Below are 57,671 nucleotides of genomic sequence, written 5' to 3'. Positions count from 1 at the left end.
TCGTCAATACCCGGCGCATGGCCGAACGGATGGCGCGCCACCTGGCCGACCGCCTGGGGAGCGAGGACGTCGCCGCGCACCACGGCAGCCTGGCCAAGGAATACCGGCTGGACGCCGAGCAGCGCCTCAAACGCGGCGAGCTGCGGGTGCTGGTGGCCACCGCCTCGCTGGAACTGGGCATCGACATCGGCGACGTCGACCTGGTGTGCCAGATCGGTTCCCCGCGCGGCATCGCCGCCTTTTTGCAGCGCGTGGGCCGCTCCGGTCACCACGTGGGTGGCTTGCCCAAGGGCCGGCTGTTTCCCACCTCGCGCGACGACCTGGTGGAATGCGCGGCGCTGCTCGACTGCGTGCGCCGCGACGAACTCGATATCCTGCACGTGCCGGTGGCGCCGCTCGACGTGTTGGCCCAGCACATCGTGGCAGAAGTGGCCAGCCGCGAATGGCGCGAGGACGAGCTGTTTGCGCTGATGCGGCAAGCCTGGCCGTATGCGAACCTGGCGCGCGACCGTTTCGACGCGGTGCTGCGCATGCTCTCGGAAGGCTACACCACGCGCCAGGGAGTGCGCGGCGCCTACCTGCACCGCGACACCGTGAGCGGCACCGTGCGTGGCCGGCGCGGTGGCAAGCTCACCGCCGTCACCTCGGGCGGCACCATCCCCGACAATGCCGACTATTCGGTGCTGCTCGAGCCGCAGGGCATTGCGATCGGCACCGTGCACGAAGACTTCGCGGTCGAGAGCCTGGCCGGCGACGTGTTCCAGCTCGGGAACACGTCGTACCGCATCCAGCGCATCGATGCCGGCAAGGTGCGGGTGGAAGACGCCCATGGCGCCGCGCCCAACATCCCGTTCTGGATGGGCGAGGCGCCGGGCCGCAGCGACGAGCTGTCGTTCGGCGTGGCGCGCCTGCGCGGCGAAATCGACCGCCTGCTCACGCGCACCGATGGCGAGTCGGGCGAGTTGACTAACGAGCGCGCCATCGAGCGCGCCATCGACTGGCTGCATGAGCACCTGGGCCTGCACGACGACGCCGCACGCCAGATCGTCGAGTACCTGGCCCGCGCCCGCTCTGCCCTGGGCAGCCTGCCCACCCACGACACGCTGGTGATGGAACGCTTTTTCGATGAGTCGGGCGGCATGCAACTGGTGCTGCACTCGCCATACGGCAGCCGCATCAACCGCGCCTGGGGACTGGCGCTGCGCAAGCGCTTCTGCCGCAACTTCAATTTCGAGCTGCAGGCTGCCGCCACCGAAGACGCCATCGTGCTCTCGCTCTCGGAGAGCCACAGCTTTCCGCTCGATGAAGTATGGCGCTACCTGCGCGCCAATACGGCCGAGCAGGTGCTGGTGCAGGCGCTGCTCGACGCACCGCTGTTCAACGTGCGGTGGCGCTGGAACGCCACCACCGCGCTGGCACTGCCCCGTTACGCCGGCGGGCGCAAAGTGGCGCCGCAGCTGCAGCGGATGAAAAGCGACGACCTGCTGGCGGCCGTCTTCCCCGACCAGGCCGCGTGCCTGGAAAATATCGTGGGCGAACGCGAATTGCCGCGCCACCCGCTGGTGGACCAGACCCTCGACGACTGCCTGCACGAGGCGATGGACAGCGAGGGCTGGCTGGCGCTGTTGCGGCGCATGGAGGCGGGCGAAGTACGTCTGCTGGCGCGCGACCTGCCGGCGCCTTCCCCCTTGGCGATGGAAATCCTCAACGCCCGCCCGTACGCCTTCCTCGACGACGCGCCGCTGGAAGAGCGGCGTACGCAGGCAGTGATCAACCGGCGCTGGACCGATCCCGCGTCCACCGACGACCTGGGCGCGCTCGACGTCGGCGCCATCGAGGCGGTGGGCCAGGAAGCGTGGCCCGATGTGCGCAACAGCGACGAGATGCACGAAGCGCTGGTCGCGCTGGCCGCCATCACGCCGACAGAAGCGCAGGCCCACGCCGGCTGGGCCGACTGGCTGCACACACTGGCTGCGGGTGGACGCGCCACGCTGCTGGCCGCTGGCGACACGCAGCTGTGGGTGGCATTGGAGCGCCTGGCCTGCCTGCAAGCGGCTTACCCGGAAGCAGTCGCCACGCCGGCACTGGCGCCGCTGCCTGGCCATGTCGACGACGAACCCTGGACCCGCGACAGCGCGCTGGTGGAACTGCTGCGCGCGCGCCTGGGCGGCTTCGGCCCGCAGACCGTGGCTGCCATCGCCGACCCGCTGGAGTTGGCGGCATCGACGGTCACCATTGCCCTCACCCGGCTCGAAACCGAAGGCTACGTGATGCGCGGCCGTTTTACGCCGGGCGTGGAAGAAGAGCAATGGGTGGAGCGCCACCTGCTCGCCCGCATCCACCGCTACACCATCAAGCGGCTGCGGCGCGAGATCGAGCCGGTGGAGCGCCAGGACTTCATGCGCTTCCTGTTCGACTGGCAGCACCTCTCAGGCAGCACACGTCTGTCCGGCCAGGAGGCGCTGGCGCAGATCCTGGCGCAGCTCGAAGGCTACGAAGCGGCAGCCGGCGGCTGGGAAAGCGACCTGCTGGCCCTGCGCGTGGAAGATTATTCGAATACCTGGCTCGATGACCTATGCCGCGCCGGCAAAATCGTCTGGACCCGCGTGGGTGCGCCCAGTTCCGCTGCCGGCGGCCCGGTGCGCGGCACGCCGCTGGTGCTGCTACCCCGCCGCCAGCTGGCGCTGTGGCATGCGCTGCCGGCCGTGGCTGGCGAGATCACTGTCTCGGCGCGGGCGGCGCGGGTGCTGGCCGCGCTGCGCAGCGAAGGCGCGATGTTTTACGACGAACTGGCGCGTGACGCCCGCCTGCTGGGCGCCGAGCTGGAAACCGCGCTGGGCGAACTGGTGGCCACGGGGCTGGTCAATGCCGACAGCTACGCCGGCCTGCGCGCCATGCTGGCGCCGGCAGCAAAACGCAACACGCTCGACAAGCGCCGTCGGCGCGGCGCACCAGGGCGCCGCCGGCGCGGCTTGGTCGGGGCCGGGCCAGCGATGGAAGAAGCGGGCCGGTGGGCCCTGGTGCGCCGCGCCGACGGCGTTACGATCGTCGAGCGGCCCAGCGAAATCCTGGCCGCCGGCGAGGTTGCAGCAGCGCCCGCAGCCAACAAGCCGGCAGTCCCAAGCCGCAGGCCGCGCACCGATCCCGCCACGCTCGAACACATCGCCATGACCCTGCTGCGCCGCTACGGCGTGATGTTCTGGCGCCTGCTCGAGCGCGAGGCGTCGTGGATGCCGGCCTGGCGCGAGCTGCTGCCGGTCTATCACCGGCTAGAGGCGCGCGGCGAGATTCGCGGGGGACGTTTCGTCGCAGGCCTGTCGGGCGAACAGTTTGCGCTGCCAGAAGCGATACCGCTGCTGCGCGACATGCGCCGCCGCCCGCACGACGGCGCCCTGGTCTGCCTGTCCGGCATCGACCCGCTCAACCTGTGCGGCACCCTGCTCCCCGGCGACAAGGTGCCGGCGCTGGCCGGCAACCGCATCCTGTTCCGCGACGGCCTGCCGGTGGCCACGCAGGCGGGCAACAAGCTGCGCTACGTGGGCACGCCGGAACCGGTCGAGCGTGAGCTGCTGCGCGCGCATCTGCTCGCAAACAATTAAGCAAAAGTTAGCCACGCGGCAACCAACCTTGCGCGTATGTGGTAAAGCGCACATAAATGGGGCGTGGTCGGGCCTACCATGGGGCCATGACAAAATCACGCCCACTCAATATTTTTCTCGCGATCCTCGGCTTCCTGGTGCTGCTGCTGGTGGCGGTCGTCATTTTCATCCTGACGTTCGACTGGAACCGCGCCAGACCCTACATCAACAACAAGGTCACCGAGAGCATCGGCCGCGAGTTCGCCATCAAGGGCGATCTGAAGGTGCGCTTCAAGTGGATGGAACCCAATGAAACCGGCTGGCGCCACTACGTGCCCCGGCCGCACATCAACGCCGCCGACGTCCACATCGCCAACCCCGAGTGGACCAGGACCGGACCCGAGCTGGTGAGCGTGGGCAGCGTGGGGGCCGGCATCCACCTGCTGCCGCTGCTGCACAAGGAGGCGCGCATCACCGACCTGGCCGTGGAAAAGCTGGCGGTCGCCGCCGAGCGCCGCGCCGATGGCACCAACACCTGGACCTTCAAGGACAACGGTCCGTCGCAGTGGGAAGTCAATATCGACCGCGTGCAGCTCAACGAGGGCACGGTGCGCTATGTCGACGGCGGCATCAAGCTCGATCTGAACGCCAAGGCCGAAACCATCAGCGGCGAGGAAGCCAAGCCGTACGGGCTGCGCTTCGTCGTGGGCGGCACCTACCGCGACGCCAAGATCGTCGGCGGCGGCAAGATGGGCAACGTGCTGTCGCTCGAACGTGAACACATCAACTTCCCGGTGCAGGCCAACGCCACCGCCGGCAGGAACAAGCTGTCGCTCGAAGGCGTGCTGACCGATCCGCGCGCGCTGGCCGGCATCGACCTCAAGATGTCCCTGGCCGGCGCCACCATGGCCGACCTGTACCCGCTCACCGGCGTTCTGCTGCCGGAAACCCCGCCTTACGCCACCAAGGGCCGTTTGGTCGGCAAAAACACCGGCGCCGACTGGCGCTGGGCTTACCGCGACTTTACCGGCACCGTGGGCGGCAGCGACCTGCAAGGCACACTCGAGTACATTCCGCGCAAACCGCGCCCGTTCCTGACCGGCGCGGTGGAATCGCGCCAGCTGCGCCTGGAAGACCTGGGTCCGACCATCGGCGCCGACAGCGCGGCCGACAAGGCTGCGCGCGGACGCAAGAACATCCAGCCGGCCGACAAGGCGCTGCCGGTCGAGCAGTTCAACACCAAGAACTGGGACGCGCTCGACGCCGACGTCAAGTTCACCGGCAAGAAGGTACTGCGCACGCACGACATTCCGATCAACGACGTGACCACCCACATCAAGATGCAGGACAAGGTGCTCACGCTGATCCCGCTCAACTTCAGCATGGCCGGCGGCCAGATTACGTCGCATATCCGCCTCGACGGCCGCGAGCCGCAAATCGACGCGCAGATGCGCCTGGCCGCGCGCCACCTGAAGATCAAGCAGCTGTTCCCCAAGCTCGAATCGATGCAGGCCAGCGTGGGTGAAGTCAATGCCGACGCCGCGCTGCTCGGCAAGGGCAACTCGGTATCGACCATGCTGGCCACGTCCAACGGCGAGCTGGGCGCCACCGTCAGCGAAGGCACGGTCAGCAAATTCATCCTCGAAGCGGCAGGCCTGAACGTGGCCAACCTGGTGTTCGTCAAACTGTTCGGCGACAAGCAGGTGCAGCTCAACTGCGGCGCCGGCGACTTCGTGGTCGAACGCGGCGACGCCCAGATTCGCCGCTTCGTGGTCGATACCGACGAAGCGGTGATCAACGTCAGGGGTTCCGTCAACCTCGCCACCGAGCAGCTCGATCTCGACATCAAACCCGAAACCAAGGGCGCGCGCATCATCACCCTGCGCACGCCGCTGTACGCCAAGGGCACTTTTACCAACCCTAAAGTGGGACCGCACGCCGGACCGCTGGCCTTGAAGGGCGGCGCGGCGGTGGCGCTGGCGTCGCTGGTCAATCCGCTGGCAGCGCTGCTGCCTTTGATTAACGTCAGCAAGGTGGAGCCGGTCAATTGCGCGGCAGCGCTGGCAGATGCCACGCGCACCCGCAACCTGGCGCAATCACCGTCCACCGTGCGCAATGTACAGGCCAAGAAACCGGTGCCCGATGCGCAAAACGTCACGCCGACGCCGAGCAAAAAGTAAGCACCTATTCCCTGAGGCAACGCGTGTAATCATCGTCTTACACAGCCTCAGGGGACGCACCGATAGGTAATAAATCTCCCGCCCGGGATAATGTAACAAATAAACCAGTTTCCGGGCCTCTCATGCAAACCTCCTTCGCGCCAGTCGTGACGCCAGCGCCTACGGCGTCTTCCACGCCATCGGCGAAAGAACTTTATTTCCTTCTCGAGCACGGCGCGCTGGCAGAGCATCGCGACACCGCGCGCGGTTATCTCGAGCGCCAGCTGCAAGCTGCGCGCGCATTGCAGGACGATGTGCCGGCCGATATCAGCCAGATGAACGAGTGGATGCGCACCCGCAGCGTGGCCGTGGGCCAGCAATACCGCGACTATCTCGACGCCCGCAAAAACGGTGCGCCGCGCCGCTACTTCGCCAGCAAATCGCAGGCCATGTACTTCATCAAGGCGGTCGCGCCGACCAAGCTGGTGGACGGCGCCTGGCTGTTCGCGCTGCTCGAACGGTGGGAAGACCCCGACTTCCGTCCGCTGATCCAGACGTACCTGGAAGAACTGGGCGACGGCATCGCCGAAAAGAACCACGTGGTGCTGTACAAGAAACTGCTGGCCGGCCTGGAATGCGACCAGTGGCGCGGCCTCGATGACGACAAGTTCGTGCAGGGCGCGATCCAGTTGGCGCTGGCTGCCGATGCGCAGCACTACCTGCCCGAAATCGTCGGCTACAACCTCGGTTACGAGCAGCTGCCGCTGCACCTGCTCATTACTTCGTACGAGCTCAATGAACTCGGTATCGATCCGTACTACTTCACCCTGCACATCACGGTGGACAACGCCGGCACCGGCCACGCCCACAAGGCGCTGCAAGGCGTGCAGCAGCTCATCGCCAACGCCGCCGATCCGGCCGACTTCCAGCGCCGCATGCTCGATGGTTATCGCCTCAACGACCTGGGCGCCTGCACCACGTCCGTCATCGCCGAATTCGACCTGGAAGCGGAACTGGTGCAGATCATGCAGGAGAAAAGCGTGGTGGGCCAGAACATGCACTCCGATTACTGCCGCGTGGCCGGCCGCAGCATCAACGACTGGCTGGCCGAACCTACGCAAATTCCGCACATGCTGCTGGAACTGGAGAACGCCGGCTGGATCAAGCGCGGCGAACCGGCCGAGAACAGCCGCTTCTGGAAACTGATCCAGAGCGAACGGGCCGAAATGTTCGGTGTGTTCAGCAGCTACGAGCAGCAAATCCTGCGCGACTGGATCGCCACTCCGCGTGCGGCTCATGCAGCTGCAACTGCACCGGCCACCGGTGCGCGCGTAATCAGCTTCCGCGCCCGCCAGCGCGCGCTGGAGACTCTGGGCGATGGTGCCGCCACGCGCCCCAACGCCAACAAGCCGCGCGGCGTGATTCGTCACCATCCGGCGCGCGAAGCGGACCTCGATGCCGGCGACGGCGGGTCGGAGCTGCGCCGCCTGGAGCAGCGCCTGGCCGCTGCCGGCAGCAAGCCGGCCGCAATGGCGATGCTGATCGACCTGATGTCCCCCGCGCGCCACCACAGCGCGGCCGGCCTGATGGCCACCCGTATCTTCCGCCAGTTGCTGGCATGAGCACCGGCCACCTGATCATCATCGGCGGCGGCGAAGACCGCACCGATGACAAGAACGTGTTGACCCGCTTCGTCGAGATGGCCGGCGGCGCCGAGCGCCGCTTCGTCGTCATCACTACCGCCAGCCGGGTGCCGGACCAGGTGTGGGCGATGTATGACGCGGCCTTCGGCGACCTCGGTGTTACCCAACGCAAGCACTTGCACCTGGATACGCGCGCCGACGCCAACAACCGGGAACTGGTGGCAGATATCGAACAGGCCGACGGCATCTTCATGACCGGCGGCGACCAGAAGCGCCTGATGGCCATCATCGGCGGCACCCTGGCCGACGACGCCATGCATCGCGCGCTGATCGAACGCGGCGCCGTGATTGCCGGCACCAGCGCCGGGGCCTCGGCCATGTCCAACCACATGCTGGCCGACGGCAAGACCGACCTGCATCCGGAAAAGGGCGCGGTCCACCTGGGCGCCGGACTGGGGCTGGTCAACCGCGTGGTGATCGACCAGCATTTTTCGCAGCGGCACCGGCTCTCGCGCTTGCTCACCATCGTGGCTGCCAATCCGCACTTGCTCGGCATCGGCATCGATGAAGACACGGCGCTGATCGTTACGCCTGGATCCGGCATCGAGGTGATCGGTGACGGCGCCGTCACCATTGCCGACGGCCGCGACACCATCACCAATATCGCCGACCTGCCGCAACACGGCTGCCCGGAACTGATCGACGTGCGGCTGCACCTGCTTCCCGCTGGTTCACGCTACAAGACCGGCGAGGCGCCGGCGCCGCTCGAACACTTTATGCACATCGTCACCCACAGGAACACCCTGCCATGAACCTCATCGAACAGCGCGTGCTGCGCGGCCCGAATCTCTACAGCAGCGCGCCGTGCCTGCTCACCGTGGTCGACCTGGCGGAGCTGCAGGGCGTGAGCACCAGCGCCCTGCCCCGTTTCAACGACGCCTTGCTGGATCTGATACCCAGCCTCGGCCAGCATTACTCCCCGCCCGGCAAGCCGGGCGGATTTGTGCAGCGCCTGCAGCAAGGCACCTACATGGCGCGGGTGGTCGAACACGTGACTTTGGCACTGCAAACCCTGGCCGGCGCACCGGTGGGTTTTGGCCGCTCGGCGCCGATCGAGGGCCAGCCGGGCCGCTACCGCGTGATCTGCGGCTACCAGTTCGAGCAGGTGGCGCAGGAAGCGTTCGCGCTGGCCATGCAACTGGTCACGGCGCTGGCGCATGACCAGCCGTTCGACCTGGAAGAACCACTGGCCGAACTGCGCGACCACGCGGAACGCCGCGCCATCGGCACCAGCACCGCCGCCGTCATCGACGCCGCCACCAGGCGTGGCATCCCGAGCCTGCGTCTGACCGAAGAAGCCAACCTGTTCCAGCTGGGCTGGGGTGCGCGCCAGAAGCGTCTGCAAGCCACCGTTACCGGCAACACGTCGCTGGTGGCCGCCAACATCGCCAGCGACAAGCAGCTCACCAAGACCTTGCTGGCCGAAGCGGGCGTGCCGGTGCCGCGTGGCCGCCTGGTGACCGATGTCGAGCAGGCGCAACGCGCCGCCCGCCGCGTGGGCGTGCCGGTCACCATCAAGCCGCTCGACGCCAACCAGGGCAAGGGTGTGACCACCGTGTGCGTCTCGCCCGAGCAGATCGAGGCCGCGTTCGACCATGCGCGCGGTTACAGCCGCCGCGTGATCGTGGAAAAATACCTGGAGGGGCATGACTATCGCGTGCTGGTCACCGGCAACAAGGTCGCTGCCGCCTCGCGCCGCCGTCCACCCGAAGTGACCGGCGACGGCGTAAAGACCATCGCCGAACTGGTGGCGCAGGAAAACCTCGATCCTGCACGTGGCGACGGCCACACCAATATCCTGACCAGGATGCGGCTCGACCAGATCGCCGCCGACCTGCTGGCCAAGCAAGGCTACGGATTCGACAGCGTGCCGCCGGCTGGCGCCGTTGTCGCCCTGCGCGGCAACGCCAACCTGTCCACCGGCGGCACGGCGGAAGACGCCACCGACCTGCTGCACCCATCCACGAGCGAGATCTGCATCCGCGCTGCGCGCACGATCGGTCTGGACGTGGCCGGCATCGACATCATTTGCCGCGACATCGGGGTGCCGCTCGACGAACAGGATGGCGGCATCATCGAAGTCAATGCCGCGCCGGGCATCCGCATGCACCAGTACCCGAGCAGCGGCCAGCCGCGCGACGCCGGCGACGCCATCGTGGAAGCCATGTACGGCAAGGACAACGGCCGCATCCCGGTCATTGCGGTCACCGGCACCAATGGTAAAACCACCACGGCCCTGCTGCTGGGCCACGCCGCGCGCGTGGCCAGACTGGGCACCGGAGTGACCACCACCGAGGGCGTATTCATCAACGGCGTGCAGGTGGACCAGGGCGATTGCTCGGGCTACTGGTCGGCGCGCAAGGTGCTCACGTCCACCGAGGTGGACTTCGCGGTGCTGGAGACGGCGCGCGGCGGCATCCTCAAGCGCGGCCTGGCGTTCGACCGCTGCGACGTGGGCGTGGTGCTCAACGTGAGCGCCGACCACCTGGGCATGGACGGCGTGGAAACGCTGGCCGACCTGGCCGAAGTCAAAGCCGTTGTGGCGCGCACGGCCAGCCGCGCAGTGGTGCTCAACGCCGAAGACCCCTACTGCGTGCGCATGGCGTCGCAGGTGGAGGAAGGCGTGGAAGTGCTGTACTTCTCGCTCGACCCGGAGCACCCGGTACTGCTCACGCACCTCGACCAGGGCGGCCGCGCCACCTGGCTGCACGATGGTGTGCTGATGATCGGTCACGGCAACCGCCGCGAGGCGCTGGTCAGCGCAGCAGCCATGCCGATGTCGGTGCAGGGCCACGCCATGTTCAATATCGCCAACGCGCTGGCCGCCACCGCTGCACTGCTGGCGACCGACTTCACCTTGCCGAAGATTGCGGAAGCGCTGACGACCTTCGTCTCGGACAGCCATAACAATCCGCTGCGCGCGAACGTCTACAACATGGGGCAGGCCACGCTGGTGGTCGATTACGCCCACAACCCGGCCGCCTATCGTGCGCTGGGCAGGATGGCGCGCTCATTGGCTGGCTCCGTCGCGGGTGCAGGAACGTCCGGGAAGGTTATCGGCGTAGTCACGGCCCCCGGCGACCGCCGCGACGCCGATCTGCGCGACGTCGGCCGCAATTGCGCGATCGACTTCAATGAATTGATCGTCTACCAGTCCAATCCGCGCGGCCGCGCCGACGGCCAGACCGGCGCGCTGATCGTGGAAGGCATCCGCCAGCAGCTGAGCGGCGACGGCACGGCGGTGCAGATCGACGACGTTCAGCAGGCGCTGGCCGTGGCCATCGCCAAATGCCAGCCCGGCGATGTTCTGGTGTTCTCGTCGCCGTCCACGCCACACGTGCTGGTAGAGGCGCTGCGCCCGTTCTATCCGGAAAACGCCGCCATCATCGCGGCCGACCTGCAACCGGTGCACAGCGAGTGTAACGACGCCTGATCACTCGGCCCGGTACAGCCGCACGCCGAATACCGGGCCGGCAGTATGGCCCGGTTCCGGCTCGAAGCGCACGGTGATGGCTTGCTTGCCCTGCGTCAGGGCTGGCGGCACCGGGTAGTCCTCGTCGAAAAACACGCCGGCATGGCTGGCGTCGAGTTTGACACGCGCCACGCGCACGCCATCGACCAGGATGTAAAAGTCGCGGTTGCGCTCCTCGCCCCAGTAGCTTGCCTGCAGTACCAGCGGACCATCGCCGCACTTGAGGCGGAAACTGAAAAAGCCGCCGGTGCGGGCGTCGCGCCCCATGCGACCGCGGTACGACACCGGGTACGAAATCTCCGACTGCAGATCGTGGTCGCGTTCCGGCTGCATTTCTCCCAGGTGCATCACGTCCACCGACCGCGCCGCCAGCGCCTTCAGGCGCGCCTCTTCCTTGCGGAACGCCGCTTCAGACGCCGCCCATTGCGGTTCCGTGTACGCGTTGAAGTACACGGCGGCACGGCGCTCGTACTGCGAAAAGAACGGCTTGAAGGTCATGTCGCCGGGCCGGCCGCTGCCCACGCTGCGGTAGGTGGCCTGCTGCTTGTCCACCGTTTTGAAGGCGCCGAGGATATCGGCGCCCACCAGCGCGGGAGCCAGGCCGTCGAACGGCTGGTCCGACGGTCCCAGGTCGGCCGCCAGCACCATCGGTCCGCGCAGCAGCGCCTGCACTTGCCCGTTGCCTGCTGCCGCCTCCATGCGCAAGTCCAGCGGCAGCGACAGCCGCACCTTGTCGCCGGCTTTCCATTGGCGCCGCAGCAGCAGGTAGCCATGGCCTTGCGCGGCCTGGTAGGGCTTGCCGTTGACCAGCAGTGTGTGGTTCGTGGCCCATGCCGGCAGGCGCAGCGCGAGCGTGGTGGCGCGCGGCGCAGCGATACCCTTGACCGCGATGTCGATATCGCCTTCGTACGGATAACGGGTGGTCAGCTCGAAGCTGGCCCCGGCCTCGCGCCACGCCACCTGCGACGGGATGTACAGGTTGACGAACAGGGTGTCGCCGTTTTCCCAGTAGATCGAATCGCCGTGCTTGGCGTGGCTCTCCATACCGGACAGCACGCAGCACCAGAAGTCGTTCTCTTCGCTCGAATACTCGCGCGCCACGCCCGACATCAGCGGCGTCATGTACGTAAACATGCCGGTGCGCGGATTCTGGTGCGCCAGGATGTGATTGAGGTGGGTTCGCTCGTAGTAATCGAAGAATGCCGCGTGCGGCGCCCAGCCGAACAGCTGGCGCGTCATCTTGAGCATGTTGTAACTGCAGCACGCTTCGCAGGTCTGCTCGGTGATGTGGGCGGCGATGGTGTCGGGACCGGAAAAATATTCGCGGTCGCCGTGGCCGCCGATCACGTAGCTGTGATGCTGCGTTACGCGTTGCCAGAAAAACCGCGTGGTCTCGGCGTAGCCTGGATTCGGGTCCAGCTCGTGCAGGCGCGCGAGGCCCAGCAGCTTGGGGATCTGGGTATTGGCGTGCAGGTTGGCCAGCTCGTCGCGTCCCTGCGCCAGCGGTTCGAGCACCTTTTTGTGATACAGGCGGTGCGCCAGCGCCAGCCAGCGGCGGTCCTGGGTGCGCGCGTACAGTTCGGCGAAGCTTTCGTTGATGCCGCCATGTTCGCAGGCCAGCACCTGCTGCAACTGGGCCTCGTCGAGCGCGGCGCACACGGTGGCCAGGTAGCCGGCGAGGCCGGTCGCCACTTGCAGCGCCTGGGTATTGCCGGTGTAAGACTGGGCGTCGAACAGGCCGGCGAATACCTTGTGCCAGTTATACAGCGGCACCCAGCAGCCATTGAGGTCGAATCCCGCCGAGCGGATCTCGCCGCGCATGATCTCGGGGAAGATCTCCTTGCCATCGACCACCGTGCCATCCTTGCGCTTGCGCATGAAGCCGCCGATATAGCCATCGCCCTGCGCCTGCTGCACGTGCGCCAGTTCGGCCACGATGTAATCGATGCGCGGCTTGAGCGCCGGGTCGCCGGTTTGCGCGTGCATCAGCGACAGCGCGGACAGGTAATGGCCCAGGCCTTCGCCGGCGATGGTGTCAGACTCCCAGCCACCGTAAATCGCCCCCTTCACCGGCAGGCCGGCGAACTTGTGATAGTTGTGCAGAAAGCGGTCGGCGTCGAGGCGCAGCAGGTAGGCCAGGTTGGCCTGTACCGCGTCCGCATACACCGAAGGCAGCAGGCGCACGGCGGACAGCGGCACCGCGCGCGCGGAGCCGGGAATCGCAGCTGACGCTTCGCCCGCCACGCCAGAGCTGGCTGCTGCAGCAGCCGTACCAGCAGCAGCGCCGCCCCACCCGGCCAGCCCGACGCTGGCAGCGCCTTTCAACAGCAGGCGGCGATGACGAAACGGATCGGGTAGTGGCTGGGGCATGGCTGGTCCTCGAACAGGGAATCAAGCTCTAATTTACCGCGCTGCTCAGCCGCCGTCTTGCATCGCCATACCGCAAACGATGACGAATTGCGCACAATCGGCCGGACCTGGGCCTGGCTAGTTCTTGTACTCGTCCGACGTCAAACCATACTTCTGCATCTTGTAATACAAGGTCTGCTTGGGCACGCCCAGCGCCAAGCTCACCTCGGTCACGCTGCCGCCGGCCTTGCGCAGTTCCTGCTCGATCACCGCGCGCTCGAAGCCGCCCACCTGGTCGGCCAGCGGCACCGGCGCCAGGTTTTTTACCGACAGCAGGCCGTCCGCGCCGCTCGACAGGCCCAGCGCGTAGCGCTCGGCGATGTTGCGCAGTTCGCGTACGTTGCCGGGCCAGTCCTGCGCCATCAGCGACTGCATCAGCGGCCCGGGTACCGGCGGCACCACGCGCTTGTAGCGCGCTGCGGCGCCCAATAGAAAATGCTCGAACAGCAGCGGGATGTCCTCGCGCCGTTCGCGCAGTGGCGGCAGGTTGAGGACGATCAGGTTCAGGCGGTAGTACAAATCGCTGCGGAATTTCTGCTGGTCCGACCACTCCTTCAGATCGACCTTCGATGCGGCGATCACGCGCAAGTCAACCGGCACCGGCGTGTTCGATCCCAGGCGCTCGACGTAGCGCTCCTGCAGCACCCGCAGCAGCTTTACCTGCAAGGGCATGGCCAGGCTCTCGATCTCGTCGAGGAACAGCGAGCCGCCGTCGGCGTGTTCGATCTTGCCGATCTGGCGCTTGCCCGCGCCGGTAAATGAGCCCTGTTCGTGGCCGAACACTTCGCTCTCGAAGATATTTTCCGGGATGGCGCCGCAGTTGAGGGCGACGAAGTGCTTGTTCTGGCGTCGGCTGTACTGGTGCAGGCAGCGCGCCACCATCTCCTTGCCGGTGCCGGTCTCGCCGTAGATCAGCACATCGGCCGGTTCGTCGGCCAGGTCCAGGATCAGGCGCCGCAGGTCTCGCATGGCCGGAGAATCGCCCAGCAGGGTCGCTTCAATGCCCTCGCCGTGCTCGATGCGGTGGCGCAGCGCCGCCACTTCCAGGGTCAGGCGCCGGGTTTCCAGCGCCCGCTGCACCACCTCCACCAGCTGCTCGGACGAATACGGCTTGGCGATGAAGTCGTAGGCGCCGTCGCGCATGGCGTTGACCGCCATGTTGATGTCGCCATGGCCGGTGACCAGGATCACCGGCAGCTGGGCGTCGATGGCATGCACCGCCGCCATCAGTTCGAGCCCGCTCATGCCGGGCAGGCGCACGTCGGTGACCACCACGCCGGCGAAGCCCGGGGTGATGTGCGCCAGCGCGCCCTCGGCCGCGTGAAAGTCAGCCACCTGCAAGTCGGCCAGGTCCAGCGCCTGGGCGCTGCCGGCGCGCACGCTGGCGTCATCTTCAACCAGTAAAATTTTCATGTTTGTTTGTCTCCCGCTCCGCCAAAGGCAGCTCAATGATAAACCGGGCGCCCCCGGCCGGCGTGGTTTCCACCCGCAACAGGCCGCCGAATTCGCGCACGATCTGCTCGGAGATCGCCAGCCCCAGTCCCAGGCCATGCCCTTGCGGTTTTGTCGTAAAAAATGGTTCGAACAAGTGGGCGCGGATTTCCGCCGGCACCCCCGGTCCGCTGTCGGCCACGCCGATCATCACGCGGTCGTCGGTGCGCTCAACGGTAACGCTCAGCTGGCGCACTTCACTGGCCTGCATGGCATCGAGCGCGTTGGTAAACAGGTTGACCAGCACCTGCTCGAGGCGGTTGCTGTCGCACAGCGCGTGGACGTCGTGGTCCAGCATCGACATCCGAAAATTGACGCGCTCCTGTTCCACCCGCCGCTCGACCAGGAACAGCGCGCCGGTAATGGCGGCGGCCACCGGCACAGCCTGAGCGGGGAGCGTGGCGTCGGTCTTGCGCGCGAACTGGCGCAACTGGCCGGTGATGAGTCCCATGCGCGCCACCAGCTGCGAGATGGTGGCCAGGTTGGCGCTGGCCTCGGGCAGGCGGCCGCGCTCGATCAGCACGCGCGCATTGTCGGCCATGGTGCGCAGCGCGGTGAGCGGCTGATTCAGTTCATGCGTCATCCCTGCCGACATCTGGCCCAGCACCGCCATCTTGGCCGCCTGCACCAGTTCCGACTGCGCCTGGCGCAGCTGCTGTTCGGCTTTGCGCCGCACCAGGTTTTCGGCGGAGAGATTCTCGGTCATCTGCTGCAGGCTGGCGGTGCGCTCGGCCACCATGGTTTCCAGGTGGTCGTAGGCGCGCTGCAAATCCTCGCGCGCCCGCAGCCGCTGGCGGCCCAGGCGGCGCTGGCGCGCATACAGCACCAGCATGGCCAGCAAAGCCTGCGACAGGCAGGCAAAAATAAAGGCGCTGCGCGCGCTGGCGTCGGCCGGCCCCAGGTCGGAGAAATACACGAACTGCCAGTCGCGCGCGCGCAGCGCCAGCGCTTGCCGGAGCATCCGGCCGCTGCCGGGGGCGCCGTCCACGGCCACCACGCTGGCCCGGGCGTCGAGCGTGCGCACCTCGCGGTAGCCGATCGGTTTCAGCGAATGCGAGTGGAACTGGCGCGAACGCTCCAGCTCTTGCCGCACTGCGGGTGCCAGCGGCGCCAGCGTACCGTACTTCCATTCCGGTACGGAGCTGAGGATGGCAACGCCGTTGGCGTCGGCCAGCAGCACGCGGTCGCGGCCCTGTACCCAGGAGGCTTCCAGCCTTTCGATATTGACCTTGAGCGCAGCCACGCCCAGCATCTTGCCGTCGCGGTAGATGCCGTGGGCGAAAAAGTAACCGGGTTCGCGGCTGGTGGTGCCCACGCCGTAAAAGCCGCCCGGCTTGCCGATCATTGCATCGCGTACATACGGCCGGAAGGCGACGTTGTCGCCGACAAAACTGTCGGGCAGGCGCCAGTTGCTGGCGGCCTGGGTCATGCCCTGCAAGTTGACGATATAGATGGTGGTGGCGCGCGAGAGCCGGTTCATGCTCTCGAGGTAGGTGTTGACCTCGCGCCGCAGGCCGTCGTCGTGCTGATTGGCGAGCAGCGCGATCACGTCCTTGTTCAGCTCCAGGGTGCCGGGCAGGAAGTCGTACTTGGACAGCAGGTTTTCCAGGCCCAGCGCATAGCTTTGCAGACGCTGGGCGCCGGCTTCGCGCAGGCGTTCGATGGCCGCGTTCTCGGCCCAGCGGCCAGCGGCAACGGCCAGCGCCAGGCCGGCCGCCAGCAGCAGCGCGAAAGTCAGCCACCGCGTCCAGGACGTTTTCTGCGCTGCCGGCATGGAACCCTTTGTCAGTTCAGTTAAACCAGTTGAAGACCGCTATTAAAACACATGGCGCACCCCGAGATTGAAGCCGCCGGTGCCGGTACCGTTATCGGTCGCATTCCCCACGTGGAAAGCCGCGCCATTGCGGTTGCTGATGTGCGCATACGCGGTGTACAGGTCGGTGCGGCGCGACAGGTTGTACGTGTAGCCGATGGCCAACTGGCGCGCGTGCTGCTCGAGCGTGGACTGGTCGCGGTGGAAGATGGCTGACGCCATCCACTTGCCCTGCCCCACGGCCAGCGTCGCGCCGATCAAGGCGTCGTTGCTGGCGCGCGCCAGCAGGTCCTGGTTGTGCGACAGCGACGCGTGGGTGGTGACATCGCCCACGCGGTAGCGCGCGGCCAGCATGGTGGAGCGGCTGCGCGCGGTCGCCAGCGGATTGTCACGTTGATGATGGGTGAGCACCACGTTCAACGGCAGGGATTCCGGCGCGGCGTAGCTGATCGATGCGCCGATGGTGCGGCTCTTGGCCGTATCGCCCGGCACTTCGCCAAAGCCGTACAGCACATCGGCCGAAAAGCCGTTCACGCGCGGCGTCTGGTATTCCACCGAGTTGTCCACGCGCCCGGTGGTGGCAATCATGTTCATGGCATTGCCGGCAAGACCCACCACGAACGGATCGGCGATATCGCGCAGGGCCTTGTAATACGGCGAGTATTGGCGGCCGGCGCTGATCGCGCCGAGCGTGGTGCTCGACAGCGCCACGTAGGCCTGGCGGCCAAACAGCAGGCCGCCCTGGCCGGCGGCGCCGGTGTCGATGTTGTTGCCATTTTCGAGCACGAACGACGCGCTCAAGCCGCCGCCCAGGTCTTCCTTGCCCTTGAAGCCGATGCGCGAAGCCGAGGCCACGCCGCTGCTCAGCGCCTGCACGTTGCCGCCAGCGCCGCCGCGCTCCAGCACCAGGCCGGCGTCGGCCACGCCATAGATGGTGACCGAGGATTGGGCGGCAGCCGATGCTGCGGCAGCCGGTGCTGCGGCAACCGGTGCTGCGGCCAGCGCCAGCAGGATGGCGATAGGTGTTTTCATGTTGTCTCCAGTGTTGTTATGTTTTATGCGGCGTGCTTGATCGCTTCGACCTGCTCCGGGCGCTCTTCATCGAGCGCGCCTTCCCACTTGGCGACTACCGCGGTGGCCACGGCATTGCCGACAGCATTGGTGGCCGAGCGGCCCATGTCGAGGAACTGGTCGATCCCCATCAACAGCAGCAGGCCCGCTTCCGGGATATTGAACTGGTTGAGCGTGGCGGCGATCACCACCAGCGACGCGCGCGGCACGCCGGCGATGCCTTTCGAGGTGATCATCAACACCAGCAGCATGGTGATCTGGGTGCCGAGCGACATGTCGATGCCATAGGCCTGGGTGATGAACAGCACGGCGAAGGTGCAGTACATCATCGAGCCGTCGAGGTTGAACGAATACCCCATCGGCATGACGAAGCTGTAGATCTTGCGGTGCACGCCGAACTGCTCGAGCGCGGTCAGCATCTTCGGGTAGGCAGCTTCGGAACTGGCCGTGGAAAACGCCAGCAGGAACGGTTCGCGGATCAGCACCAGCAGGCGGAAAATGCGCTTGCCGATGAAGGCGTAGCCGCCCAGGACCAGCAGCATCCACAGGCAGAACAGGCCCAGGTAGAAGCCGCCCATGAACTTGGCGAAGGTGAGCAGGATGCCGAGGCCATTGGTGGTGACCACGGACGCCATCGCTGCGAACACCGCCAGCGGCGCCAGGTTCATGATGGTGCCGGTAATGCGCAGCATGACTTGCGCCAGCTGGTCGATCGCGGACGTGAGCTTGCCAGCCGACTCGCCCAACGCGCTCAAGGCGCTGCCGAAGAACAGCGAGAACACCAGCACCTGCAGGATCTCGTTGTTGGCCATTGCCTCTATGGGCGACTTGGGTACCAGGTGGCTGACGAAATCCTTGAGCGTAAACGCGGCGGTTTTCAGGCCGGTGGTGGCATCGACCGGCGGCAGCGGCAGGCCGAGATGGGTACCGAGTTGCAGGAAGTTCGACAGCACCATGCCCAGCGTGAGCGACAGCAGCGACGCCACCACGAACCAGCCCATGGCCTTGACGCCGATGCGGCTGGCAGCCTTGCCGTCGCCCAGGTGGGCGATGCCGACCGTCAGCGTGGAAAACACCAGCAGCGCGATCACCATCTTGATCAGCCGGAGGAACACATCGGTGACGATCGAGATGTGGGACGCGATCTGCGCGCTCAGTTGTTTATCGGTGATCGCTTCGTGGCAACCGTAACCGACCGCGATCCCGAGCACCATCGCGACCAGGATGTACAGGGTTAATGGGCGTTTCTTCTTCATGTGTTCCTCCAAGTTTTTGTCCCCGGGTCGTCGCCCGGGGTATGGAGGAATAGCAATCGTTATGCCAGCTATTATGAAACCATATGAAGGCTGCAAGCCATTGAATTCAAAAGACATTCCATGGAGAAACTTGGATCTGGACACCAATCATGCGCGGAATTCTGTACTGACCCAAGACGCTGCGTATGAAAAGTTGGACTTGAGATCTGTACCGAGATTGCAGCTGGTTTGCCGTGTAGATAAATAAGTGATCAACAATCAAGCTTCGTCCCACATACCATCGATCCCCCGAAACCTTCCCGCTTCTCGGTATAATCGGCGCCCCACCACCACCGGGTCCACCCCAACCACCATGAGAACAGTGCTGCACCCCGCGCGCGCGGTGGCCCTTGGCTTCCTGGCCGCGATCGTTGTTGGCACGCTGCTGCTGATGCTGCCGGCTGCGCGCACGGGACCCGATGGCGCGCCGGTGCTGGTGGCGTTCTTCACGGCCGTCTCGGCGGTGTGCGTGAACGGGCTGGCCGTGGTCGATACCGGCACCTACTGGTCGGGTTTCGGCCAGGGCATGATCATGTTCATGTTTCAGTGCGGTGGCTTCGGCATGATGACGGCGGCCACCCTGCTTGGCTTGCTGGTCAACGGGTCGCCGCGACTGCGCACCAAGCTGATGACGCACATGGAAACCCGCACCCTGGGCCTGGGCGACGTCGCTGCCGTGGCGCGGCTGGTGCTGGTGGTGACGTTTGCCGCCGAGTTGATCATCGCTGCCGTGCTCACACTGCGGCTGCGCTACGGCTACGACCTGCCATGGGGCGAGGCTGCGTGGAGCGGCAGCTTCCATGCAGTGGCGGCGTTTACCAATGCCGGCTTCTCGATCCACCCCGACAGCATGATGCGCTACGCCGGCGACGTCCTGGTGCTGCTGCCGATGATGCTGGCCATCGTGGTCGGCGGCGTGGGTTTTCCGGTACTGCATGACCTGCGCAACCGCTGGCACGATCCGCGCCACTGGTCGCTGCACACCAAGCTCACGCTGGCCGGCACCGCGCTGCTGCTGGTCGGCGGCACGGTGGCGCTCCTGCTGGCAGAATGGCATAACACCCGCACCCTGGGCGGACTGCCGCTGCCGGACAAGCTGCTGGGCGCCTCGTTCATGTCGGTGGCCGCGCGCACGGCCGGTTTCAATGCGGTCGATATCGGCGCCCTCACCCAGGAATCGCTGGCGCTGCACTATTTTTTGATGTTCATCGGCGGCGGCAGCGCCAGTACGGCCGGCGGCGTCAAGGTCGCCACGGTGGCGATCCTGGTGCTGCTGGTGCTCGCCGAGGTGCGCGGCCACGCGGACACCGAAGCCTTTGGCCGGCGCATCGGCGCCAGCGCCCAGCGCCAGGCGATTACCGTGGTGGTACTGGGCAGCGCAGTGGTAGTGGCGGGTACCATGGTGCTGCTGGCGGTCACCGATTTCCCGACCGATCACATCATTTTCGAGGTAACCTCGGCCTTCGGCGGCGCGGGCCTGAGCACCGGCATCACGGCGCAATTACCGCCGTCGGGCCAGCTGCTGCTCACGCTGCTGATGTACCTGGGACGGGTGGGCACGATCACGCTGGCCGCGTCGCTGGTGCTGGGCGGGCGCCGCATGCCTTATCGTTACGCAGAGGAGCATCCAATTGTTGGGTAAGATCTTTTCAGAGCAGTTCTCGTTTTCCAGCGGCGACAGCGTGGTCGTCATCGGCCTGGGGCGCTTTGGCGGTTCGGTGGCCGAAACGCTGATGCGCATGGGTCACGACGTGATGGGCATCGACCGCGACGCCGACCTGGTGCAGCTGTGGGCCGACAAGCTCACCCACGCGGTGCAGGCCGACACCACCAACGCCAGCGTGCTGCGCCAGCTGGGCGTGGCCGAGTTCTCGCACGCCATCGTCGGCATCGGCGCCGACCTGGCCAGCAGCCTGATGTCGCTGATGGTGCTCACCGAACTCGGTATCAAGGACATCTGGGTCAAGGCGCTCACGCCCGAACACGGCCAGATCGCCCAGCGCATCGGCGCCCACCACGTGGTCTATCCGGAAGTGGACATGGGCGAGCGGGTGGCGCACCTGATCAGCGGGCGGATGATGGACTTCATCGAGTTCGACGACGGTTTTGCCATCGCCAAGCTGCGCGCGCCCGTCCTCACCCACAACAAGACGCTGGCCGACGCCCAAGTGCGTTCACGCTTCGGCGTGACCATCGTCGGCGTCAAGCGCGCCGGCGAAGATTTTCAGCATGCGCTGCCGGAAACGCTGGTGCGCCCTGGCGATATCCTGGTGGTGTCCGGGGCCACCCACAAGATCGAGGAATTCGCCAGCAGCCGGCAACGATAAGCTTACTTGACGCCCGCCTGGTCCAGGAACTCGAGCATCGCCGCACCAATCTCGGCGCCATGCGTCTCGTTGGCGAAGTGGCCGGTATCGAGGAAGCGCACTTGCGCGTTCCGGTTGTCGCGCTTGAACGCTTCGGCGCCGGCCGGCAGGAAGAACGGATCGTTCTTGCCCCAGATGGCCAGCAGCGGCGGTTGCTGGCGGCGGAAGTATTCGTGCAGTTGCGCGTATTGCTTGATATTCTGGCCGTAATCGACCAGCAAATCCATTTGCACTTCCACGCCCACGCGCTCGATCGCCGCATGCGCCAGTTGCCAGGTTTCGGGCGCGATCAGCGTGGTGTCGCGCACGCCTTCCGTGTACTGCCATTTTGTCGTCTCCAACGAGTTGAAGCGGCGCAGCGCTTCGCGGTTGGCGGGGGTTGGTGCAGCCCAGGCGCGGCGCATGTCGGCCCAGCCGTCGCTCAGGCCTTCTTCGTAGCCGTTACCGTTCTGGCTGACGATGGCGGTGATCTTGTGCGGATTCTTCACCGCCAGGCGCCAGCCCACCGGTGCGCCGTAATCGAACACGTACATGGCGTAGCGGTCGATGCCCTTGGCCACCGTGAAGGCGTCGATCACCTTGGTCAGGTTGTCAAAAGTGTAGTCGAACTTGACGCCGGGCTGCACGACGGTCTGGCCGAAACCCGGCAGGTCCGGCGCGATCACGTGGTACTTGCCGGCCAGTTGCGGAATCAGGTTGCGGAACATGTACGACGACGCGCCGAAGCCATGCAGCAGCAGCACCGTCGGTGCATTGGCAGGACCGGCTTCGCGGTAAAACACGTTCACGCCCTGGACCTCCAGCGACTGGTGGTGGACGACAGGCGGCGCGGTGAGCGCGAGGACGGGGGCGGACAAGGTGGAGGCCAGGATGGCGGCGGCAGCGATGGTGGATGTGGTCATGGTATTCCTCTGGGTTGGATAGTTTAATAACCTGTATAATTCAATTAATCCGGTTACATGCAGCGCAGTATGGCGCCAACTAAGTAACCTGTCAATTACATTTTTAGAGGTTATCATGATACTGACCGCCATCAAGGAAGAAGCGCCGCAAGTGGGCGACCACCTGGCAATGGATTTGCTCAACACGGAAGCACGCAACGACGGCGCGGCCGTGGACTACTGGCATAGCGGTGAAGAGGTACGCGCGTGGCTGGCGCGGCAAGGCGTGGTGGTAGCGCATGGGCAGGTGGACAGCGCAGCGCTGCATGCGCAGGCAGTGGCCTTGCGCACGCTGGCGCGCCGCTTGATCGCCGCACGCAAGGATGAGGAAGAAGGCGGCGCCGACGACGCCGATATCGCCGCACTCAACGCCTACCTGCACGCCTACCTGGGGGCGCCGCACCTGGCGCGCGGCGGCGACGGCAAGCTGGCCCTCACCCGCACCGCGCGCGGCGACGCGATTGCCTCGTTACTGGGCCCGGTGGCCGAAGCGGTGGCGCAGTTGCTGGTCGAAGGCGACTTCACGCTGGTGCGGCAGTGCGAACATCCCGACTGCATCCTGTGGTTTTACGACCGCACCAAGTCGCACAAGCGCCGCTGGTGCAGCATGGCCTTGTGCGGCAACCGCTACAAGGCGGCGCAGTTCAGAAAGAAGAACAGCCAGCAAGACAGCCATTAAGACAGCCAGTGGAGGGAAATTGGGCGCCCGCCTGCGCGCGAGTGACGGATTTTCGGCACCGGGATTCAGATCGGGTCGAACATTTCCTCGTCAATGTAGCACCAGCCCCAGGTCTCGCCGCGCTCCTTGGAGCGCATGATCGGGTGGCCGGTGGCCTCGAAGTGCTTGGTGGCGTGGCGGTTTTTCGATTGGTCGCAGCAGCCGGTGTGGCCGCAGGTCAGGCACACGCGCAAGTGAACCCAGGTGTCGCCCATCTTCGTGCATTCTTCGCAACCGCTGGTATTGGCGGCGTGAGTATGAATCTGGTTGAAGTGCTGGCAGCCGTCGCTCATGGCGTCTCTCCTTTTGTTGGTGAACACCAGTCTAGCGCAGGCTTCGGCGGTTTTCCCCTGCCCTATGGCGGGGAGACATGCGGTAACTCTCAGTAAAACACTATCGATTTCATAGAAATAATTGACTAGGACAATGACTGTCCTGGCATTAATGTTGTCTTCCTTGCCCTAAACGGAGACATCATGAACTCACCTGCCATGGCCACCCTGGCCCTCACCGCAGTGCTGGGATGCGGCGCCGCCCACGCCCAGACCGCACCGCAGCCATCGACCCAACCCGCTACCCAGGCCGCCACCCAGATGACCCGCGACAACGGCGCCCCGGTCGGCGACAACCAGAATTCGCAAACGGCCGGCCCCAACGGCCCGGTGCTGCTGCAGGATGTCCACTTGATCCAGAAACTGCAGCGCTTCGACCGCGAGCGCCAGCCCGAGCGCGTGGTCCATGCGCGCGGCACCGGCGCCCATGGCGTGTTCGTCGCCAGCAAGGACATCTCGGAATACACACGGGCGGCGGTTTTTACGCCGGGCCAGCAGACGCCGGTGTTCGTGCGCTTTTCCAGCGTCATCCACGGCAACCACTCGCCGGAAACCCTGCGCGATCCGCGCGGCTTTGCCACCAAGTTCTATACCAGCCAAGGCAACTGGGACCTGGTCGGCAATAATCTGCCAGTCTTCTTCATCCGCGACGCCATGAAGTTCCCGGACATGGTGCATTCGCTCAAACCGGCGCCCGACTCCAACATCCAGGACCCGAACCGTTTCTTCGATTTCTTCTCGCACCAGCCGGAATCGACCCACATGCTCACGCGCCTGTACACCGACCTGGGCACGCCGGCCAGCTACCGCGAGATGGATGGCAACAGCGTGCACGCCTATAAATTCGTCAACGCGAAGAACCAGGTCAGCTACGTCAAATTCCACTGGAAAAGCCTGCAGGGCGAGAAGAACCTGGACGCGAAACAAGTGGAAACCATCCAGGGCCGCGAATTCAACCACATGACGCGCGACCTGATCGGCGCGATCAAGGATGGCCGCTATCCGCAGTGGGATTTGTACGTGCAGGTACTGAAACCCGAGCAGCTGACAAAGTTCAATTTCGATGCCCTCGACGCCACCAAGATCTGGCCCGGCGTACCGGAAACCAAGGTCGGCACCATGACATTGAACCGCAACCCGGATAACGTGTTCCTGGAAACCGAGCAGTCGGCGATGGCGCCATCGAACCTGGTGCCGGGCATCGAGCCGTCGGAAGACCGCATGCTGCAAGGCCGCCTGTTCTCGTACGCCGACACCCAGCTGCATCGCATCGGCGCAAACGGCCTGCAACTGCCGATCAACCGTCCGCGCAATGTAGTGGCCAACTACAACCAGGATGGCGCCACCAACAGCGGCAGCCGCAAGGGCGACGTCAACTACCAGCCGAGCGAGCGCGCCCCGCTGGCCGACAACGCCGAATTCAAGGCCACCGAGTTGAAGCTGACCGGCACCACCCAGCAGGCCCGTACCGTCAAGACGCTGAACTTTGCCCAGGCCGGCGACTTCTACCGCTCGCTCGATAAAAGCCAGCAGACCAACCTGGTGAGCAACCTGGCCGGCGACCTGGGTCAGGTCAAGGATGACGGCATCAAGTACACCATGCTGTCGTACTTCTACAAGGCCGACGCCAACTACGGCCGCGCCATCAGCACCGCCGTGAAGGCCGATCCTGACCGCGTGGCGCAGCTGGCGTCCAAGCTGAAAGAGTAGTTACCGCGCGCAGTTACTGCTTCTCGAACGCGCCCAGGTCGGGTGCAGGTCCCTGGAACGGCAGGCCGACGTCGCCACCCTTGTCGATCAGGTCGCTGCCGGTGCGCAGGCGGTACGAGCGCAGCACCGGCAGGCTGCCGTCGGCCTGGCGCGGCGCATCCCAGCCGGTGGCGGAGACGTCGTCGAAGTCGGCGTCGGACACCGTCACCGGCAAATTCCACGAGTTGTAGCGCATATTGGCGCCGTCGATATTACGCGACTGCTGGCCCTTGTACGAGATGTTGTTGCGCAGCGTGCCCAGGTTGACGTTGGAGCCGTCGGCCGCAATACCCAGCATGTCGTAGTTGTAACCGTTCTCGAACGAGGTGTTGTTGAAGAAGTCCAGCGCCACCGGATGGTGGTTGGCGTAGAAGCCGGCCGCCTTGTTCCTGAACGCCACCGAGAAGCGCACAGTGTGCTTCACACCGTTCGACACATACGCGCCGCCATAGCCGCCGGCCTTGATGCCATTGCCGTTACCGGCTTGCAGCGGGGTGGTGGTGCCGGGCAGGTAGCCTTGCGACCAGGCCCACGAGTTTTCGATCACCACCGGGGAGAACGCGTTGATCAGGTCGAAGCCGTCGTCGGAGTTGGCCCAGGCGCGGCAGCCGCGGAACACATTGCCCGGATTGTTGGCCTTGATGTGGGCGCCGAAACCATCGGCGCTCTGGCCGGCGCCGTTGGACGTGTACGGATCGTAGTTATGGTGCGAGTCGCTGTTGAGCACCAGGTTGTAGCTGCCGTTCTGGATGAACAGGCCCGGCCCCATATTGTGGTGCAGGTCGAGCTGCTCGAAGGTGTTGCGGCTGCCATTGACCCAGATGCCCCACGATTCGTGATTGAGACGGTTGCCCGGCTGTTGCGGCGCGCCCGTCACTTCCAGTCCCTTCAGGTGCAGCCAGCTGCCGGTCACATTGAAACCCTTCACGCGGCAGTCGTCCTTCATCGCCGAAAAATCGAACACCGGCGTCTCGCCCGGGAAGGCCCAGTAGCGGATCGGCCGCCCTTCCGCGCCGCTCTTGTCGAGCGTGATGGCGTTGACGATGGCGGTGCGGCTGGCACAGCTTTCCACGCCGGCCGTGTAGGCATAGCGGCCACCGCGCAGGTACACGGTGTCGCCCGGCTGGGCCTGGGTTTGCGCACGCGCGATGGTGGCAAACGGCGCGGCCTGGGTGCCGGCATTGCTGTTGTTGCCATTCGGAGCGACATAATAAGTGGCGGAGAAGGCTGGCGCGGCGGCCAGGACAAGCAGCAGGGGTGCGAAATTTTTCATGGTCTCTTAATGTAGTTTTATGGTCCGTTGATTATAGTCACCCCTTCGATGATGGCACGCGCCGCCTGAAAAAATCATCGGCATGATTTATCGGCGCCAGCCGGGCATAGCGCTCGAGCAGCTGCGGCATGATGTGGTTCCAGTCGTAGATGTCGCAGGCCTGGCGCCGTGCGTTGCCGGCCAGGGACGCCAGGCAGCGGCCAGGTCCGGACTCGAACAGCGCCGCGATGCCCTCGGCCAGGGCGGCCGCGCTGTCGGGCGCCACCACCAGCCCGGTGTGATGGTCGATCAGTTCGGCCACGCCGCCGCCCGTGCCCAGCACCGGCACGCCGCAGGCCATCGCCTCGAGCGCCACGAGGCCGAAGGTTTCGCCATCGGCCGGGTGCACGAACAGGTCGCAGCCGCCCAGCAGCGCCGCCAGCCGCTGCGGCTCGGTCACGAACGGCAGCACCGTGCTGCGCGGGATCGGTGGTGGCTCACCGCCGCCGCCAACGAGCAGCAGGTGATACGGCCGACCCAGGCGCTGCATGGCGCCATCGAGCAGGTGCAGCTTTTTTTGCGGCGTGAAGCGGCCGGCATACACGAGCAGCCGGGTCTCGGGGGCGAGGCCCAGGCGGCGCCGCAGCGCCGGATCGCGCCGGGCCGGGCAAAACACGCCGGCATCGACGCCAAGCGGCTGGTACACCGGATCGCGCACGCCCAGCTGCTTCAGGCGCGCGACCATCTGCCGGCTGGGCGCCAGCACCAGGTCGCACTGGCCGTACACGCGGGCCAGGTAGCGCCGTGCCAGCGCTGCCCCGGCCGCGCCGAAACGCTGCGCCACCAGCGCGTGCAGGTCGGAGTGGTAAAAGCCCACCACCGGCATGCCGAAGCGGCGTCGCGCAGCCAGCGCCGACAGCGCAAACGGCCCGGCGTCGCCGACCTCGATCACATCGGGACGACAGCGCTCGCACACCTGCAGCGGCGACCGCAGCGAGCGCGGCACCCGGTAGCCGTTGATGCCCGGCAGCGCCCGTCCCGGCAGCGCGATCACCGACGCCCCTGCCTGCTCGGGCGCCATGCTGGACGTGACGATGGTATGGCGGATCGTGCTGTGCCGCGCCAGCCAGTGCGCCTTGGCATTGAGATAACTGCTGATGCCGCCGCCGTGGAGGGCGTAGTACATCGTCATGTCGAGCAGGTGCATGGTGTGGCCCGTCGCGCAAAATACCCACGGTAGCAGCGCGCCCCGCAGCGGCCTTGCGCACGCTCACCGCCGATTGCCGAACTTCTACGGCTGAGGTATAAACATGGCTTCAGTCCTCCGGCAAAACCCATCACCATGTCCAATATCAGAACCATCGACCTCAACCTGCTCAAGGTGTTCGACGCCCTGCTCGACGAAGGCAGCGTCACCCGGGCGGCGGCGCGGCTCTCGCTGACACAGCCGGCCGTGAGCGGCAGCCTGACGCGCCTGCGCGAAGGCTTCAACGATCCGCTGTTCGTGCGCACCCGGCGCGGCATCGTGCCCACCACCCATGCGCTGTCGCTGGGGGCGCAGGTCAAACGCGTGCTGTGCGAGGTGGAAGCGATGCTGCAACCGGCCAGCTTCGATCCCCTGCAGTCGGACCTGACCGTCAACATCGCTGCCACCGACTACGCCCAGCGTGCAGTGCTGGTGCCGTTCCTGGCGGTGCTGCGCGAACGCGCGCCGCGCATGCGCGTGGCCGTGCTGCCCGCCCACCCCGACGAGGTGCAGACCCAGCTCGAACGGGGCGAGCTGGCGCTGGCGCTGATGGTGCCCGAGTCCATTTCGCCCGAGCTGCTGCACAGCCACGTGCTGTTCGAGGAACACTATGTGTGCACGATGCGCGAGGGGCATCCCGAGGCCGGCGCCAAACGGCTGTCGCTGGCGAAGTTCTGCGCGCTGGACCACGCCATCATCTCGTACAGCGGCAGCCCGTTTCGCGGCGCCACCGACGAGGCGCTGGCGCGCGTGGGCCGCACGCGGCGGGTGAGCGTGTCGGTGCCGTGCTTTTTGGTGCTGCCCGAGATCCTGCGCGCCAGCGACCTGATTGCCGTCGCCCCGAGCCGGCTGGTGGCCGGCAGCGCGGGGCTGGTGGCACTGGCGCCGCCGGTCGAGATTCCCGGGTTTACCAAGATCGTCGCCTGGCACGAGCGCACCCACAACGACCCGGCCCACGCCTGGGTGCGGGCACTGCTGATCGAAACCTGCGGACGTTGAAGCGGTTGACAACTTGGCAAAGATGAACGAGAATTATTCGCATTTAGCGATTCAGTCTTTCCAAGGAAGTGTATGGCCCTCAGCATCCGTTACCGCGCCGGCGTCCTGTCGCGCACCGTGGCCGCCATCGGCGGCGGCTATGTCCTGTCGGCGCTGGTCGCTGCCGCCCTCGCCCTCGCGCTCCCCACCAGCCGCGCCGAAGCGGCCATGACCGGCACCCTGACCGCCTTCGTGGTCTACCCGGTGGCCGTGATGTGGGTATTCGCCTGCGCCAGCGCGCTGCGCGCCTGGACCGGCCTGCTGCTGGCCTGCCTGCTGCCCGGCGCAGTGGTTCTGGCCATGGGCGCGGTGACCTGGGGCGCACCATGAAGGACGGTTTGCGCCAGTCGATGGCGTGGCTGCATACCTGGACCGGCCTGCTGGCCGGCTGGATCTTGTTCCTGGTGTTCTGCACCGGCGCGGCGTCGTACTACAAGGACGAGATCACCCTGTGGATGAAGCCCGAGGTGCACCAGTCCATGACGCGCCAGGTGACGCCGGCAGCGGCCACCGCCGCTGCAGTGGCCTTCCTGGAACAGCGCGCGCCTAGGAGCGACCGCTGGTTCATCGACCTGCCGGGCGAACGCGAACCGACCTTGCGCACCATGTGGGCGCCGCCGCCGGCCGACCCGGCCAAAGCGGGAGAAGCACGTCCGCGCCGCGCCCGCCTGGCCAACGCCACGCTCGATCCGGCCACCGGCGAGGAGCTGGCGGCGGCGCGCGCCACGCGCGGCGGCGAATTTTTATACCGGATGCACTTCGACCTGCACTATATGCCGGTGATCTGGTCGCGCTGGATCGTGGGCATCTGCGCCATGTTCATGCTGGTGGCGATCCTGTCGGGCATCGTCACGCATAAGCGCATTTTCAAGGACTTCTTCACCTTCCGGCCGGCCAAGGGCCAGCGTTCGTGGCTGGACGCCCATAACGCCAGCGCCGTGCTGGCCCTGCCCTACCACCTGATGATCACGTACACCGGCATCGTCACCTTGATGTTCCTGTACATGCCGTGGGGCGTGAAGGCCGTGTACCAGGACGAGCGCGACAAGTTCTTCACCGAGTTGCGGCAAAGCGTGCCGCCCGATCCCAAGGCCTCGCGCATCCCGGCCGCGCTCACGGCGCTGCCGCCGCTGCTGGCGCAGGCGACCACTGCATGGGGTGACGGCAGCGTGGGCCGCATCATCGTCAACCATCCCAGGCAGACCAATGCCATGGTGGCCTTCTATCGTCGCGACGGCAAGGACATCGCGGTCGATCAGCCGGCCATGGTGTTCGATGGCGTGACCGGCGCGCTGATCTCGCCACCGGAGCCGAAAGCCGCGCCGGCCGCACACACCCAGGGCGTGATGATCGGCCTGCACGCGGCGCGCTTTTCCAGCCCCGCGCTGCGGGCGCTGTTTTTCATCGCCGGCCTGGCCGGTTGCGCCATGGTGGCCACCGGCCTGGTACTGTGGGCCGTGAAGGAGCGGCAGAAGTTCGCCAAGGCCCTGGCCAGGGGCGGGCGCGTGAGCTTTGGCTTGCGGCTGGTCGATGGCCTGAATTTGGGCGCCATCGCCGGCGTGCCGATTGCGATTGCCGCCTACTTCTGGTCCAACCGCCTGCTGCCAGTGGGACTGGCCGAGCGGCCGGCCATGGAAGCGGCCTGGTTCTTCGGCGCCTGGGGCGCGGCGGCCGTGCTGGCGCTGGTCCGGCCCACGCGGCGCATGTGGCAGGTGCTGCTGGGCGCGGGCGGCGTGCTGTTTGCCGGATTGCCGGTGTTGAATGCCGTAACCACCGAGTCGCACCTCGCCTACAGCCTGTCGCACGGCCTGCTGCAGGTCGCCGGCTTCGACCTGGTGGTGCTGGCGCTCGGGATCGGCTTGTTGTTTGCAGCGAAACGGATGGGGAGTCCACGCGTGAAAAAAGAAGTCAAGGAACCGGAAGTGAAGCAGTCGAAACCAGTGCTGGCACGAGGCGCGGCATGAGCGCGCTGGCCAACGGCTTGCTGATCTACGCGGCGCTGGCGGCGGCGCTGGCCGGCTTTGCGGGCCTGAGCCTGGCCATGGACCGGCACTGGGAGGCGTTGCACGGGCGCGGCGCGTCGCCCGGCCCCAAGGCGCGCTGGTTGCAGGCTTGCGGCACGGCCGGGCTGCTGCTGTCGCTGGCGGCGTCGCTGGCGCTCAAGGGCGCCACGCAGGGGTGGGTGCTGTGGCTGGGGGCGCTGACTGCGGGCGCGGTGGTGGTGGTGCTCACCTTGACCTACCAGGCGCGGCGCGTGATTCCGCTGGCGCAGGTGGCGGGACTGTCGGCGTTGGCGGCGGCGGCCGTTGCCATGGCTGTGTAACTACTTTGTGTACCTGTCGCGGATCTTGCGCAGCGTGCCATCCCTGCGCATGGTGCTCAGAGTCTCGTCGAAGGTGGTCACCACTTCCGGCGCCACCGTGTGGCGGTTGAAGATCAGGTAGCTCTGGGTGGTCTCGATAGGCGGTCCGATGACCTTCGCCTTGTCGAGCGCGTCCAGGCGCTTGAGTACCGCCTCCCCCATCACGCGGCTGCTCACCAGCGCGTCCATGCGCCCGGCCAGCAGCTTGCGGAAGTTGGCCTCGTAGGTCTGCGCCACCTCCAGCTGATTGAACACGCCGCGGCCGGCGGCAGCGTCGAAAATGGCCCCGTAAGAGACCTTGTTGACGACGCCCAGGCGCACGTCGGCCAGCTCGCTCACGTTGCCGTGGAACGCCATGCGCGAATTGACGCGGGCGAAAATCACGAAATCCTGGGTCAGCAAGGGCTCGCGCGGGAACAGGTATTTGCGCTCGCGCTCTTCGGTCTTCTTGATGGTGAAAAAGCCATCGGCGCGCGGCGTGTCGATCAAGGACAGGCTGCGCGCCAGCGGGTAGAACTGCAATTCGACCGGCTGGCGCATACGCGCAAAAATGGTGCTCACCAGGTCCACCATCATGCCGGTGGCCGGTTGGCCCGGCTGCACTTCCACGTAAGGCGGGTAATCGAAACTCACCAGCACCAGCGGCCGTTGCTGCGCCAGCGCATGCGGCAATGCCGCCGCGCCAAACGCGAAACCGAGCAGCGCATGTGCGAACAGGCGTTTCATCGGCCGGCCAGGTTGGACATCAAGCGCACGATTTCGTCGAAGCTCACCGGCTTGGTCAGGTGGTGGTCGAACCCGGCCTTCCCCGACTTGAGGCGATCGGCGTCCGTGCCCCAGCCGGTCAGCGCCACCAGCACCACGCCGTCGAGCGCCTTTTGCGAGCGCAGTGCGCGCGCCACGTCGTAGCCGTTCATGCCCGGCAGCCCGATGTCGAGGAAGACCACGTGCGGCAGGAAGGTCTGGGCGCGGCCGATGGCGTCGATGCCGTCGTGCACCGTCTGCACCTGGTGCCCCTTGATCTCGAACAGCGCCGACAGCGTCTCGGCGGCATCGACATTGTCATCGACAACCAGTACGCGCATGCTGGTGGCAGATGCCGCATCCACCCTTTGCAGCGCGTGCGCCGCCACCGGCGCGGCCGGCGGGGTTTGCGCCGCCAGCACCGCCTGCATGGCCGGCAGCATCACCGGCACGTGCAGGGTAAACGTGCTGCCCCGGCCGGCGCCGGCGCTGTGCGCACTGACTTTACCGCCATGCAGTTCGGTCAGGCGGCGCACCAGGTTCAGGCCGATGCCCAAGCCACCTTGCGCCTGCCCCTCGCTGCCCGGCACCTGGGTGAACATGTCGAACACGCTGCCCAGCGCCTCGGCCGGGATGCCCACGCCGTTGTCGCTCACGCTCACCGTCAGTTCGCCATCGGCGACGGCTGCGCGCAGTTCGATGGCGCCATGTTCGGGCGTGTACTTGGCGGCGTTGTTGAGCAGGTTGCCGATCACCTGGGCGATACGCTGGGCGTCGAGCCACAGCGGTGGCGCGTGATCGGACACCGAGATCTTCAGGCGGTGGTGGCGGGCGTCGATCAGCGGCGTACTCAGTTCCACCGCGTTGCGCACGATTTTGTTCAAGTCGGCCGGGCCGAACACCAGGACTTCCTTGCCGCGCGCAATGCGGGCCAGGTCGAGCAGGTCGTCCACCAGGTGCACCAGGTGGCCCAACTGGCGCTCCATCATGGCGCGGATACGTTCGATTTCGTCGCGCGCCAGTTCCTCGGCGCGCATCATTTCAAGGCCGCTGCGTATCGGCGCCAACGGGTTGCGCAGCTCGTGCGCCAGCGTGACGAGGAATTCGCGCTGGGCCTGGTTAGCCTGCGACAATTCGCCCGCCTTGCTGCGCAGTTCCGATTCGCCGCTCTTCTGGTCGGTGATGTCGAGCGTGACGCCGTCGAAATGAATCATGCCGCCCTGCTCGTTGTGCTGCGACCAGGCGATCATGCGGATCCAGCGCGGCGCGGTTTGTCCCGGCGCCGGGGCCACGCGGAACTCCGCCTCGTAGCCCTCGCCCTCCACCATCGCACGCTGGAATTCGTCTTCCAGGCGCGCACGGTCGTCGGGATGCACGCGCTGGTAGAACTGCGACACCGGCACCAGACCGTCGGCCGGCAGCGCGAACTGGGTGCGCAGCTGGGCATTGGCCTGCATGGTCGATAGCGGTGAATCGGCGTACCACACGCCGATGCCACTGGCGCGGGTGACGTTGGCAAAGCGGTCCTGCAACAAGCGCCGCTCGTGGACGTCGATCACGGTGCCTATATAGCCGAGCAGCGCGCCGCCGTTGCCAAAGCGCGGCGCGCCGGCGTCGATCACCCAGCGGTAGGCGCCCACGCGGTCGCGCAGGCGGTAGTCGATCGAGAACGGCCGGTTGCGGTCGCAGGCGGCCGTGTAGGCTTCGCCCACCGCTACCGCGTCGTCCGGGTGGATCAGTTCCATCCAGCCGCGCCCCAGGTCCTGCTCGGGCGAGCGGCCGGTGTAATCGAACCAGCGCTGGCTCAGGAACGTGCATTGATGGTTTTCGTCTGTGGTCCAGAACATGGCCGGCGAAGCGTTGACCAGCGAGCGGAAATATTCTTCGCGTTCGCGCAGCTCCAGCGTGGCCTGCTGGCGTTCGCGGGCCTGCTCGATGTGGTTGCGCACGCGGGCCAGCAGCTCGTTGGCGAAAAACGGCTTGACCAGGTAATCGTCGGCGCCCGCCTGCAGTCCTTCGATGCGGGCCTCCTCGCCGGCGCGGGCCGACAGCAGGATTACCGGCACGTGGCGAATCGCGTCCTCGGCGCGGATGGTCTTGAGCAGCGCAAAACCGTCCAGCCGCGGCATCATCACGTCGCTCAGCAGCAGGTCGGGCGGGTTGCGGCGCACGGCTTCCAGCGCGTCCTGGCCGTCGGCGCAGGTCTCCACCACGTACTCGCGCTCAAGCAGCGAGCGCACGTAGCCGCGCATATCCTGGTTGTCGTCGGCGATCAGGATGCGGGCGCGCTGCGCTGGCGCCACCGCTACCGCCGTCGCTGCCGTCGCAGTGGCCACCGTGGTAGTGATGGCACTCGGCTGCGGGGTAACGCTGTCGGGCAGCCAGCGCAGCGCCTCCTCGACAAACGCCGATCCCATGCGGTCGCCCGACGAGCCGTCGGCCCGTGCTACCACGTACTGCGGCGGCAGGTGGCTGGAGCCGAACGGAATATCCACGGTAAAGGTGGCGCCCTGGCCCAGGGTGCTGTCGGCGGCGATGGTGCCGCCGTGCAGGCGCACCAGCTCCTGGATCAGCGCCAGGCCGATGCCGGTGCCTTCGTAACTGCGGCCCTGCACGCCCTCCACCCGGTGGAAGCGCTCGAACACGCGCGGCAATTCGGCGGCCGGGATGCCCGCGCCGGTGTCGCACACGGACAGCCGCGCGCCAGTGGCGGTTTGTTCGAGGCGCACGGTCACGCCGCCATGCAGAGTGAACTTGAAGGCGTTCGACAGCAGGTTGAACACCACCTTTTCCCACATGTCGAGATCGACGAATACCGGTTCGGACAGCGGCGCCGTCTCCACCCGGTAGGCCAGGCCCGCCTTGTCCATGGCCGCCTCGAACACGCTGGCCAGGTTGGCCGTCAGTTGAGCCAGGTCCACCGGGGCGAAGCGCGCCTGCACCCGGCCGGCCTCGATGCGCGAAAAATCGAGCAGCGAGTTGACCAGTTTTAACAGGCGCAGCGCGTTGCGGTTGGTCAGGTCGATGCGCTCGCGCTGGCGTGGCGACAGGGCGTCGACGCTGTCGGCCAGCGCGTCTTCCAGCGGGCCGAGGATCAGCGTGAGCGGCGTGCGGAATTCGTGCGAAACGTTGGAAAAGAACGCGGTCTTGGCCTTGTCGATTTCGGCCAGCGCGGCGGCGCGTTTCTGTTCCTGCTCGTAGGCCAGCACATTGCCGATGGCGGTATTGAAGGCGCCGCGCAGCAGCTCGTAGAAGTTAAGGTAGGCGGCGTCGAGTGCGCGGCGGGCGCTCACGCCGGCCACCAGGAAACCATAAGGGCGCTCCTGGCCGGCCACCGTCAGCGGCAGCACCATGGCGGTATGCGGCGCTTCCTCGTACGGCGCACACTCGAAGGCGCCGAAGCGCGCCGCCAGGTCTTCCACCCGGTGGCTGCCAGCGTCGGCCAGCGCGGCGGCAAAATCCCAGCCGCCGGTGCCGTGCAGCGCCGCTTCGGCCGGGGCCAGCGCGCTGTCTGCGGACAGGCCCACGCGGGCGCGCAACGCCAGCGTGCGGCCGTCATCGGCCAGTTCGTACAGCAGCAGGAACGGCACGTCCATCGCCAGCGTTTCGCTGTCGTAGACCGTGAAGCGCGCCAGCTCGTCGCCGGTGCGCGCCAGGGCGATGCGGCCGGTGAGGTCGCGCAAGTTCTGCGTGCGGCGGGCGTCGAGCACCGCCGCCGTACCTTCGCTGATCGGGTGGAAGATGCCGCCCACGTTGCCCGATTCGGCGCGGATCGGCGAGAACGAAAACGTCATGAACGCTTCTTCCATGTAGCCGTAGCGGTCGAGGAACATGCGCTGGTCGCGGATATAGACACCCTCGCCCGCATGGGCGCGGTCGAAAGCGTCACCGACGACCGGCAGCGCAGTGGCCCAGCAGATCTTGAACGGCTCGCCCATCGACTGCGGGTGTTTGGCGCCGCAGATCGGGCGGTAGGCGTCGTTGTAGATCTGCACATCGTCGGGGCCCCAGGCCACCAGCATCGGGAAGGTCGATGACAGGCACAGGCTGACGGACGTGCGCAAGCTTTGCGGCCAGCCGGAAAGCGGCCCCAAAGGCGTGGTGGACCAGTCCATGGACCGTATCAATTCGCCCATATCGCCCCCACCGGACAACCATCCCAGATCGTCGGCCATCGTTCCCCGCTGCTCCATCCATCCCCCGGTTTTTACTACTTCCGGCGGCAATTCCACCGGTCACGCAGTATAACGCTTTCCGCAAGGACACCCGAGAAACGCCTTATGGTGCCGTGGTTTTAATGCGCATGAGCAATAATCTGTTTCAGTGATACCTGTCATCACCATTTCGATATAGAGGAATTCCATTTAGTTATTGGTGTTATACCCGCTTTGCCCCTAAGATTGCGATCCAGGCAAGTCTATAAAAAGGATACAAAGTGGCGGCACCAACACCTTCGAGCAGCACCGCGATCAGCGCATCGCACGCAAATACGGCAAAATCGGCGATGTACCTGCTGACCAGCCTGTTCTTCACCTGGGGCTTCATCACCGTTATCAACAACACCCTGCTGCCGCACTTGCGCAGCGTGTTCGAGCTGAACTATACCCAAACCACGCTGATCGAATCGGTCTGGTTCATTGCCTATTTCTTCGCGTCGATTCCGTCCGCGCGGCTGATCGAGCGCGTGGGCTACAAGAAGTCGCTGGTCACCGGCCTGGTCATCATGGCCGTCGGCGCGCTGATGATGATTCCCGCCGCCCACCTGCCGTCGTACGGGGTGACGCTGTTCGCGCTGTTCGTCATCGCCTGCGGCATCACGCTGCTGCAAGTGGCGGCCAACCCCTACGTTGCGGTGGTCGGTCCGGCCAGCTCGGCATCGGCCCGTTTGAACCTGGTGCAGGCGTTTAACTCGCTCGGCACCATGCTGGCGCCGCTGTTCGGCGGCTACCTGATCCTGGGCCGCTCCAACTCGGGCACGGCCTCCGCCGACCAGGTGCTGACCCAGGCCGAACGCCTGGCCGACGCCCGCGCCGTGGAACTGCCGTACCTGATCGTCGCCGGTGTGCTGGTGATCCTGGCGATCGTGATTGCCCGCTTCCCGCTGCCTGAAATCGGCGCCTCGACCAACCGCGAAGCCGCCAAAGCCGCGCGCAAGAACCACTCGCTGTGGAAGCACCGCAACCTGGTGTTCGGCATTCCGGCCATCTTCATCTACCTGATCGCCGAAATCGGCGTGGCCAACCTGTTCATCAATTTCGTCTCGCAGCCGGACATCGGCAACGTCAACCACGAAAAAGCGTCGCACTACCTGATCATCCTGTGGGGCGGCATGATGGTAGGCCGCTTTGCCGGCAGTATCCTGATGCGCAAATTCACGGCCGAAAGCGTGCTCGCTGGTTGCAGCATCGGCGCCGCCATCGTGATGACGGTGGCCACCTTCTCCGGCGGCTCGCTGGCGATGTGGGCGCTGATCTCGGTGGGCCTGTTCCACTCGGTGATGTTCCCGACCATTTTCACGCTCGGCATCAAGGGCCTGGGCCCGATGACCGAAGAAGGCTCCGGCCTGATGATCATGGCAATCGCCGGCGGCGCGCTGGTGGTATTGCAAGGCATGCTGGCCGACCACTACGGCCTGCAGATGTCGTTCCTGCTGACCGTGGCTTGCGAGATCTACGTGCTGTTCTATGCACTGTGGGGCTCGAAGGCGACCAACGCGTTCCCGGAAGAGCCGGCGAGCGACGTCAAGTAATTGGTTTTAAACAGAGAAAACCCGGTGCATGCGCCGGGTTTTTTTTATGGATCAGCCGTTTTCGGCGCGAAACTCGTCGCAAGATTGAAGCTTCAGGCCGGCCTGTTTCGCAGCCTGCCTGGCTTCGTCTGCCAGTTCGGCGCGCACCAGCAAGGCGTAGTAGGCATCGTGCAGCAGGTCCAGGTGCAGCAACTGCAAGCCGCGCGGCTCCACCCACGCGGAAAACTCCAGCAGGGCCTGCGCGACGATCTTGTTTTCCTCGTCTTGCAAATGCCAGGTCTCGGCAACTCCTGCCGTAGCCAGCAGTTCGTTCGCCTGCCATTCCACTTCTTCCGTGGCTTTCCAGTCGACCGTGAGCATTACCCACTTCCCAGGCTGCTGTCCATCGTCGCCGAGCAGGCTGTTGTTGACCGCATCTTCCGGGGTATCGCCGCGCTGCAATTGCGCCACCAGCAAATTGGTCAAACGACGACTCTCCTCGGCGCCCAACTTGGCCGTGACCAGGGTGCCGAAGCGCTCAAGTGCCAGCTCAGCCTCTTTGGAAACGGAGAAATGCGACCTGAGAAGCTGGTCGTCCGAGACGCGGTCGGCGGCGGCAGGTGGCGCCGGGCGCGTCGGCGCGCTGCGGCCCAATAGTCTATTAAGTAGTTTAAACATGGGATGATGGCGGATGGTGAAGGATGTTGACTGAAGAACAGGCGGCCGTTGCAAATAATATCATTCCTTTAATGCCGGTGCGGCAGAAGGACGCCGCCATCAAGTGCATCCATCGTAAAGGATCGCGTCGAAATAATGATTGCCGCCCTCGTCGACATGCACGGTCAACAGCGTAAAACCGGCCTCGGCGAGGAGGCGCAGATAGTGCTGCTCGCCCAGCGAGCGCGAGGGCTGACCGGTTTGCAGATCGTTCCATGCAGACGGTTCACGAGGCGCGCTAAACAAGAAGCGTGCTCCCGTGTGGAGGGCGTTGGCGACCCGCAAGATCAATTCCCGCTGTTCCCGCTCCGACAGCAGAAATATCAGCCCCACAGCGAGGGCGCCATCGAACTTGCGGCCAAAAAAACTGCTGCCCTGCACCGTCTCGCAAGCTGCGGACGCTGCCGGCAAGCGCTGGCGGAATGCCGCCAGCAGGGTGGGCGATGCGTCGATGCCGAACACTGAACAACCTTCTTCGGCAAGCGCTATCGCCATTGGCGCCCCCGATCCGCAGCCGATATCCACCACCTCCGCTCGGGCCGGCAAGGAACGCGCCCATTGCCGCACGACGCTGCTGCCGATATCGGATCTGGCAGCGATGAATTCCTGGGCAACAGCCTCCCAGCCATTGGATCTATCATGATTCAAGGTGCACTCCTTGCTTGGCTTCTTGATATATATCAATGTTTTGGCATTTATCTCAATGGGACAATGCAGATCAACATTATGCATGGAGGTAAATCAATGGAGAACTACTTGAGCCGGCTGTTCGGCAGCGACGACCACCGCATCCACGTCTTGCAGGATGACAAGCCGCACCCGGTCCGGCGCCACCTGCAACCGGCGCGGCGCGACGAACTGGTGCTGGCCCTGTTCGGCGCCGGGCCGGCGCGCAGCGTTAAACGCAAGCGCGCCGGCGCCGCCAAAAAAGACGGTCAGGCGTCGATCTTCTGATTGACCAGTTTGCCGCCGATTTTCACATCCTTGAGCACCAGGTTTTTCACGTTGTAGGCAAACCACGGCTGCTCGGCGTTGCGCGGGGTGCCGAAGTCGCAGTTGGTGATGGTGATGTTGTCGAGCGGGAGCGTGGCCTTGCCGGCCGGGCCGTTGTAGGTGCCGGCCACCGGTCCCAGGATCACGAACGCCTGGAAGCACGAGTGCTTGCCGGTCGGCGTTTGCACATCACTCACGCGCAGGTTCGAGATGTGCACGTCCGAGACCTCGGGCGGGCGTATGCGCACGCTTTCGTCCACCGGCGTGTAGTCGCAATCGATGGTGATCACGCCACCGGCCGTGGTGTGCGGTACCGCCGGCAGCCTGGTGCCCGGCAGTTGGCTATAGGTGCGGCCGATGGTGGCCACGCCGTTGGGCAGCGTGCAGTCGCGGACATAAAAATGGCGCAGGAAACCGCCGCGGTTCATATTGGTTTTCATGCGGATGGCCGTGTTCAGGCCCGAAGTCTGCCAGTACTTGTTGCGGAACTCGAGCCGCTGCGCATACACGTGTTCAATTCCACCGGCCATCTCGCTGCCCAGGGTCATGCCGCCATGACCGCTGTTCATCACGCAGTCCTGCACCAGCACATTGCGGGTCGGGCCGAACTCGATGTCGCGATTGCGGCCCGCCTTGATGGCGATGCAGTCGTCGCCGGCATTGAACTCGCAGTGTTCCACGAACACCGTATCGCAGGCCTCGGGGTCGAAGCCGTCGCTGTTGGGGCCCTGGCTCTCCATGCGCACCTTGCGGATATGGACGTTGCGGCAGTTGACCGGGTGGTGCTGCCAGAACGGCGTGGCGGTCACCATGTAGCCCTGCATCAGCACATCGGTGCAGCCGATGAATTCGATCATGCTCGGGCGCAGGAAGTGGCCCACGCCGAACACGCGCTTGGCGATCGGCACGCCGGCTTCCGACAGTGCCGGCAGGTAGCGCACGTCGGCGCGGAAGCTCTGGCGCGTCGCTTCGATCATCTCGCGCTCGTGCGCCGGCAAATCGGGCGCCACCTCGCGCATCGACTTCGGATTGCGCTCGTTGACGGCGATCTCGGTCTGCACGCTGCCCTTGTTGTGGCGGCCCTTCCAGTCCCACCAGCAGCCCTCGCCGTTCTCGAAGGGCACCCCGCCCTGGCCATTCAAGACGCTGGTCCAGTCCTCGCCGGTCAGCGCGATATTGGTCTGGCCGTAGGCATACACCAGCGGCGAGTAATTGAGCACGTCGTTGCCCTGCCAGCGCGAGATCGACAGCTTGCCGTTGACGCCGCAATCGATGTCGCCGTACTTGGCAAAGTCGGCCGGGTTGGCGCTGAAATAGACGTGGGCGCCGGCCGCCAGGTACACGTGCACGTTCGAGCGCAGCACGATCGGACCGGCGACGTACCAGTCGCCTTTCGGGATCACCACGCGTCCGCCGCCGGCCTTGTTGCAGGCGGCAATGGCGGCGGTAATGGCGGGATAGGCGTCGGGCGAGCCACGCACCGGCGACGGCACGTCGGCCTTTTCGGTGTAGCGGATGGTGGCGTTGACCTTGGCCAGCTGGCACGGTTTGGCGCCGAAGGCGGTGATGACGAAGTCCTGGTCGCGGAACTTGAGCGGCGTGGCGAATTTCTGCTCGATGTCGCGCGCGCGCTGCCAGGGGTCGGCCGCAGCCTGTTTGTCGCCGGCGCTGGCCGCCGTGTGCAACAGCGCCGCAGGCGCACTGGCCGCTGCCATCATGCCCGCACCGCTGCGCATCAACGTGCGGCGCTTCTGGTCAACTCTCTGATCGATCTCCACCTTCATGGTCTGGTCTCCGTGATTGATTATGTGCCCGGATTATTCCGGATCTGGCAATGCGGGACCATTCTAGCAAGGTTTCAAGGTGGTTAGACCACTTTATATGTGGCCTAACCAGTTTGCCGATTATCTGCGCTCCACCAGTACCGGGTAGGTCCAGCGCGCGCGGTCGAGATACGGCGAGCGCGCCAGCCACCAGCGCAGCCGCGCCTGCGGATCGCCGGCCAGCGTGGCATCGGCCGCCAGCGCCTCGGCAAAGCGCGTGCGCAGGACCGGATCGGCTGCCATCATCCGGTCCGCCATGGGCGCCAGCAGGTGGCGTGGCAGTTGCGACTCGAGCGGCAAGGCGGTATCGAAATAGCCGGTGGCCAGGAACGAGTCGTCGCTCTCGGGTTCGAGCAGCGCCGCCGCCAGCAGGTGGAACGGCTGGTCGGACGGCACCCGCACCGAACCGGTCGGCAGCGTCCATTCTTTTTGCGCGCGCTGCAAACCGCTGCGCTCCTTGCCATTGGCCAGTTGCACGGTTTCGAGCAGCATGGTGCGCGGCTGCTTCAATTCTTCCAGCACGATGCCGTGCCGGCGCAGCGCGGCGATCATGCCCTGCTGCTCGGCGCCGATCCACCACGCTGCCGGCAGCGCCACCTCCCTGGTCGAGCGCACGCCGAAGACCGGCATGGCGATATCGATCGGCTCACCGGTCCAGCGGCGCTCGGTGGTGCCGGACGCCGGCGACAGGTAGGCGTCGTAGCGGTAGCCCTTGAACGTCTTGATTTTCAATGGCGCCGCCTCGCGCTCCCAGCGCACCATCAGCTGCACGGGACGGTCGGCGCGGTCGCGGGTCTTGGCGGCGACAATGGCTGCGCTCTCGCGCGCCACGGTCTTGAGCGACTGCTCGAGCAGCACATAGGTGCCCAGCACGCGGCGTTTATACGGCTTCATCGCGTGGTTCTCCACCAGCACGGTCGGAATGCCGGTGAAGTCGCCATAGCCGGTCGAATAGCGCGGCCCTTCGGCGCTGATGCGCAAGCCCTTCTCGGGCGCGTCCTCGTCGACCCAGCTAGGATAGAGGTCGGGCGTGTGGCCCTGCGCCACCAGCGCCGCGTGGACGTCGCCGTGATAGGTTTTCATCAGCCAGTCGGCCGTGGCGCGCGAGCGCGCATAGGTGCCCCAGCCCGCATAGGTATAGGTCACGTCGTACTGGTAATCGATGCCGTCGCTGACGTGGACGTCGATGTAGAGCGCCGGATCGAAAGTTTGCAGCAGCTTGACCACGGCCGCGATCTCGGGCGACTGCAGGCGCGCGTAATCACGGTTGAGGTCCAGCCCCTGGCCGTTGGTGCGCGAACCCTTGCTGTCCGGACCATGCTGGTGCGGGCGGCCCAGCGCGCTGCTGTTCTCGTGGCCGTCGACGTTGAGGATGGGGATGAATACAAGGTCCACCGCATCGAGCAGGTCGTCGCGGCCCCGTTGGGCGATATCGCGCAACAGCATCAGCCCGGCATCCTTGCCGTCGATTTCACCGGAATGGATGCCGGCCTGGATCACGACCACCGGCTTTTTGGTATCCGACTTTTCCGCGCCGGGCTTTTTCGCCAGCACGTACACCAGGTCGCGCCCCTGCAAGCTTTTGCCGAAACTGTGCAATGACAGCAGCTTCGAGGATCCGGCCAAGGTACGCAGGTAGTCCATTGTTTGCGCATAGCTGGGCGACGACCGGAAATCGGAGCGCTCGGCCGGCGTGGCCAGGCGGTCAGACGCGGACACGATCAGCTGTTCGCTCTTGCCGCTCCACGGGGCGGCGGGCGGCAGCACTTGCGGCGCAGGCGCCGTTGCGGCGGATGACGGAATGGCGGCATACAGCGAGGTAATGAAAAACAGCGATCGAAACAACATGCAAAGGTTCCCGGTTATATAATCAAGGTCTGTCCGGGCCGTCGTCCGGCGCCGAGGAACAGAAACGAATGGAACGAAATACCCGCCAACGCACCGCCATCCACCAGTGCATCACGGCCGCCGGGCGCCCGCTCGCGCCGCAGGAAATTCTCGAACACGCGCAGCAGGCCGTGCCGGGCATCGGCATGGCCACGATCTACCGCAACATCAAATCGCTGCTGGAGTCGGGCGAGATTGCCACCGTATCGTTGCCGACCGGCGGCGACCGTTATGAAGTGGCAGGCCATGGCCATCACCACCACTTTCACTGCCGCGCGTGCGACAAGGTGTTCGAAGTCCACGCCTGCCCCGGCGACATGCAAAAGATGGCGCCCAAGGGCTTTCAGCTCGAATCGCACGAGCTGACCCTGTACGGCCTGTGCGACCAGTGTAAATAAGGCGATCGGTCAGTCCGACGCGCAGCTTTTGCAGTTGCCGTGGTTGCGGCGATGGGCGATGATCAGGAGCAGGCTGCTGCAAATGGCCAGCGCGGTCTCCCAGGCCTGGCCGAACAGCGGCCCCACCACGTACACCGCCACCATGAACGCCGCCAGCCCGGCCGCGCCCAGCAGCAGCGCCACCGGCTCGCGGTGCTTGATGAAGCCTGGCAGCAGCGCCACCACCACCGGTATCGTCACGCCCAGCACCAGTAGCGAATGGACCGAATCATGTTCGTGGCCCAGGCCCAGCATGGGAAACGCCGCCAGCAGGAACGGCATCGCCACGCAATGGACCAGGCAGATGCCGGATGCGGTCATGCCCGCGTAATCGCCCCAGCGGATCAGGTACTTCATCATCATCAGAACGACACGCGCACGCCGGCGGTGACATTACGGCCCGGCAGCGGCGCCGCATTCTTGATGAACGAAGTATGGCTGTAGGCCAGTTCGTCGGTCAGGTTGTTCAGGCGCGCATAAATCTGCGCCGGCATGCCGCCCAGGCGCAGCGTGTAATGCGTGCCCACGTTGAGCATGTTGTAACCGGGCGTGGCGCCTTCGAAGTCGGCCACTTTATCCTGCTTGTTTACGCGGTAGAACTCCACCTGGCCATGCAGCTGGCCCAGGTTGGCGTCCACCCGTGCGCCCAGGCGTGCGGCCGGGATGCGCGGCAGGTTGCGGTCGCTGGCGGCGCTGTCGAAACGGGCGCGCACGTAGTCGCCGAACACCGTGCCTTCGAACGCCGGCGAGAACTTGTGTTTCATCTCGCCTTCCAGGCCGGTGAAGGTGGCGTCGCGCTGGGCGTATTCGATCAGCTGGAAGCCCTCGAAATTGTCCAGCGTGCGGGCGTAGATGTAGTGATCGACCTTGTTGCGGAATGCGCTGAGCGAGAACGTGGTGGCGCCGGCGTACTTGCGCAGCGTGAGGTCGACGTTGTTCGAAGTTTCCTTGTCCAGGTCCTGGTTGCCAATCTCGTAGGTGCTCGTGGCCAGGTGCACGCCGTTGGCGTACAGTTCCTCGGCGGTGGGCAGGCGGTGGGCCCGCGACAGCGACGCGCGCAGCGAATACTCGGGTGCGAACTTCCACACCGCGCCCACCGCCACGGACGTGCCGCTCACATCGTGGTCGCGCAGGCCGGCCTGGTTGACGGTGATGTCCTGCCACTCGTGGCGCGCGCCGGCTTCAAAACGCCAGTCCCGCAGCTTGTATTCCTCGGTAAGGTACACCGCGTTCTTTTTGGTGATGGTGGCCGGCACATAGGCTTCCTCGCCATCGGCGACAAAATCGCGCTTGGTCGTCTGCACGCCCACCACGCCGCGCCAGCCGCCCAGCGGTGCGTGTTCGGCTTCCACGCGCACGTCGTGCGCCTTGTTGCGGAAGCTGGTCGCCACTTCAGCGCCTTCCAGTTCGTCGTGCTGGTAGTCGGTGAGCGAGGCGCGCAGGCGCACCTTGGTGATGCCTGCCACGGGCGCGCGGTATTCGCCGCGCAGGTCCCAGCGGTTGCTGTCCAGTTTCACGGTGGGCACCTCGCCCGCTGCGTGTTCTTCGTGTTCGTGCTCGGCGCCGCCCTCTTCTTCGTGCTCGCCGCAATGGAGGGCGCCACCATCGAGGTGGCAGCCTTCGAATTCGTGGTTATGGCCGGGAATGCCGTAGCTGGTACGCTCCTTGGTGTAGGCCAGGCCCAGGTAACCGTTGGCGCCGATCCACGACACGCCCACGCTGCCGGTATCGGTATCCTTGAAGCTGCCGTCAACCTTGCGGCCTTCGCTCCAGCCCTTGCCCACGCGGTAGGCGTCGGCCTCGCGCTTGACGCCTTCTGCGTGGAAGGCAACGCTGCCGGCGCCGCCGGTCACTTCGAAGGCGCCGGCCTTTTCACGCGCGACCGAGTTGGCGCGCAGTTCGGCGCTGCCTTCGAGGCCGTTGACCGGAATGGCGGTGGGAATCTTGCGGTCGATGATATTGATGGTGCCGCCCACCGCACCGCCGCCGTAGGCCAGCGCCGACGGGCCGCGCAGCACTTCGATGCGTTCGGCCAGCATCGGCTCGAACGCCACCGCGTGGTCGGGGCTGATGGTGGAGGCGTCCTGGATTTCCGCGCCGTCGGACAGGATTTTCACGCGTGGGCCGTCCATGCCGCGGATGATCGGGCGGCTGGCGCCGGCGCCGAACTGGCTCGACGAAATGCCGGGCTGGCGGTTGAGTGTCTCGCCCAGGGTCGATTCGCGCACCCGCACCAGCTCATTGCCGCCGATGGACGTGACCGGCGTGATCATGTCGTCGCCCACCACGCCCAGCGCACTGGCCGCCACGACCACGGTCGGCACCGATTCCGGATCGGCCGGCAGGCGGGTTTCCGCCTGGGACTGAGTCTGAGTCTGAGCGTGGGCCATGGAAAAATGGCCCAACGCCAGCGTGATGGCCAGGGCGAGCGGGGTGCGGTTGCTGCGGAAAACGGACATGGAAAGTTCCTCATCGATGCGTGATAGTCGGTAATGATAAGTCATTATCATTAAACTCTCAAGCGCTACGTGTCTCCCGTACGTGATTACCGTGCGTGGCTACGGTGCGTGAACATCGTGCGCCGGCCAGCGCAGTTCGAACAGCGTACCGCCCATGTTCGATGGCCGACACGTGGCCTTACCGCCATGCGCCTTGGCGATGGCGCCCACCACCGCCAGCCCCAGGCCGGTGCCGCCACTCTCGCGCGAGCGCGATTGCTCGCCGCGCTGGAACGCTTCGAACACGTGCAGCGCCAATTCCGGCGCAATGCCAGGTCCCTCGTCTTCCACCCGCAGCACGCACATGCCGTCCGCCACGGCGGCGCCGATGCGCAGGCGGCCGGGCGTGGCATGACGGCGGGCGTTTTCGAGCAACGCCAGCAAGGCCTGGCGCATGCGCATCGGATCGCACAACATCGTGTCGCTGTCCGTTGCCACCTCGATGCTGAAGCCGGCAGCCTGCAAGGCCGGACCGGCCAGCGCGATCACGGTGGCGATGTCGTCGGCTAACGCCGTCTCCAGCAGGTGCAGCTCCAGGTGGCCGCTACCGGCCAGCGCCACCATGCGCAAGTCCTCGATCAGCCGGCCCAGGCCCTCGACGTGGGTGAGCAGGCTGCGGAACTGCGCCTGGTCGGGTACGAATACGCCGTCCGTAAAACCCTGCAGGCGGCCGCGCAGGATGGTGACCGGCGTGCGCAACTCATGGGCGATGGCGGCGTTCCAGAAGCCGCGCTCCTGCTCCATGTGCTGCAGACGCTCGGCCATGCTGTTGAAGTCTTCCACCAGTTGCGAGGCCTCGCCGATCGGACGGTCATTGACGGCGGCGCGCGCGGACAGGTCGCCGCCGGCCACGCGGCGCAGGCTGGCGGCAACGGCGTTGAGCGGCGCCAGGATGCGCCGCGAGAGCCGCCCCGCCGCCACCATGGCGATGATCACCGCGATGATGGTCGAGATTCCCATGTACAGCCACTCCGGCAGCGTGGGCATGTAGTTGTCCGGGTCGGCGAACAACTCGGGCTGGTAGCGCAGCAGCGTCGCGTACAGGATGCTGGAGCTGATTTGCAACAGCACGATGATCAGCAGCGTCAGCAACGACATCGACAGCGTGATCTGGCGCCCCAGGCCCATGCGGAATTTCATGCGCCGCCCCCCAACCTGTAACCGACGCCGCGCACGCTCTCGAGCAGCCCGGCGCCGCCGGCGCCTTCCACCTTCTTGCGCAGTTTGCTCAGGTGGCTGTCCACCGTGCGTTCCAGTGTTTCGCCCTCGGGCAGGCAAGCGGCCAGCAGCTCGGCGCGGGTAAACACCCGCTTGGGCGCACGCGCCATGTGCGCCAGCAGGCGGAACTCGGTAATCGTCAATGCCAGCAGCTGCCGGCCCGCCGCGCCGCACACGGCCGCCTCGTAATGTTCCAGATCGACCTCGATGCCTTCCGCGCGCAGCAGCCGGTGCGGCTGCGCGCCACCCTGCCGCGTGCGACGCAGCACGGCCAGCGTACGCGCCACCACCTCGGCGGCATTGAACGGCTTGACGATGTAGTCGTCGGCGCCGATGCGTAGGCCGGTGAGCTTGTCGATATCCTGGTCCATCGCGGTGAGCATGATGACGGCGGTATGGCCGCGCCGGCGCAGCTCGGACAGCACCGCCCAGCCATCGTGGCGCGGCATCATCACGTCGAGCAGCACCAGGTCGGGTTTGAGCGCCAGGTGCATGTCGAGCGCCGCCTGGCCGTCGGCGGCGTGCGCCACGCGCAAGCCGGAGCGCGCCAGGTAGGCCAACAGGATCTGGGCGATTTCAGTCTCGTCTTCGGCCACCAGCACCAGCGCCTGGTGGGACTCCGTGTGGGCTTCCATATTATCGGGAGGTTTGTGCATAGGCTTGCATGATAACGCCGCCGGCCGCGCGTTTGCCAGCGCCGAGAATATATCGATCGCCTCCATCCAATCTCCACACTTCCCCCATCGAACTTGCATGTGCCAGGCGTAGTCTCGCCGCACGACCACACAGACACGATAACTATGCATACCTTGCTGAAGAAATGGCCCTTGATGATCGCCGCCGCTCTGGCTCTGACCCTGCCCCTGGCCCTGGCCGCCTGCTCCGGACAAGAGGCCACGCCGGCCGCCGCACCGCCGCCAGGCGTGACCGTCATCGCCCTCAAGCCTGCCGCAGTCACCCTCAGCGACGACCTGCCCGGCCGCGTGGCGGCGTTGCGCACCGCCGACATCCGCCCGCAAGTGGGCGGCATCGTGCTGCGCCGCCTGTTCCAACAGGGTGCCGAAGTGAAGGCAGGCCAGCCGCTGTTCCAGCTCAACCCAGCGCCGCTGAAAGCGGAGTTCGATTCCGCCGCAGCGTCGCTCCAACACGCGCAAGCCACGCTTGCGCGCACCACGCGCCAGGCCGAACGCCTGCAACCGCTGATCGAGGCCGACGCCATCAGCCGCCAGTCGTTCGACGACGCCGTCTCCGAGCGCGACCTGGCTGCCGCCAGTGTGGCGCAGGCCCGCGCCACGCTGGAACGGCGCCGCCTGGACGTCGCCTTTGCCACCGTGCAGGCGCCGATCTCCGGCCGTATCGGCTCGGAACTGGTGACCGAAGGCGCGCTGGTGGGCCAGCTCGACGCCACCCCCATGGCGCGCATCCAGCAGACCGACCAGGTGTACGTGGACGTGCGCCAGCCAGCGGCGATGATCGCGTCGATCCATGCGCTGGGCACGCGCGCAGCCGATGGTGTGGATGCTACGATCCTCGACGCCGACGGCAAGCCTTATGCGGCCAAGGCGCGCATCCTGTTCTCCGACATCAGCGTGGACGCCGGCACCGGCGACGCCACCCTGCGCATCCTGGTGGACAACGCCGACCGCGCTCTGCTGCCCGGGATGTTCGTGCGCGCGCGCATCGCCCGTGGCGCCACCTCGAACGAACTGATGGCGCCACAGCAGGCGGTGCAGCGCGGCCCCGATGGCGAAGCACTGGCCTGGACGCTCGACAAAAACCACAAGGCCAGCCTGCGCAAGATCGAGGTGGGTCCGGTGATCAACCACCAGTACGTGATCCGCGCAGGCCTCAAGGATGGCGACATCCTGGTGGTTGAAGGCCAGGAGCGGCTGCAGGACGGCGTGCAAGCGGCGCCGCACCGGTGGCAGTCGGCCGCGCCGAAAACTGCGCAACGCTGATCGCACTGAAAGAGAATCCCCATGTCACAATTTTTCATCAACCGCCCCATCTTCGCCTGGGTGGTCGCCATTTTCATCGTGCTGTTCGGCCTGATCGCGCTGCCCAACCTGCCGATTGCCCGCTTTCCGTCGGTGGCGCCGCCCAGCGTGACCATCAGCGCAGTCTATCCCGGTGCCTCACCGCAAACCATGAACGACGCGGTGGTGGCGCTGATCGAACGCGAACTGTCGGGCGTCAAAAACCTGCTGTACTACGAATCGTCTACCGACACCTCGGGTTCGGCCTCGATCACCGTCACCGTCAAGCCCGGCACCAACCCGGAGCTGGCGCAGGTGGACGTGCAAAACCGCCTCAAGTCGATCGAACCGCCCCTGCCGCAAACGGTGCGCCAGAACGGCGTGACGGTGGAATCGGCGTCTTCCGGCTTCCTGATGATCATCAGCATGAACGCCGATGACAGGCACGGCAAAGGCGCCGACGCGCTCGAACTGGGCGACTACCTGGCGCGCAACGTCATCGAAGAACTGCGCCGCGTGCCCGGCGTGGGCAAGGTGCAGCTGTTCGGCGCCGAACGGGCGATGCGCGTCTGGGTCGATCCCGCGAAACTGACCGCCCATAACGTCTCGATGGGCGACGTCACCGCCGCCATCGCCGCCCAGAACGTGCAGATCGCACCGGGCCGGGTGGGCGATACGCCGTCCGTGCCAGGCCAGCGCGTTACCACGCCGCTGACGGTACAGGGCCAGCTGCGCAACGCCCAGGAATTCTCCGCCATCGTGCTGCGTGCAGGCCGCGACGGCTCGCTGGTCACGCTGGCAGACGTGGCGCGGGTGGAACTGGGTGCGCAAAGCTACAGCTTCCAGACGCGCGAAAACGGCGTGGAATCGGCCGGCGCGGCGGTTTCGCTTTCGCCCGGCGCCAACGCCGTAGCCACCGCCGCCGGCATCCGTGCACGGATGGAGGAACTGGCCAAGTCGATGCCGGCCGGGATGACCTATTCGGTGCCGTTCGACACCGCGCCCTTCGTCAAGATCTCGATCGAAAAAGTGGTGACCACGCTGGTGGAGGCCATGGTGCTGGTCTTCCTGGTGATGTATCTGTTCCTGCAAAAGGTGCGCTACACGGTGATCCCCGCGATTGTCGCGCCGATTGCGCTGATGGGCACTTTTGCCGTGATGGCGGTAGCCGGCTATTCGATCAACGTGCTCACCATGTTCGGCATGGTGCTGGCGATCGGCATCATCGTCGATGACGCCATCGTGGTGGTGGAAGCCGTGGAAAGGTTGATGGCCACCGAGCGCCTGTCGCCGCGCGAGGCCACATCGCGCGCCATGAAGGAGATCAGCGGCGCCGTGGTAGGCATCACGGCGGTGCTCACGGCCGTGTTCATCCCGATGGCGCTGGCCGCCGGTTCGGTCGGCGTGATCTACCGCCAGTTCACGGTGGCGATGGCGGTGTCGATCCTGTTCTCGGCGTTTTTGGCGCTCACGCTCACACCGGCGCTGTGCGCCACCATGCTCAAGCCCATCGGTCCCGACGACCATGTCAAAAAAGGCTTCTTCGGCTGGTTCGACCGCGGTTTCGAGCGCTTGACGGTGCGCTATGCGGCCGGCACCACGCTGCTGCTCAAGCGCGGCGGCCGCATGATGCTGCTGTACGCGGTCATTGCCGCCGCCGTGGCCTGGGGCTTTACCCGGTTGCCGTCGGCCTTTTTACCGGAAGAGGACCAGGGCTATTTCATCACCTCGTTCCAGTTGCCGTCCGACGCCACCACCGGCCGCACGCTGGAGGTAGTCGAGCAGTACGAGCAGCACGTGGCCAGCCGTCCCGGCATCGAGGTCAATCAGTCGGTACTGGGCTTTGGTTTCTCCGGCTCCGGCCCCAATGCGGCGTTGGCGTTCACCATGCTTAACGACTGGTCGAAGCGCGACGGCGCCAGCGCCCAGGAAGAAGTGCTGCAAGCGCAGCTGGCGATGGCTACCGCGCGTGAAGGCATGATCATGTCGGTGCTGCCGCCAGCCATCGACGAACTGGGCAACTCGTCCGGCTTCGTGCTACGCCTGCAGGACCGCGCCAACCACGGCGCCGCCGCGCTGCAGGCAGCGCAGAACCGGCTACTGGCACTGGCTGCGCAAAGCCCGCTGCTGGCGGCGGTGTACCCGGACGGTTTGCCGCCCGGCGCCAGCGTACGCCTGGAGATCGACCGCAAAAAGGCCGAGGCGCTTGGCGTGTCGTTTGCTGCCGTGAGCGACATGCTCACCACCGCCACCGGCTCGACTTACGTGAACGACTTTCCCAACGCCGGCCGCATGCAGCAGGTGATCGTGCAAGCCGACGCCCCGGCGCGCATGCAGGTCGACGACCTGCTCGCGCTGCGCATCCGTAACAGCGATGGCGGCATGGTGGCGCTACGGGAAGTCGTCCAGCCGGTGTGGCAGCAAACGCCGCTGCAACTGGTGCGCTTCCAGGGCTACCTTTCGAGCCGCATCAGCGGCGGTGCGGCGCCCGGTGTGTCGAGCGGTGCCGCCATGGCCGAGATGGAGCGCCTCGCTGCGCAACTGCCGCCCGGCTTCGGCGTGACCTGGGCCGGACAGTCGCTGCAAGAGAAGGAGTCGGCGTCGCAGGCGCCAATGCTGATGGCGCTGTCGATGCTGGTGGTGTTCCTGGTGCTGGCCGCGCTGTACGAAAGCTGGGCGATTCCGGTCTCGGTCATGCTGGTGGTGCCACTGGGCCTGCTGGGCGCCCTGCTCGCGGTGGGCTTGCGCGGCATGCCGAACGATGTGTTCTTCAAGGTCGGCATGATCACCATCATCGGCCTGTCGGCCAAGAACGCGATCCTGATCGTCGAATTTGCGCGCCAACTGCATGCGCAAGGCAAAAGCCTGGTGGAAGCGGCCATCGAAGCGGCGCGCCTGCGCCTGCGGCCGATCCTGATGACGTCGCTGGCATTTACGCTGGGCGTGGTGCCGCTGATGCTGGCTACCGGCGCCAGCGCCGAAACCCAGCACGCGATCGGTACCGGCGTGTTCGGCGGCATGGTGGCCGCCACCGTGCTGGCGATTTTCTTTGTCCCGGTATTTTTTGTCGTGGTGGTGGGGGGCGCCGAGCGCCTGGCGCGCTGGCGCGGGCGCCGGCAGCCATCGGCCGCCACCACGCTCGAGGAGCAAGCGCCATGATGCGCCATACATTGATGACTGTTTTCGTGGCCGCCGCGCTGTCGGCATGTACGCTGGCGCCTAAGCTTGAACAGCCGGCGCTGCCGGTCGCGGCAAGCTATGCCGATGCCACGCCCGGTGCCGACGACGCCGGCAATGGCGCCGACGTGGCCTGGCGCACCATGCTGCCCGACCCGCGCCTGCAACAACTGGTGGAACTGGCGCTGGCCAACAACCGCGATCTGCGCGCAGCTGCGCTCAATGTCGCTGCGGTCCAGGCGCAGTACCGCATCGAGGACGCCAACCGGCTGCCGAGGGTGGACGTGGCCGCTGGCGCTGCGCGCCAGCGCATCAGCGCCAGCGACTTGAAGCCGCGCGCGATCCAGGAAAGCAGCAGCGCCGGCCTGGCGATCAATGCCTTCGAGCTCGATTTCTTCGGCCGCCTGCGCTCGTTGTCGGACGCCGCCTTCGCGCGTTACCTGGCGTCGGTGGAAGGCCAGCGCGCCGCGCGCCTGACCCTGATCGCGGCGGTGGCGGACGCCTACCTCGAACAGCGGCTGGCACAGGAGCAGGCGCAGCTCACGCAGCGCACCCTGGACGACTGGCGCCAGTCGCAGGCGCTCACCGAACGCCTGCACACGGCGCAGCAACGCAGCGGCATCGACCTGGCCCAGGCGCGCGGCCAGGTGGCAACGGCCGAAGCGGACCTGCAGGCACGCGACCGCGCGCTGCGCCTGGCGCGCAACAACCTGGAACTGCTGGTAGGCGCTCCCGTCCCCGCCGGCTTGCCGGACGGCGCGGCGCTGTCAGCGCAGCCGGTACTCACCGCCCTGCCCGCCGGACTGCCATCGGACCTGCTGGCGCGGCGGCCCGACATCATCCAGGCCGAGCACGTGCTGGTGGCCGCCAACGCCGATATCGGCGCGGCCCGCGCAGCGTTCTTCCCGCGCATCTCGCTCACCGCGCAACTGGGCTTCGCCAGCCCGGAAATCGGTGGCCTGTTCCGCGGCAGCCAGGGTACCTGGTCGTTCGCGCCGCAGCTGACGCAACCGATCTTCAACGCCGGCCAGCTGAACGCCGAGCTGCGCCTGGCCGAAGTGCGCAAGTCGATCGCGGTGGTGCAGTACGAACGGGCGATCCAGTCGGCCTTTCGCGAAGTAGCCGACGGGCTGGCCGGCAGCCAGACCTACCGGCTGCAAATCGAAGCCCAGCAACGGGTGGTGGAAGCGGCCCAGCTGCGCGAACGGCTGTCGAAGCTGCGCTACGGCGCCGGCCAGGACAGCCGACTGGAGCTGCTCGACGCCCAGCGCCAGTCATATGCAGCGCAAGGTACGCTGCTCGACCTGCGACGCGAGCAGTTCCGGTCAGCAGTGGCGCTGTACAAGGCCCTGGGGGGTGGTGCGGAGGGTTAGTTCGGTGGTGGCGCCGGATTGCGCACCTGCTCGAGCAGCGCCATCGCCGCCTGCTCGGCGGCCGCCTCGGCTTCGTCCGCGCTGGCGAACACCTGGTCGGCCGCCACCCGCTGGCGTTCATGAATCACGTTCATGTGCATGGGCGTGGCCGAAGGCGCCGAAATGGAAACGAACGCGCCCCACTGGTCGCTGCCCTCCAGCGCCTCGGCCATGTATTCGACCTGGTATTCATCGACGGTTTTGATTGGCATGATGCACCTCCTGAAAGTTGGTTAGCCAATATAACCGCAGTGATACCGGGCGTGGCGCGCGGCTAACGCAGGGCCGCCTCGGCATCATCCTCCGCCATCTCGTACCACATCGCATTGAGCACCCCAAACATCGCTGCCAGCGGCAGCCCCAGAATCCAGGCGAAATACCACATGATTGACTCCTTTATCGAAAATTAATAGGCATGGCCGCGCTGGTCGGCAATCGCCGCGCCATCGACCTTGCCCCACAAGACCTTGTATACCCAGCTGGTATACGCCACGATCAGAGGAATGAACACGCTCGACACCACCAGCATGATGAACAGCGTCAGGTGGCTCGACGACGAATCCCATACCGTCAGGCTGGCGCGCGGGTCGAGCGACGACGGCAGGATGAACGGGAACATGGCCGCGCCCACGCCCAGGATGATGCCGGCGATTGCCGCGCCGGATGCCAGCAGCGCCAGGCCGCCGCGCCGCGCGCGCATCAGGGCCAGCGCCAGCAGCGACGCGACCAGGCCCAGTACCGGTGCGGCCCAGGTCCAGCGATGGTTGTCGAAGTTGGCGAACCAGGCGCCGGTGGCCACTTGCGCGGTCTTGAACAGCGGGTTCGATGGGCCTTCGGTGACGATGGCGCTGGTAATGCGGTAACCATCGACCGCCTGCCACAGCACCACGCCGGCTGCCGCGTACAGCACCACGGTGGCAATCGCGGCCACGCTGCCGTAGCGGCGCGCGCGGTCAGCCACAAGACCGTCGGTTTTCAGTTGCAGCCACGCCGCGCCGTGCATCGCCAGCATGGCCACCGACACCAGGCCGCACAGCAGTGCGAAGGGATTGAGCAGGCCGAGGAACGTGCCTTCGTACAGGATGTGCATATCGTCGGTGAACCGGAACGGCACGCCGAGCAGCACGTTACCGACCGCCACGCCGAAGATCAGGGCCGGGACTACGCCGGAGAAGAACAGCGCCCAGTCCCAGCGGGCGCGCCAGCGCGGGTCTGCGCGCTTGCTGCGGAATTTAAAGGCGACCGGGCGCAGTATCAACCCCACCAGGATCACGAACATGGCCAGGTAGAAGCCCGAGAACGAGACCGCGTACAGCTGCGGCCACGCGGCGAAGATGGCGCCGCCACCGAGGATCAGCCACACCTGGTTGCCCTCCCACACCGGGCCGATGCTGTTGATGATGACGCGCCGTTCCAGGTCGGTCTTGCCGGCGAACGGCAGCAGCATGCCGGTGCCGAGATCGAAACCATCGGTGACGGCAAAGCCGATCAGCAGCACGCCAAGCAGCACCCACCACACCAGGCGCAGGGTTTCGTACGACACTAATTCATGCAGGATCATGATGCGCTCCTTAAGCGGAATGGGGTTGGTTGACCGCTGGCGCGGCAGGTGGACGTGGTTTGGGCAGCGACGGCACCGCAGCCACCGTGAATTCCTCCGGCCCCTTGCTGATCGCCTTGAGCATCAGCTTCATTTCGATCACCAGGAGCACGGTGTAGATCGCGGCAAAGCCGGCGATCGTGGTCAGCAAGGTCGCCACGCCCAGGTGCGACACGGCCATGGCAGTCGGCAGCACGCCTTCGATCACCCATGGCTGGCGTCCCAGTTCGGCCACGATCCAGCCAGCTTCGGCAGCCACCCAAGGCAGCGGGATCGCCAGTACGGCCACCTTCAGCAGCCAGCGGTGTTGGTCCAGCGTGCGGCGCACCGACAGGACAAAAAAGGTCGCGGTCAGGGCGATGAAGAACATGCCCAAACCAACCATCACGCGGAACGACCAGAACAACGGCGCCACCGGTGGCACCGTGTCGAGGGCAGCCTGGTGGATCTGCGCCGGCGTGGCCAGTCTTGGATCGTCCACGTAGCGCTTGAGCAGCAGAGCGTACCCCAGCGCGTGCCCCTTTTCTTCGAAGACCGCTTTGGCCTCGGCCGGCATGGCGCTGTCCGGCGCCACGGCGCGGATGGTTTGCAGCGCTTCGTAGGCGACGATGCCTTCGCGGATGGTGTCTTCACCCTGCTTGACCAACTCGGCAATGCCGGGAATCTCGGTATCGAGTGAGCGGGTGCCGATCAGGCCCATCACCATCGGAATGTGCAGCGCATAGTGCGTCTCGCGCGCTTGCTGGTCGGGGAAGCCGAAGGCGGTGAAGGCGGCAGGCGCCGGCTCCGTTTCCCACATCGCTTCGATGGCGGCCAATTTCATTTTCTGGTGTTCCGACGACTGGTAGCCACTCTCGTCGCCGAGTACCGCCACCGACAGGGATGCGGCCAAGCCGAACGCGGCGGCCACCGTCATCGAGCGCCTGGCCAGCGCCACGTGGCGGCCCTTGAGCAGGTACCATGCCGAGATGCCCAGCACGAAGATGGCGGCCACCGTGTAGCCGGCCGATACCGTGTGCACGAACTTGGCCTGCGCCACCGGGTTGGTGAGCACGGCGCCAAAGTCGGTCACTTCCATGCGCATGGTTTGCGGGTTGAGCGCCGCGCCGACCGGGTTCTGCATCCAGCCGTTGGCGATCAGGATCCACAGCGCCGACAGGTTGGAGCCGAGCGCCACCAGCCAGGTCACCACCAGGTGCGCGCGCTTGGACAGCTTGTCCCAGCCGAAGAAGAACAGGCCGACGAAGGTGGCTTCGAGGAAGAATGCCATCAGACCCTCGATGGCCAGCGGCGCACCGAAGATGTCGCCGACGTAGTGGCTGTAATAGCTCCAGTTCATCCCGAACTGGAATTCCATGACGATGCCGGTGGCCACACCCATGGCGAAGTTAATCCCGAACAGCACGCCCCAGAACTTGACCATGTCGCGCCAGATGGTGCGGCCGGTCATGACGTACACGGTCTCCATGATGGCGAGGATGATGGACAGGCCGATGGTGAGCGGCACGAACAAAAAGTGGTACAGCGCAGTGAGCGCGAACTGCAGCCTGGATAAGGCGACGATATCGAAGTCCATGATGTTTCCCTGGTTATTACAATAATTATGTTGATTGGTGTCTGATTCAGTCCTGCCGCAGCGCGGCCAGCGCGGCGTCGAAATTGCCGGTCCCGCGCCGCACATCAAAAGCGATGCGGCCATGGCGCACGCCCACCAGCCGGTCGGCCAGCGCCGCCTCGCGCCGCAGGTGGGTGGCGATGATCACGGTCTGGCCATGGTCGCACGCGTGTCGGTCCAGGCGCTGCAAAACGTCGTGCGCGGTAGCAGCATCGAGCGCCTCGGTCGCTTCGTCGAGCAGCCATACCCGCGACGGATGCAGCAGCAGCCGCGCCAGGGCCAGTCGCCGCGCCTGGCCGCCCGACAGTCCCAGTCCGCCCTCGCCCAGCGTGGTGTCCAGCCCCTTGCCGAAGCTGCGCACCTGCTCTGCCAGCCCCGCCTTGTGCAAGGCTTGCCACAAAAGATCGTCGTCGGCGTCGGGCGCGGCCAGGCGCAGGTTGTCGCGCACGCTGTCCTGGAACAGCTCCGTGCGCTGGGTGAACAGGCAGGCTGCCGGTGCCTGCACGTTGCCGGTGAGCGTCGCGATCTCGCCGGCAATCAATGCCAGCAAGGTCGATTTGCCGGCGCCGCTGGGGCCTACCAGCGCCACGCGCTCGCCGGCGACGATGCGCAGGTCGATGGCGTGGACCAGCGGGGATGTTCCCGATTGTGCAGCCGCTACCTTGTCGAAAACGATGTCACCGTCGGTATCGGTGCGGACATCAGCATCGGCACCCTCTGCCAGCGCGGGCCCGAGCCGCTTCATCGCCAGCCACAGGCGCCCTGCTTCCAGCGCGCCGCGCCGCAGGCCGGCAAAAGGCTCCATCGCAGCGAGCGCGATCAGGATGGCCAGCGCAGCCAGCGGCACCGGC

At 65.9% G+C, this 57,671-nt stretch carries 43 protein-coding genes (1 of these 43 running past the window's edge); 19 read left to right on the top strand and 24 right to left on the bottom strand.

What is annotated here, in order from left to right; translation table 11 throughout:
- The 5 genes from DUPY_RS12915 to cphA form a co-directional block, all read left to right on the top strand.
- Nucleotides 1-3,599, top strand: the 3' portion of a protein-coding gene (locus DUPY_RS12915) for an Lhr family helicase (RefSeq protein WP_070248632.1). It extends 835 nt beyond the left edge of the window; 3,599 of the gene's 4,434 nt are visible here — the last part of the coding sequence; its start codon lies off the left edge, out of view; its stop codon occupies nt 3,597-3,599.
- Nucleotides 3,600-3,685: 86 nt separating this feature from the next.
- Nucleotides 3,686-5,758 carry an AsmA family protein gene (locus DUPY_RS12910; RefSeq protein WP_070248630.1) on the top strand — a complete coding sequence of 691 codons (2,073 nt, stop codon included), beginning with the start codon at nt 3,686-3,688 and terminating at the stop codon, nt 5,756-5,758.
- 122 nt (nt 5,759-5,880) lie between these two features.
- Nucleotides 5,881-7,359, top strand: coding sequence for an iron-containing redox enzyme family protein (locus DUPY_RS12905; protein ID WP_070248628.1), 1,479 nt, complete (start codon nt 5,881-5,883; stop codon nt 7,357-7,359).
- A complete protein-coding gene (locus tag DUPY_RS12900) occupies nt 7,356-8,192 on the top strand; it encodes a cyanophycinase (protein ID WP_070248625.1) in 837 nt (278 codons plus the stop codon). The genes DUPY_RS12905 and DUPY_RS12900 overlap by 4 nt, the downstream gene beginning before the upstream one ends.
- Nucleotides 8,189-10,873: a cyanophycin synthetase gene (cphA, locus tag DUPY_RS12895; RefSeq protein ID WP_070248623.1), complete on the top strand. Its 2,685-nt coding sequence runs from the start codon at nt 8,189-8,191 to the stop codon at nt 10,871-10,873. Before DUPY_RS12900 ends, cphA begins: the two co-directional genes overlap by 4 nt.
- Here cphA and DUPY_RS12890 read toward each other — a convergent pair whose 3' ends face one another.
- The 5 genes from DUPY_RS12890 to DUPY_RS12870 form a co-directional block, all read right to left on the bottom strand.
- Nucleotides 10,874-13,282 (bottom strand): glycoside hydrolase family 127 protein, encoded by a 2,409-nt coding sequence (locus tag DUPY_RS12890; RefSeq protein ID WP_229255351.1) that lies wholly within the window; start codon nt 13,280-13,282, stop codon nt 10,874-10,876.
- Nucleotides 13,283-13,399: 117 nt separating this feature from the next.
- On the bottom strand, nt 13,400-14,734 hold the full coding sequence (locus DUPY_RS12885) for a sigma-54-dependent transcriptional regulator (RefSeq protein WP_070248620.1): 1,335 nt from the start codon (nt 14,732-14,734) through the stop codon (nt 13,400-13,402).
- Nucleotides 14,715-16,586 (bottom strand): sensor histidine kinase, encoded by a 1,872-nt coding sequence (locus DUPY_RS12880; protein WP_070248618.1) that lies wholly within the window; start codon nt 16,584-16,586, stop codon nt 14,715-14,717. Before DUPY_RS12880 ends, DUPY_RS12885 begins: the two co-directional genes overlap by 20 nt.
- A 42-nt stretch (nt 16,587-16,628) precedes the next feature.
- A complete protein-coding gene (locus DUPY_RS12875) occupies nt 16,629-17,657 on the bottom strand; it encodes a porin (protein WP_070248616.1) in 1,029 nt (342 codons plus the stop codon).
- Between the two features lie 23 nt (nt 17,658-17,680).
- Nucleotides 17,681-18,952, bottom strand: coding sequence for a dicarboxylate/amino acid:cation symporter (locus tag DUPY_RS12870; protein WP_070248614.1), 1,272 nt, complete (start codon nt 18,950-18,952; stop codon nt 17,681-17,683).
- A 352-nt stretch (nt 18,953-19,304) separates the two neighbouring features.
- Here DUPY_RS12870 and DUPY_RS12865 point away from each other — a divergent pair, with 352 nt between their 5' ends.
- Nucleotides 19,305-20,633 (top strand): TrkH family potassium uptake protein, encoded by a 1,329-nt coding sequence (locus tag DUPY_RS12865; RefSeq protein ID WP_070248612.1) that lies wholly within the window; start codon nt 19,305-19,307, stop codon nt 20,631-20,633.
- Complete coding sequence (locus DUPY_RS12860) at nt 20,623-21,318, top strand: potassium channel family protein (RefSeq protein ID WP_229255350.1); 696 nt, start codon at nt 20,623-20,625, stop codon at nt 21,316-21,318. The genes DUPY_RS12865 and DUPY_RS12860 overlap by 11 nt, the downstream gene beginning before the upstream one ends.
- A gap of 2 nt (nt 21,319-21,320) precedes the next feature.
- Here DUPY_RS12860 and DUPY_RS12855 read toward each other — a convergent pair whose 3' ends face one another.
- Nucleotides 21,321-22,259, bottom strand: a complete 939-nt coding sequence (locus DUPY_RS12855; protein ID WP_084640697.1) for an alpha/beta fold hydrolase — start codon at nt 22,257-22,259, stop codon at nt 21,321-21,323.
- Between the two features lie 115 nt (nt 22,260-22,374).
- On the opposite strand from DUPY_RS12855, the gene DUPY_RS12850 reads away from it, so the two are divergent.
- Entirely contained in the window at nt 22,375-22,977 is a 603-nt protein-coding gene (locus DUPY_RS12850; protein WP_070248608.1) for a CGNR zinc finger domain-containing protein, read from the top strand.
- Nucleotides 22,978-23,042: 65 nt separating this feature from the next.
- Here DUPY_RS12850 and DUPY_RS12845 read toward each other — a convergent pair whose 3' ends face one another.
- Nucleotides 23,043-23,309, bottom strand: a complete 267-nt coding sequence (locus DUPY_RS12845; RefSeq protein WP_070248606.1) for a UBP-type zinc finger domain-containing protein — start codon at nt 23,307-23,309, stop codon at nt 23,043-23,045.
- Nucleotides 23,310-23,609: 300 nt separating this feature from the next.
- On the opposite strand from DUPY_RS12845, the gene DUPY_RS12840 reads away from it, so the two are divergent.
- A complete protein-coding gene (locus DUPY_RS12840) occupies nt 23,610-25,058 on the top strand; it encodes a catalase (protein WP_229255352.1) in 1,449 nt (482 codons plus the stop codon).
- A gap of 13 nt (nt 25,059-25,071) precedes the next feature.
- Here the strand turns inward: DUPY_RS12840 and DUPY_RS12835 are convergent, their stop codons facing one another.
- Nucleotides 25,072-26,370 (bottom strand): right-handed parallel beta-helix repeat-containing protein, encoded by a 1,299-nt coding sequence (locus DUPY_RS12835; protein ID WP_070248602.1) that lies wholly within the window; start codon nt 26,368-26,370, stop codon nt 25,072-25,074.
- Nucleotides 26,371-26,407: 37 nt separating this feature from the next.
- Entirely contained in the window at nt 26,408-27,556 is a 1,149-nt protein-coding gene (locus DUPY_RS12830; protein ID WP_070248600.1) for a glycosyltransferase, read from the bottom strand.
- Nucleotides 27,557-27,691: 135 nt separating this feature from the next.
- Between DUPY_RS12830 and DUPY_RS12825 the strand changes: the two genes are divergently transcribed.
- The 4 genes from DUPY_RS12825 (at nt 27,692) to DUPY_RS12810 (ending at nt 30,956) form a co-directional block, all read left to right on the top strand.
- Nucleotides 27,692-28,594 carry a LysR family transcriptional regulator gene (locus DUPY_RS12825; protein ID WP_070248598.1) on the top strand — a complete coding sequence of 301 codons (903 nt, stop codon included), beginning with the start codon at nt 27,692-27,694 and terminating at the stop codon, nt 28,592-28,594.
- A 72-nt stretch (nt 28,595-28,666) separates the two neighbouring features.
- Nucleotides 28,667-28,963, top strand: a complete 297-nt coding sequence (locus tag DUPY_RS12820) for a DUF3649 domain-containing protein (protein WP_070248596.1) — start codon at nt 28,667-28,669, stop codon at nt 28,961-28,963.
- Nucleotides 28,960-30,597 (top strand): PepSY-associated TM helix domain-containing protein, encoded by a 1,638-nt coding sequence (locus DUPY_RS12815; protein WP_070248594.1) that lies wholly within the window; start codon nt 28,960-28,962, stop codon nt 30,595-30,597. The genes DUPY_RS12820 and DUPY_RS12815 overlap by 4 nt, the downstream gene beginning before the upstream one ends.
- Complete coding sequence (locus DUPY_RS12810; protein ID WP_070248592.1) at nt 30,594-30,956, top strand: DUF3325 domain-containing protein; 363 nt, start codon at nt 30,594-30,596, stop codon at nt 30,954-30,956. Before DUPY_RS12815 ends, DUPY_RS12810 begins: the two co-directional genes overlap by 4 nt.
- Here DUPY_RS12810 and DUPY_RS12805 read toward each other — a convergent pair whose 3' ends face one another.
- Together DUPY_RS12805 and DUPY_RS12800 are read right to left on the bottom strand one after the other, a co-directional pair.
- A complete protein-coding gene (locus DUPY_RS12805; RefSeq protein ID WP_070248590.1) occupies nt 30,957-31,721 on the bottom strand; it encodes a substrate-binding periplasmic protein in 765 nt (254 codons plus the stop codon).
- Nucleotides 31,718-35,854: an ATP-binding protein gene (locus tag DUPY_RS12800; RefSeq protein ID WP_229255349.1), complete on the bottom strand. Its 4,137-nt coding sequence runs from the start codon at nt 35,852-35,854 to the stop codon at nt 31,718-31,720. Before DUPY_RS12800 ends, DUPY_RS12805 begins: the two co-directional genes overlap by 4 nt.
- Nucleotides 35,855-36,174: 320 nt before the next feature.
- Between DUPY_RS12800 and DUPY_RS12795 the strand changes: the two genes are divergently transcribed.
- Nucleotides 36,175-37,488: a sugar MFS transporter gene (locus DUPY_RS12795; RefSeq protein WP_229255348.1), complete on the top strand. Its 1,314-nt coding sequence runs from the start codon at nt 36,175-36,177 to the stop codon at nt 37,486-37,488.
- 51 nt (nt 37,489-37,539) lie between these two features.
- On the opposite strand, the gene DUPY_RS12790 is transcribed toward DUPY_RS12795, so the two are convergent.
- Together DUPY_RS12790 and DUPY_RS12785 are read right to left on the bottom strand one after the other, a co-directional pair.
- Nucleotides 37,540-38,145, bottom strand: coding sequence for a DUF6630 family protein (locus DUPY_RS12790; RefSeq protein ID WP_141749530.1), 606 nt, complete (start codon nt 38,143-38,145; stop codon nt 37,540-37,542).
- A gap of 99 nt (nt 38,146-38,244) precedes the next feature.
- On the bottom strand, nt 38,245-38,916 hold the full coding sequence (locus DUPY_RS12785) for a class I SAM-dependent methyltransferase (RefSeq protein ID WP_084640695.1): 672 nt from the start codon (nt 38,914-38,916) through the stop codon (nt 38,245-38,247).
- 12 nt (nt 38,917-38,928) lie between these two features.
- On the opposite strand from DUPY_RS12785, the gene DUPY_RS12780 reads away from it, so the two are divergent.
- Entirely contained in the window at nt 38,929-39,138 is a 210-nt protein-coding gene (locus tag DUPY_RS12780; RefSeq protein ID WP_070248583.1) for a hypothetical protein, read from the top strand.
- Here the strand turns inward: DUPY_RS12780 and DUPY_RS12775 are convergent.
- Both DUPY_RS12775 and DUPY_RS12770 read right to left on the bottom strand, forming a co-directional pair.
- Entirely contained in the window at nt 39,120-40,961 is a 1,842-nt protein-coding gene (locus DUPY_RS12775; RefSeq protein ID WP_070248581.1) for a glycoside hydrolase family 28 protein, read from the bottom strand. The genes DUPY_RS12780 and DUPY_RS12775 overlap by 19 nt on opposite strands.
- Before the next feature lie 120 nt (nt 40,962-41,081).
- A complete protein-coding gene (locus DUPY_RS12770; RefSeq protein WP_070248579.1) occupies nt 41,082-42,848 on the bottom strand; it encodes a M14 family metallopeptidase in 1,767 nt (588 codons plus the stop codon).
- A 68-nt stretch (nt 42,849-42,916) separates the two neighbouring features.
- Here DUPY_RS12770 and DUPY_RS12765 point away from each other — a divergent pair, with 68 nt between their 5' ends.
- Nucleotides 42,917-43,285, top strand: coding sequence for a Fur family transcriptional regulator (locus tag DUPY_RS12765; protein ID WP_070248577.1), 369 nt, complete (start codon nt 42,917-42,919; stop codon nt 43,283-43,285).
- Between the two features lie 9 nt (nt 43,286-43,294).
- Here the strand turns inward: DUPY_RS12765 and DUPY_RS12760 are convergent, their stop codons facing one another.
- The 4 genes from DUPY_RS12760 to DUPY_RS12745 all read right to left on the bottom strand — a co-directional run bounded on the left by DUPY_RS12760 (nt 43,295) and on the right by DUPY_RS12745 (nt 47,696).
- Nucleotides 43,295-43,681 carry a MerC domain-containing protein gene (locus tag DUPY_RS12760; RefSeq protein ID WP_229255347.1) on the bottom strand — a complete coding sequence of 129 codons (387 nt, stop codon included), beginning with the start codon at nt 43,679-43,681 and terminating at the stop codon, nt 43,295-43,297.
- Nucleotides 43,682-43,686: 5 nt separating this feature from the next.
- The gene (locus tag DUPY_RS12755; protein ID WP_070248575.1) at nt 43,687-45,783 is read right to left on the bottom strand and encodes a TonB-dependent receptor domain-containing protein; all 2,097 of its coding nucleotides are present in this window, start codon (nt 45,781-45,783) and stop codon (nt 43,687-43,689) included.
- Nucleotides 45,784-45,882: 99 nt separating this feature from the next.
- The gene (locus tag DUPY_RS12750) at nt 45,883-46,962 is read right to left on the bottom strand and encodes an ATP-binding protein (protein WP_070248573.1); all 1,080 of its coding nucleotides are present in this window, start codon (nt 46,960-46,962) and stop codon (nt 45,883-45,885) included.
- Nucleotides 46,959-47,696: a response regulator gene (locus tag DUPY_RS12745; RefSeq protein WP_070248645.1), complete on the bottom strand. Its 738-nt coding sequence runs from the start codon at nt 47,694-47,696 to the stop codon at nt 46,959-46,961. Before DUPY_RS12745 ends, DUPY_RS12750 begins: the two co-directional genes overlap by 4 nt.
- A gap of 174 nt (nt 47,697-47,870) precedes the next feature.
- Between DUPY_RS12745 and DUPY_RS12740 the strand changes: the two genes are divergently transcribed.
- Genes DUPY_RS12740 through DUPY_RS12730 form a run of 3 tightly spaced genes read left to right on the top strand, consistent with a single transcriptional unit; the run spans nt 47,871 to nt 53,566 of the window.
- A complete protein-coding gene (locus DUPY_RS12740; protein WP_070248644.1) occupies nt 47,871-48,998 on the top strand; it encodes an efflux RND transporter periplasmic adaptor subunit in 1,128 nt (375 codons plus the stop codon).
- 21 nt (nt 48,999-49,019) lie between these two features.
- Complete coding sequence (locus DUPY_RS12735) at nt 49,020-52,175, top strand: multidrug efflux RND transporter permease subunit (RefSeq protein WP_070248571.1); 3,156 nt, start codon at nt 49,020-49,022, stop codon at nt 52,173-52,175.
- Nucleotides 52,175-53,566 (top strand): efflux transporter outer membrane subunit, encoded by a 1,392-nt coding sequence (locus tag DUPY_RS12730; protein WP_070248642.1) that lies wholly within the window; start codon nt 52,175-52,177, stop codon nt 53,564-53,566. The genes DUPY_RS12735 and DUPY_RS12730 overlap by 1 nt, the downstream gene beginning before the upstream one ends.
- On the opposite strand, the gene DUPY_RS12725 is transcribed toward DUPY_RS12730, so the two are convergent.
- The 5 genes from DUPY_RS12725 to DUPY_RS12705 form a co-directional block, all read right to left on the bottom strand.
- Nucleotides 53,563-53,817, bottom strand: a complete 255-nt coding sequence (locus DUPY_RS12725; protein ID WP_070248569.1) for a hypothetical protein — start codon at nt 53,815-53,817, stop codon at nt 53,563-53,565. The two genes, DUPY_RS12730 and DUPY_RS12725, sit on opposite strands and share 4 nt — an antisense overlap.
- Nucleotides 53,818-53,879: 62 nt before the next feature.
- Nucleotides 53,880-53,990 (bottom strand): cytochrome bd-I oxidase subunit CydX, encoded by a 111-nt coding sequence (gene cydX / locus DUPY_RS12720; RefSeq protein ID WP_070248567.1) that lies wholly within the window; start codon nt 53,988-53,990, stop codon nt 53,880-53,882.
- Between the two features lie 21 nt (nt 53,991-54,011).
- Complete coding sequence (gene cydB, locus DUPY_RS12715; RefSeq protein WP_070248565.1) at nt 54,012-55,166, bottom strand: cytochrome d ubiquinol oxidase subunit II; 1,155 nt, start codon at nt 55,164-55,166, stop codon at nt 54,012-54,014.
- A 10-nt stretch (nt 55,167-55,176) separates the two neighbouring features.
- Nucleotides 55,177-56,781 (bottom strand): cytochrome ubiquinol oxidase subunit I, encoded by a 1,605-nt coding sequence (locus DUPY_RS12710; protein WP_070248563.1) that lies wholly within the window; start codon nt 56,779-56,781, stop codon nt 55,177-55,179.
- 46 nt (nt 56,782-56,827) lie between these two features.
- On the bottom strand, nt 56,828-57,671 hold an 844-nt coding region (locus tag DUPY_RS12705; RefSeq protein ID WP_141749529.1), incomplete at its 5' end, for an ATP-binding cassette domain-containing protein.

It is taken from the genome of Duganella phyllosphaerae, from assembly GCF_001758785.1.
Taxonomy (GTDB): Bacteria; Pseudomonadota; Gammaproteobacteria; order Burkholderiales; family Burkholderiaceae_D; genus Rugamonas; species Rugamonas phyllosphaerae.
Note: the sequence above shows the minus strand (reverse complement) of the source record. Positions and strands in the feature narration are given on the sequence as shown.

Coding starts and splice junctions, on each gene's coding strand:
- DUPY_RS12910 (WP_070248630.1), top strand. CDS start 3,686: ATGACAAAATCACGCCCACTCAATATTTTTCTCGCGATCCTCGGCTTC.
- DUPY_RS12905 (WP_070248628.1), top strand. CDS start 5,881: ATGCAAACCTCCTTCGCGCCAGTCGTGACGCCAGCGCCTACGGCGTCT.
- DUPY_RS12900 (WP_070248625.1), top strand. CDS start 7,356: ATGAGCACCGGCCACCTGATCATCATCGGCGGCGGCGAAGACCGCACC.
- cphA (WP_070248623.1), top strand. CDS start 8,189: ATGAACCTCATCGAACAGCGCGTGCTGCGCGGCCCGAATCTCTACAGC.
- DUPY_RS12890 (WP_229255351.1), bottom strand. CDS start 13,282: ATGCCCCAGCCACTACCCGATCCGTTTCGTCATCGCCGCCTGCTGTTG.
- DUPY_RS12885 (WP_070248620.1), bottom strand. CDS start 14,734: ATGAAAATTTTACTGGTTGAAGATGACGCCAGCGTGCGCGCCGGCAGC.
- DUPY_RS12880 (WP_070248618.1), bottom strand. CDS start 16,586: ATGCCGGCAGCGCAGAAAACGTCCTGGACGCGGTGGCTGACTTTCGCG.
- DUPY_RS12875 (WP_070248616.1), bottom strand. CDS start 17,657: ATGAAAACACCTATCGCCATCCTGCTGGCGCTGGCCGCAGCACCGGTT.
- DUPY_RS12870 (WP_070248614.1), bottom strand. CDS start 18,952: ATGAAGAAGAAACGCCCATTAACCCTGTACATCCTGGTCGCGATGGTG.
- DUPY_RS12865 (WP_070248612.1), top strand. CDS start 19,305: ATGAGAACAGTGCTGCACCCCGCGCGCGCGGTGGCCCTTGGCTTCCTG.
- DUPY_RS12855 (WP_084640697.1), bottom strand. CDS start 22,259: ATGACCACATCCACCATCGCTGCCGCCGCCATCCTGGCCTCCACCTTG.
- DUPY_RS12850 (WP_070248608.1), top strand. CDS start 22,375: ATGATACTGACCGCCATCAAGGAAGAAGCGCCGCAAGTGGGCGACCAC.
- DUPY_RS12845 (WP_070248606.1), bottom strand. CDS start 23,309: ATGAGCGACGGCTGCCAGCACTTCAACCAGATTCATACTCACGCCGCC.
- DUPY_RS12840 (WP_229255352.1), top strand. CDS start 23,610: ATGACCCGCGACAACGGCGCCCCGGTCGGCGACAACCAGAATTCGCAA.
- DUPY_RS12835 (WP_070248602.1), bottom strand. CDS start 26,370: ATGAAAAATTTCGCACCCCTGCTGCTTGTCCTGGCCGCCGCGCCAGCC.
- DUPY_RS12830 (WP_070248600.1), bottom strand. CDS start 27,556: ATGCACCTGCTCGACATGACGATGTACTACGCCCTCCACGGCGGCGGC.
- DUPY_RS12825 (WP_070248598.1), top strand. CDS start 27,692: ATGTCCAATATCAGAACCATCGACCTCAACCTGCTCAAGGTGTTCGAC.
- DUPY_RS12820 (WP_070248596.1), top strand. CDS start 28,667: ATGGCCCTCAGCATCCGTTACCGCGCCGGCGTCCTGTCGCGCACCGTG.
- DUPY_RS12815 (WP_070248594.1), top strand. CDS start 28,960: ATGAAGGACGGTTTGCGCCAGTCGATGGCGTGGCTGCATACCTGGACC.
- DUPY_RS12810 (WP_070248592.1), top strand. CDS start 30,594: ATGAGCGCGCTGGCCAACGGCTTGCTGATCTACGCGGCGCTGGCGGCG.
- DUPY_RS12805 (WP_070248590.1), bottom strand. CDS start 31,721: ATGAAACGCCTGTTCGCACATGCGCTGCTCGGTTTCGCGTTTGGCGCG.
- DUPY_RS12800 (WP_229255349.1), bottom strand. CDS start 35,854: ATGGACTGGTCCACCACGCCTTTGGGGCCGCTTTCCGGCTGGCCGCAA.
- DUPY_RS12790 (WP_141749530.1), bottom strand. CDS start 38,145: ATGTTTAAACTACTTAATAGACTATTGGGCCGCAGCGCGCCGACGCGC.
- DUPY_RS12785 (WP_084640695.1), bottom strand. CDS start 38,916: ATGCATAATGTTGATCTGCATTGTCCCATTGAGATAAATGCCAAAACA.
- DUPY_RS12780 (WP_070248583.1), top strand. CDS start 38,929: ATGGAGAACTACTTGAGCCGGCTGTTCGGCAGCGACGACCACCGCATC.
- DUPY_RS12775 (WP_070248581.1), bottom strand. CDS start 40,961: ATGAAGGTGGAGATCGATCAGAGAGTTGACCAGAAGCGCCGCACGTTG.
- DUPY_RS12770 (WP_070248579.1), bottom strand. CDS start 42,848: ATGTTGTTTCGATCGCTGTTTTTCATTACCTCGCTGTATGCCGCCATT.
- DUPY_RS12765 (WP_070248577.1), top strand. CDS start 42,917: ATGGAACGAAATACCCGCCAACGCACCGCCATCCACCAGTGCATCACG.
- DUPY_RS12760 (WP_229255347.1), bottom strand. CDS start 43,681: ATGAAGTACCTGATCCGCTGGGGCGATTACGCGGGCATGACCGCATCC.
- DUPY_RS12755 (WP_070248575.1), bottom strand. CDS start 45,783: ATGTCCGTTTTCCGCAGCAACCGCACCCCGCTCGCCCTGGCCATCACG.
- DUPY_RS12750 (WP_070248573.1), bottom strand. CDS start 46,962: ATGAAATTCCGCATGGGCCTGGGGCGCCAGATCACGCTGTCGATGTCG.
- DUPY_RS12745 (WP_070248645.1), bottom strand. CDS start 47,696: ATGCACAAACCTCCCGATAATATGGAAGCCCACACGGAGTCCCACCAG.
- DUPY_RS12740 (WP_070248644.1), top strand. CDS start 47,871: ATGATCGCCGCCGCTCTGGCTCTGACCCTGCCCCTGGCCCTGGCCGCC.
- DUPY_RS12735 (WP_070248571.1), top strand. CDS start 49,020: ATGTCACAATTTTTCATCAACCGCCCCATCTTCGCCTGGGTGGTCGCC.
- DUPY_RS12730 (WP_070248642.1), top strand. CDS start 52,175: ATGCGCCATACATTGATGACTGTTTTCGTGGCCGCCGCGCTGTCGGCA.
- DUPY_RS12725 (WP_070248569.1), bottom strand. CDS start 53,817: ATGCCAATCAAAACCGTCGATGAATACCAGGTCGAATACATGGCCGAG.
- cydX (WP_070248567.1), bottom strand. CDS start 53,990: ATGTGGTATTTCGCCTGGATTCTGGGGCTGCCGCTGGCAGCGATGTTT.
- cydB (WP_070248565.1), bottom strand. CDS start 55,166: ATGATCCTGCATGAATTAGTGTCGTACGAAACCCTGCGCCTGGTGTGG.
- DUPY_RS12710 (WP_070248563.1), bottom strand. CDS start 56,781: ATGGACTTCGATATCGTCGCCTTATCCAGGCTGCAGTTCGCGCTCACT.